Source organism: Zobellella taiwanensis (genome assembly GCF_003012795.1).
Classification (GTDB): domain Bacteria; phylum Pseudomonadota; class Gammaproteobacteria; order Enterobacterales; family Aeromonadaceae; genus Oceanimonas; species Oceanimonas taiwanensis.
On record NZ_PXYH01000027.1, the window covers coordinates 1 to 52,487 of the forward strand.

General features: G+C 62.5%; 52 protein-coding genes, 3 tRNA genes and 1 riboswitch. Of the genes, 33 read left to right on the forward strand and 22 right to left on the reverse strand.

The genetic code is table 11. The features are described 5' to 3' along the window. Positions 1-181: 181 nt before the first annotated feature. The 5 genes from C7I36_RS15295 to C7I36_RS15315 form a co-directional block, all read right to left on the reverse strand. A complete protein-coding gene (locus C7I36_RS15295) occupies positions 182-1,087 on the reverse strand; it encodes a L,D-transpeptidase family protein (protein WP_106454555.1) in 906 nt (301 codons plus the stop codon). A 106-nt stretch (positions 1,088-1,193) separates the two neighbouring features. Beyond that, the gene (gene fldA / locus C7I36_RS15300; protein WP_106454556.1) at positions 1,194-1,721 is read right to left on the reverse strand and encodes a flavodoxin FldA; all 528 of its coding nucleotides are present in this window, start codon (positions 1,719-1,721) and stop codon (positions 1,194-1,196) included. 44 nt (positions 1,722-1,765) lie between these two features. Then, on the reverse strand, positions 1,766-2,050 hold the full coding sequence (gene ybfE / locus C7I36_RS15305; protein WP_106454557.1) for a LexA regulated protein: 285 nt from the start codon (positions 2,048-2,050) through the stop codon (positions 1,766-1,768). A 3-nt stretch (positions 2,051-2,053) separates the two neighbouring features. Further along, positions 2,054-2,275: a DUF2788 domain-containing protein gene (locus C7I36_RS15310; protein ID WP_106454558.1), complete on the reverse strand. Its 222-nt coding sequence runs from the start codon at positions 2,273-2,275 to the stop codon at positions 2,054-2,056. Positions 2,276-2,331: 56 nt separating this feature from the next. Continuing rightward, a complete protein-coding gene (locus C7I36_RS15315) occupies positions 2,332-3,105 on the reverse strand; it encodes an alpha/beta fold hydrolase (protein ID WP_106454559.1) in 774 nt (257 codons plus the stop codon). Between the two features lie 133 nt (positions 3,106-3,238). Here C7I36_RS15315 and C7I36_RS15320 point away from each other — a divergent pair, with 133 nt between their 5' ends. From C7I36_RS15320 to C7I36_RS15335, 4 genes are all read left to right on the forward strand, one after another. Continuing rightward, the gene (locus C7I36_RS15320) at positions 3,239-3,730 is read left to right on the forward strand and encodes a replication initiation negative regulator SeqA (RefSeq protein ID WP_181256411.1); all 492 of its coding nucleotides are present in this window, start codon (positions 3,239-3,241) and stop codon (positions 3,728-3,730) included. 19 nt (positions 3,731-3,749) lie between these two features. After that, on the forward strand, positions 3,750-5,390 hold the full coding sequence (pgm, locus tag C7I36_RS15325; RefSeq protein ID WP_106454561.1) for a phosphoglucomutase (alpha-D-glucose-1,6-bisphosphate-dependent): 1,641 nt from the start codon (positions 3,750-3,752) through the stop codon (positions 5,388-5,390). A gap of 209 nt (positions 5,391-5,599) precedes the next feature. Next, positions 5,600-6,625 carry a succinylglutamate desuccinylase gene (gene astE, locus C7I36_RS15330; RefSeq protein WP_106454562.1) on the forward strand — a complete coding sequence of 342 codons (1,026 nt, stop codon included), beginning with the start codon at positions 5,600-5,602 and terminating at the stop codon, positions 6,623-6,625. A 209-nt stretch (positions 6,626-6,834) separates the two neighbouring features. Continuing rightward, positions 6,835-7,683, forward strand: a complete 849-nt coding sequence (locus C7I36_RS15335) for a hypothetical protein (protein WP_106454563.1) — start codon at positions 6,835-6,837, stop codon at positions 7,681-7,683. Positions 7,684-7,729: 46 nt separating this feature from the next. On the opposite strand, the gene C7I36_RS15340 is transcribed toward C7I36_RS15335, so the two are convergent. Beyond that, the gene (locus tag C7I36_RS15340; protein ID WP_106454564.1) at positions 7,730-8,269 is read right to left on the reverse strand and encodes an HPP family protein; all 540 of its coding nucleotides are present in this window, start codon (positions 8,267-8,269) and stop codon (positions 7,730-7,732) included. A 145-nt stretch (positions 8,270-8,414) separates the two neighbouring features. On the opposite strand from C7I36_RS15340, the gene C7I36_RS15345 reads away from it, so the two are divergent. The 3 genes from C7I36_RS15345 to C7I36_RS15355 all read left to right on the forward strand — a co-directional run bounded on the left by C7I36_RS15345 (position 8,415) and on the right by C7I36_RS15355 (position 9,187). Next, positions 8,415-8,615: a hypothetical protein gene (locus tag C7I36_RS15345; RefSeq protein WP_106454565.1), complete on the forward strand. Its 201-nt coding sequence runs from the start codon at positions 8,415-8,417 to the stop codon at positions 8,613-8,615. 53 nt (positions 8,616-8,668) lie between these two features. Beyond that, positions 8,669-8,759, forward strand: a tRNA-Ser gene (locus C7I36_RS15350). Positions 8,760-8,884: 125 nt separating this feature from the next. Beyond that, positions 8,885-9,187, forward strand: a complete 303-nt coding sequence (locus C7I36_RS15355; RefSeq protein ID WP_106454566.1) for a monooxygenase — start codon at positions 8,885-8,887, stop codon at positions 9,185-9,187. Positions 9,188-9,219: 32 nt separating this feature from the next. Here the strand turns inward: C7I36_RS15355 and C7I36_RS15360 are convergent, their stop codons facing one another. The 5 genes from C7I36_RS15360 to C7I36_RS15380 form a co-directional block, all read right to left on the reverse strand. Continuing rightward, positions 9,220-11,796: a TRAP transporter permease gene (locus C7I36_RS15360; protein ID WP_106454567.1), complete on the reverse strand. Its 2,577-nt coding sequence runs from the start codon at positions 11,794-11,796 to the stop codon at positions 9,220-9,222. Positions 11,797-11,921: 125 nt separating this feature from the next. After that, a complete protein-coding gene (locus C7I36_RS15365; protein WP_106454568.1) occupies positions 11,922-12,905 on the reverse strand; it encodes a TAXI family TRAP transporter solute-binding subunit in 984 nt (327 codons plus the stop codon). Between the two features lie 165 nt (positions 12,906-13,070). After that, positions 13,071-14,207, reverse strand: coding sequence for a MalY/PatB family protein (locus tag C7I36_RS15370; protein ID WP_106454569.1), 1,137 nt, complete (start codon positions 14,205-14,207; stop codon positions 13,071-13,073). Positions 14,208-14,268: 61 nt separating this feature from the next. Continuing rightward, a complete protein-coding gene (locus C7I36_RS15375; protein ID WP_106454570.1) occupies positions 14,269-15,168 on the reverse strand; it encodes a LysR family transcriptional regulator in 900 nt (299 codons plus the stop codon). Between the two features lie 99 nt (positions 15,169-15,267). Further along, positions 15,268-16,032, reverse strand: coding sequence for a YciK family oxidoreductase (locus C7I36_RS15380; protein ID WP_106454571.1), 765 nt, complete (start codon positions 16,030-16,032; stop codon positions 15,268-15,270). Between the two features lie 150 nt (positions 16,033-16,182). Here C7I36_RS15380 and sohB point away from each other — a divergent pair, with 150 nt between their 5' ends. After that, positions 16,183-17,202 carry a protease SohB gene (sohB, locus tag C7I36_RS15385; protein WP_181256413.1) on the forward strand — a complete coding sequence of 340 codons (1,020 nt, stop codon included), beginning with the start codon at positions 16,183-16,185 and terminating at the stop codon, positions 17,200-17,202. A gap of 69 nt (positions 17,203-17,271) precedes the next feature. Here the strand turns inward: sohB and astB are convergent, their stop codons facing one another. Next, positions 17,272-18,609 (reverse strand): N-succinylarginine dihydrolase, encoded by a 1,338-nt coding sequence (astB, locus tag C7I36_RS15390; protein ID WP_106454573.1) that lies wholly within the window; start codon positions 18,607-18,609, stop codon positions 17,272-17,274. Positions 18,610-18,944: 335 nt separating this feature from the next. On the opposite strand from astB, the gene topA reads away from it, so the two are divergent. Further along, a complete protein-coding gene (topA, locus tag C7I36_RS15395) occupies positions 18,945-21,572 on the forward strand; it encodes a type I DNA topoisomerase (RefSeq protein ID WP_106454574.1) in 2,628 nt (875 codons plus the stop codon). 94 nt (positions 21,573-21,666) lie between these two features. Beyond that, entirely contained in the window at positions 21,667-21,831 is a 165-nt protein-coding gene (locus C7I36_RS17475; RefSeq protein ID WP_181256404.1) for a hypothetical protein, read from the forward strand. Positions 21,832-21,833: 2 nt separating this feature from the next. Here C7I36_RS17475 and C7I36_RS15405 read toward each other — a convergent pair whose 3' ends face one another. From C7I36_RS15405 to C7I36_RS15415, 3 genes are all read right to left on the reverse strand, one after another. Beyond that, positions 21,834-22,169, reverse strand: a complete 336-nt coding sequence (locus C7I36_RS15405; RefSeq protein WP_106454576.1) for an MGMT family protein — start codon at positions 22,167-22,169, stop codon at positions 21,834-21,836. A 1-nt stretch (position 22,170) separates the two neighbouring features. Beyond that, positions 22,171-23,721, reverse strand: coding sequence for a methyl-accepting chemotaxis protein (locus C7I36_RS15410; protein WP_106454577.1), 1,551 nt, complete (start codon positions 23,719-23,721; stop codon positions 22,171-22,173). 185 nt (positions 23,722-23,906) lie between these two features. After that, complete coding sequence (locus tag C7I36_RS15415) at positions 23,907-25,475, reverse strand: gamma-glutamyltransferase family protein (RefSeq protein WP_106454578.1); 1,569 nt, start codon at positions 25,473-25,475, stop codon at positions 23,907-23,909. A gap of 206 nt (positions 25,476-25,681) precedes the next feature. On the opposite strand from C7I36_RS15415, the gene C7I36_RS15420 reads away from it, so the two are divergent. Together C7I36_RS15420 and C7I36_RS15425 are read left to right on the forward strand one after the other, a co-directional pair. Continuing rightward, a tRNA-Gly gene (locus C7I36_RS15420) sits at positions 25,682-25,757 on the forward strand. A gap of 10 nt (positions 25,758-25,767) precedes the next feature. Continuing rightward, a tRNA-Cys gene (locus tag C7I36_RS15425) sits at positions 25,768-25,841 on the forward strand. A gap of 4 nt (positions 25,842-25,845) precedes the next feature. Here C7I36_RS15425 and C7I36_RS15430 read toward each other — a convergent pair. Then, the gene (locus C7I36_RS15430; RefSeq protein WP_106454579.1) at positions 25,846-26,646 is read right to left on the reverse strand and encodes a DUF1853 family protein; all 801 of its coding nucleotides are present in this window, start codon (positions 26,644-26,646) and stop codon (positions 25,846-25,848) included. 51 nt (positions 26,647-26,697) lie between these two features. On the opposite strand from C7I36_RS15430, the gene C7I36_RS15435 reads away from it, so the two are divergent. The 3 genes from C7I36_RS15435 to C7I36_RS15445 all read left to right on the forward strand — a co-directional run bounded on the left by C7I36_RS15435 (position 26,698) and on the right by C7I36_RS15445 (position 29,414). Further along, positions 26,698-27,456 (forward strand): Nif3-like dinuclear metal center hexameric protein, encoded by a 759-nt coding sequence (locus tag C7I36_RS15435; RefSeq protein ID WP_106454580.1) that lies wholly within the window; start codon positions 26,698-26,700, stop codon positions 27,454-27,456. A gap of 226 nt (positions 27,457-27,682) precedes the next feature. Then, a complete protein-coding gene (locus tag C7I36_RS15440; protein ID WP_181256406.1) occupies positions 27,683-29,056 on the forward strand; it encodes a sigma-54-dependent transcriptional regulator in 1,374 nt (457 codons plus the stop codon). Beyond that, positions 29,049-29,414, forward strand: coding sequence for an Hpt domain-containing protein (locus tag C7I36_RS15445; RefSeq protein ID WP_106454581.1), 366 nt, complete (start codon positions 29,049-29,051; stop codon positions 29,412-29,414). Before C7I36_RS15440 ends, C7I36_RS15445 begins: the two co-directional genes overlap by 8 nt. Positions 29,415-29,636: 222 nt before the next feature. Here C7I36_RS15445 and C7I36_RS15450 read toward each other — a convergent pair whose 3' ends face one another. Further along, entirely contained in the window at positions 29,637-30,260 is a 624-nt protein-coding gene (locus tag C7I36_RS15450) for a response regulator (protein ID WP_106454582.1), read from the reverse strand. 176 nt (positions 30,261-30,436) lie between these two features. Beyond that, positions 30,437-30,579, forward strand: a riboswitch (molybdenum cofactor riboswitch). Between C7I36_RS15450 and moaA the strand changes: the two genes are divergently transcribed. The 12 genes from moaA (at position 30,567) to moaE (ending at position 39,516) form a co-directional block, all read left to right on the forward strand. Next, positions 30,567-31,547, forward strand: a complete 981-nt coding sequence (gene moaA / locus C7I36_RS15455) for a GTP 3',8-cyclase MoaA (protein ID WP_106454583.1) — start codon at positions 30,567-30,569, stop codon at positions 31,545-31,547. Its footprint overlaps the riboswitch before it by 13 nt. Positions 31,548-31,769: 222 nt before the next feature. Then, a complete protein-coding gene (gene napF, locus C7I36_RS15460) occupies positions 31,770-32,270 on the forward strand; it encodes a ferredoxin-type protein NapF (protein ID WP_106454584.1) in 501 nt (166 codons plus the stop codon). Next, positions 32,267-32,539: a chaperone NapD gene (locus C7I36_RS15465; RefSeq protein WP_106454585.1), complete on the forward strand. Its 273-nt coding sequence runs from the start codon at positions 32,267-32,269 to the stop codon at positions 32,537-32,539. Before napF ends, C7I36_RS15465 begins: the two co-directional genes overlap by 4 nt. Continuing rightward, positions 32,536-35,025 carry a nitrate reductase catalytic subunit NapA gene (gene napA / locus C7I36_RS15470; protein ID WP_106454586.1) on the forward strand — a complete coding sequence of 830 codons (2,490 nt, stop codon included), beginning with the start codon at positions 32,536-32,538 and terminating at the stop codon, positions 35,023-35,025. Before C7I36_RS15465 ends, napA begins: the two co-directional genes overlap by 4 nt. A 7-nt stretch (positions 35,026-35,032) precedes the next feature. After that, the gene (napG, locus tag C7I36_RS15475) at positions 35,033-35,779 is read left to right on the forward strand and encodes a ferredoxin-type protein NapG (RefSeq protein ID WP_181256408.1); all 747 of its coding nucleotides are present in this window, start codon (positions 35,033-35,035) and stop codon (positions 35,777-35,779) included. 1 nt (position 35,780) lies between these two features. Then, on the forward strand, positions 35,781-36,647 hold the full coding sequence (gene napH, locus C7I36_RS15480; protein WP_106454588.1) for a quinol dehydrogenase ferredoxin subunit NapH: 867 nt from the start codon (positions 35,781-35,783) through the stop codon (positions 36,645-36,647). After that, positions 36,644-37,108, forward strand: a complete 465-nt coding sequence (locus C7I36_RS15485; protein WP_181256409.1) for a nitrate reductase cytochrome c-type subunit — start codon at positions 36,644-36,646, stop codon at positions 37,106-37,108. The genes napH and C7I36_RS15485 overlap by 4 nt, the downstream gene beginning before the upstream one ends. A gap of 9 nt (positions 37,109-37,117) precedes the next feature. After that, positions 37,118-37,711, forward strand: coding sequence for a cytochrome c3 family protein (locus tag C7I36_RS15490; RefSeq protein WP_106454589.1), 594 nt, complete (start codon positions 37,118-37,120; stop codon positions 37,709-37,711). Positions 37,712-37,839: 128 nt separating this feature from the next. After that, positions 37,840-38,349, forward strand: coding sequence for a molybdenum cofactor biosynthesis protein B (moaB, locus tag C7I36_RS15495; RefSeq protein WP_106454590.1), 510 nt, complete (start codon positions 37,840-37,842; stop codon positions 38,347-38,349). Positions 38,350-38,352: 3 nt separating this feature from the next. Further along, positions 38,353-38,829, forward strand: a complete 477-nt coding sequence (gene moaC, locus C7I36_RS15500) for a cyclic pyranopterin monophosphate synthase MoaC (RefSeq protein WP_106454591.1) — start codon at positions 38,353-38,355, stop codon at positions 38,827-38,829. Then, positions 38,826-39,071, forward strand: a complete 246-nt coding sequence (moaD, locus tag C7I36_RS15505) for a molybdopterin synthase sulfur carrier subunit (RefSeq protein ID WP_106454592.1) — start codon at positions 38,826-38,828, stop codon at positions 39,069-39,071. Before moaC ends, moaD begins: the two co-directional genes overlap by 4 nt. A 1-nt stretch (position 39,072) precedes the next feature. After that, a complete protein-coding gene (gene moaE / locus C7I36_RS15510) occupies positions 39,073-39,516 on the forward strand; it encodes a molybdopterin synthase catalytic subunit MoaE (protein WP_106454593.1) in 444 nt (147 codons plus the stop codon). Positions 39,517-39,528: 12 nt separating this feature from the next. Here moaE and moeB read toward each other — a convergent pair whose 3' ends face one another. After that, complete coding sequence (moeB, locus tag C7I36_RS15515; protein ID WP_106454594.1) at positions 39,529-40,287, reverse strand: molybdopterin-synthase adenylyltransferase MoeB; 759 nt, start codon at positions 40,285-40,287, stop codon at positions 39,529-39,531. Continuing rightward, positions 40,284-41,525, reverse strand: a complete 1,242-nt coding sequence (gene moeA, locus C7I36_RS15520; protein ID WP_106454595.1) for a molybdopterin molybdotransferase MoeA — start codon at positions 41,523-41,525, stop codon at positions 40,284-40,286. The genes moeB and moeA overlap by 4 nt, the downstream gene beginning before the upstream one ends. A 156-nt stretch (positions 41,526-41,681) precedes the next feature. On the opposite strand from moeA, the gene folE reads away from it, so the two are divergent. Further along, a complete protein-coding gene (folE, locus tag C7I36_RS15525; RefSeq protein ID WP_106454596.1) occupies positions 41,682-42,338 on the forward strand; it encodes a GTP cyclohydrolase I FolE in 657 nt (218 codons plus the stop codon). Between the two features lie 304 nt (positions 42,339-42,642). After that, on the forward strand, positions 42,643-42,915 hold the full coding sequence (locus C7I36_RS15530; protein WP_106454597.1) for an Rdx family protein: 273 nt from the start codon (positions 42,643-42,645) through the stop codon (positions 42,913-42,915). Here C7I36_RS15530 and olsF read toward each other — a convergent pair. After that, positions 42,895-44,631, reverse strand: coding sequence for a bifunctional ornithine lipid synthase OlsF (olsF, locus tag C7I36_RS15535; RefSeq protein WP_106454598.1), 1,737 nt, complete (start codon positions 44,629-44,631; stop codon positions 42,895-42,897). The genes C7I36_RS15530 and olsF overlap by 21 nt on opposite strands. 90 nt (positions 44,632-44,721) lie before the next feature. Between olsF and C7I36_RS15540 the strand changes: the two genes are divergently transcribed. Both C7I36_RS15540 and speA read left to right on the forward strand, forming a co-directional pair. Next, positions 44,722-45,660, forward strand: a complete 939-nt coding sequence (locus C7I36_RS15540) for a patatin-like phospholipase family protein (protein ID WP_106454599.1) — start codon at positions 44,722-44,724, stop codon at positions 45,658-45,660. Between the two features lie 246 nt (positions 45,661-45,906). After that, the gene (gene speA, locus C7I36_RS15545; protein WP_106454600.1) at positions 45,907-47,811 is read left to right on the forward strand and encodes a biosynthetic arginine decarboxylase; all 1,905 of its coding nucleotides are present in this window, start codon (positions 45,907-45,909) and stop codon (positions 47,809-47,811) included. 50 nt (positions 47,812-47,861) lie between these two features. On the opposite strand, the gene C7I36_RS15550 is transcribed toward speA, so the two are convergent. After that, positions 47,862-48,923: an AI-2E family transporter gene (locus C7I36_RS15550; RefSeq protein ID WP_219899676.1), complete on the reverse strand. Its 1,062-nt coding sequence runs from the start codon at positions 48,921-48,923 to the stop codon at positions 47,862-47,864. A 74-nt stretch (positions 48,924-48,997) separates the two neighbouring features. Beyond that, positions 48,998-49,159 carry a pleiotropic regulatory protein RsmS gene (gene rsmS / locus C7I36_RS15555; protein WP_106454602.1) on the reverse strand — a complete coding sequence of 54 codons (162 nt, stop codon included), beginning with the start codon at positions 49,157-49,159 and terminating at the stop codon, positions 48,998-49,000. Between the two features lie 232 nt (positions 49,160-49,391). Here rsmS and psrA point away from each other — a divergent pair, with 232 nt between their 5' ends. Both psrA and C7I36_RS15565 read left to right on the forward strand, forming a co-directional pair. Then, the gene (psrA, locus tag C7I36_RS15560; RefSeq protein WP_106454603.1) at positions 49,392-50,018 is read left to right on the forward strand and encodes a TetR family transcriptional repressor PsrA; all 627 of its coding nucleotides are present in this window, start codon (positions 49,392-49,394) and stop codon (positions 50,016-50,018) included. A 30-nt stretch (positions 50,019-50,048) separates the two neighbouring features. Beyond that, the gene (locus C7I36_RS15565) at positions 50,049-52,313 is read left to right on the forward strand and encodes an acyl-CoA dehydrogenase (RefSeq protein ID WP_106454604.1); all 2,265 of its coding nucleotides are present in this window, start codon (positions 50,049-50,051) and stop codon (positions 52,311-52,313) included. The last annotated feature ends 174 nt before the right edge of the window (positions 52,314-52,487 follow it).

Sequence of the window (52,487 nt, forward strand, 5' to 3'; positions counted from 1 at the left end):
TTGCGAAGGTCAAAACCGGCATCACTGTCCCCGAGTTCGGGGTAAGTTAATGGCATGAGCCGTATACGTGGCCCGTATGTACGGTTCTGTGAGAGGGATGAGGCGGTAACGCCTCACCCTACTCGATTATTGCCGCCCTACTCCGGCGCAAGACCCGGAGCAGGGCTCCGGGTGGACACCATCAGTACAGTTGACCGACCAACTGGGGCAATCCCTGTTGTTGCTGGATCACCTGCTCTACCGTACTGGCGTCGACACCCTGCTCGAGCAGGGGCATCAACGGCGTCATGTCCAGCGGACGGGTGTCAGCCAGGCCTTCCGGGGTCAGCGGCTCATGCGCTTCGACAAAGGTTTGTCCGTATTGATCGGTGCTGACCTTGAGGGCCTGGTTGACGATTTGCACCTGGGTGCCGTTATTGACCTGGGCGAACAGCCATTCGACATGCTCCGGATACATACGAATGCAGCCTGCACTGGAGCGCAGGCCCACGTCCAGGGGATCGTTGGTGCCGTGGATCAGGTACTCGCCGCTGCCATAGGCCAGCCGCATGGCGTAGTCCCCAAGGGGGTTGTCGGGGCCGGCGGGTACCACGGCCGGCAGCGGGATCCCCTTGGCGGCATATTCCCTGCGGGTGTTGGCGGTCGGTGTCCAGGTCGGGTGTTTGCGCATTTCACTGATGCGGGTGATCATCTCGGGGGTGGCGCGTCCAACCCGGCCGATGCCGATGGGGAAAACATAGACCTCGTTGCCGGTTTCCGGGTAGTAATAAAGGCGCAGCTCGGCCAGATTGATAACGATCCCCTGGGTCTGTGCCCTGGGCAGCAGCAGTTGGTTGGGGATGATTACCCGCTCCCCCGGTTGCAGCAGCAGCAGATCCTGCTCCGGATTGGCAGCCATGATCAGTATGGGGCTGATGCCGTATTCGCGGGCGATGGCGGCCAGGGTGTCGCCCTCCTGGGCGGTGTGCACCAGGATTTGGCCGACCGGCTGACCTTTGTCCTCGGGCAGGGGCAGGGGGGCGATTCTGGCCTGGGCCAGGGAGGCCGGCAGCAGCAGGACCAGCAGTAAGGCTCTCAGGATGTTCATCTTCGGTTTCTCTTTGACTCTCGTTCGGGGTGATCCGGGCCGGGGTTCGGCCATACAAAAAAGGGATGCGCTTGTCCGCATCCCCAATTAGACCCTGGCAGCAGGATTAAGATTCCAGCTCTTTCAGGCACATTTCTTCATAAAGCTGTTTGCACCAGCCCTTGACCCTGTCCTGGGTCAGTTCGGGCTGGCGGTCTTCATCAATACCCAAGCCGACAAAATGGGCGTCATCCACCAGGGCGCGCGAGGCCTCGAAGTCGTAGCCCTCGGTCGGCCAATGGCCAATGATGATGGCGCCCTTGGGCTCTATGATGTCGCGCAGTGTGCCCATGGCGTCGAGGAAGTACTCGGCGTAGTCTTCCTGGTCACCGCAGCCGAAAATGGCCACCAGCTTGTCGTTGAAGTCGATTTGCTCCAGCTCCGGGAAGAAATCGTCCCAGTCGGCCTGGGACTCGCCGTAATACCAGGTGGGTATGCCCAGGATGAGCAGGTCAAAGCCGGCGATGTCTTCCTTGGTGCTTTTGGCGATGTCGTGCACCTCGATAAGATGTTTGCCCAGCTCTTTCTGGATCATCTTTGCCACGGCTTCGGTATTGCCGGTATCACTTCCAAAAAACAGACCTACACTTGCCATAATTATGCCGTACCTGTTGAAAATGTATTTATCGGACCCTGGTGTTACTTGGACTCAAGCTGTTCCAGTTGCTGCAACAGCAACGTCTGGATCAGCTCGGCGCGGCTCAGGCGCCGCTCGTCGGCCAGGACATTGAGTTTGCTGAACAGCCGTTCATCCACTTTCAGCTCGATGCGCTTGAGGCCGCGTTCGCGGTCGCGCCTGAGCTGGTTGCGCTTGTTGAGCCTGAGTTGAGCCTGGCGGGGCAGGGGATTGGTTCTCGGCCTGCCGGGCCGGCGTTCGTCAGCGAACAAGTCCAGCGTGGTTCTGTCTGCATCCTGCTTGGCCATGGTTCAACCCAGACCGCCTCCTTCCCAGGCGGCTTCGATGATGCCCTTGGCGATAAAGCCGGCGCAACCGAGGAACAGGACCAGCCAGACGATGAAGCGACCGAAACGGGGGACATTGCCCCGTTTGAGCACATCCTGAATTGCCAGCCCGATCAGCAGAAATATGGCCACGAAAAACAGCTTGAGGCCCATGCTTTCCAGCAGCTCGATTTGTTCCAATGACATCTTGTTGCCCGACCGTTGAGATTGGGCGCAACTATATCATAAAGGATTTGAGCCTGTTAACTGACCTCGGCCAGGAAATCCAGCACCAGGCGATTGAACAACAGGGGTTTTTCCGCATGCAGCCAGTGTCCCGTACCCGCTATGACCCGGGCGCGGGCGCGGGGGAACTGGGCCACCACCCGGGGCTGGTGCTCGGCCAGCAGATAATCGGAGTCGCCGCCCTTGATGAACAGGGTGGGCCCTTCATAGGGGGTGTCGAGCCCAGGCCAGCCCATGATATCCGGATAGGCCTGGTACAGTGCCGGGACGTTGAACCGCCAGGGTCCCTCGCCGGCACCGTCGGCGATGAAGGACTTGAGCAGAAACTGGCGTACGCCGGCCATGCTGACTTCTTCGGCCAGCACGGCCTCCGCTTGCCGGCGGGTGGTACAGCCGGCGTCGATAACCGCCTGCAGGCCGCGAAATACTTCCCGATGCCTGGCTTGTTGGTAGGCGACCGGCGCGATATCGGCCACCACCAGGCCGCCCAGGCGCCCGGGTGCAAGGCCGGCGGCCATCATGGCTATCTTGCCGCCCATGGAGTGGCCTACCAGGACCGGCCGTTCCAGCGCCAGGCTGTCCGCCAGCGCGAGGATATCGCCGGCCATGGCCGGGTAATCCATCTGCGGGCTGCGTGGCGACAGGCCGTGGTTGCGCACGTCTACGGCAATCACCTCGAAATGTTCGCTCAGCGCCTTGTTAAGTCCGTTGAGGTTGTCCAGGCTGCCGAACAGGCCATGGATCAGAATGACGGGACTGCCCCGGCCCTGGCGGCGGTAATTGAGCTGCATCTTGCTTTCCGGCTGTGGATAAGGGGCCGATATTGTTGCCCGAGCCGGTGCGGGGCGCAACCCGCTTGGGCCGGACGCGGGCGGCATGTATAATCGGAGCCCTTCATTGGGAGTGGATATGCCAGAAAACATGATGAAAACCATTGAGGTAGATGAAGAGCTTTATCGTTATATCGCCAGTAATACCCGGCATATCGGTGAAAGCGCCTCGGATATCCTGCGTCGCCTGCTGAAACTGGATACCCAGGCGCAGGCCGCGAGGGCGATAACGCCGCCGCCCGCCGCCGGCCAGGGCATCAGCCAGATGCTGGCCGCCAACGAACTGGCGGAGCAGGAATCCGCCATCGATCGCTTCATGCACATACTGTCTGTGCTCTATCGGGAAAATCCCGCCGGCTTTGCCCAGGCCTCGGATATCAAGGGCCGCAAGCGCATCTATTTTGCCGACTCGGAAGCAGCCCTGCTGGCCGCGGGCAACACCACCAAGCCCAAGGCCATCGAAGGCAGTCCCTACTGGGTCATCACCAATACCAACACCGGACGCAAGCGTAACATCATCGCCCAATTGATGGCGGCAATGGGTTATCCCCACGGCCTTATCGAGCGCGTCAGCCAGAGCATCTGAAGCATCACAGGATGGAACCATGAGCATGCACCCCAGGGCAGGTACGCCGGCGCAGCCCGGCGACCTGGTCAATATTCCCCGTTTGATGGCCGCCTTTTACCAGCTCAGGCCAGATCCCTCCCAGCCTGGCCAGCAGGTTTCCTTTGGTACCTCGGGCCATCGCGGCTGTGCTCTCGATGCCAGCTTCAATCAGGGACATATCCACGCCATCTGCCAGGCAGTAGCGGAGTACCGGCAGCAACAGGGGCTGTGCGGTCCCCTCTTTCTGGCAATGGATACCCATGCCCTGTCCGAGGCAGCCTGGGGCGCGGCCCTGGAAGTCCTGGTGGCTAACGGGCTGGAGGTGAGGGTGCAGCAGGAGAGGGGTTATACCCCGACACCGGTGGTGTCCCATGCCATCATCGGCCACAATCGTCGCCATCCGGCGGCGCAGGCCGATGGTATCGTCATCACCCCCTCCCATAATCCGCCCCGTGATGGCGGCATCAAATATAACGGGCCCGATGGCGGCCCGGCCGGCACCGAGGCGACCGGCTGGATCCAGCGTCGGGCCAACCAGTTGCTGGCCGACAGTGCCCCTATCCGCCGATTGCCTTTTGCCGACGCCCTGGCCCAGGCCGTGTTGCACGATTACATCACCCCCTATGTGGCCGAGCTTGAGGAGGTGATCGACATGGCCGCCATCCGCAAGGCCGGTATCCGCATCGGTATCGATCCCCTGGGGGGCGCCGGCCTGGCCTACTGGCCCGCCATTGCCGAGCGTTACGGCCTGGACATCACGGTAGTGAACCCGCGCCAGGATCCGACCTTTGCCTTCATGACTCTGGATCACGACGGCCAGATCCGCATGGACTGCTCCAGTCCGAGTTGCATGGCCGGGCTGCTGGCGCTTAAGGATCAGTTCGATATCGCCTGCGGCCAGGATCCGGATTATGACCGCCACGGCATCATCGACACGGAAGGCTTGCTCAATCCCAACCATTACCTGGCGGTGTGCATTCATTATCTCTTTACCCACAGGCCCGGTTGGCCACGGGAGCTGGCCATCGGCAAGACGCTGGTATCCTCTTCCATCATCGACAGGGTCGCGCAGCAGTTGGCGCGCCCGCTGATGGAGGTGCCGGTGGGCTTTAAATGGTATGTTTCTGCGCTGATCGAGGGGCGGCTGGGCTTTGTTGGGGAAGAAAGCGCAGGTGCTTCCTTTCTGCGCAGGGACGGCCGGGTCTGGACCACCGACAAGGACGGGTTCATTCCCTCGCTGCTGGCGGCGGAAATCCTGGCGGTAACCGGGCTTACGCCCCACCAGTATTACGCGCGGCTGACCCGGGAGCTTGGCCGGCCGGTGTACCGCCGGCTGGATGCTCCCGCCACCCTGGCCCAGAAACAGGTACTGGCTGGCCTGGAGGCGGAGGATGTACAGGCCGATACCCTGGCCGGCGATGCCATCGTGGCCAAGCTGACCCGGGCCCCCGGCAACGATGCGGCCATCGGCGGGCTCAAGGTGGTGACCGGCCAGGGCTGGTTCGCCGCCCGTCCGAGCGGGACCGAAGCGGTGTACAAAATCTACGCCGAGAGTTTCCGGGACCAGACCCATCTGGAATGGCTGATCGACGAAGCCCGACAACTGGTGGACGATGTCTTTGCCCGAGCCGGTGTCTGACACGCCTGATTTTTTTCTTGAGATCAGATTGCATAATCAGGGGCCCCAAGGGCCCCTGATTGCATCAAGTGCCGTTTATCCTGCGTATTTTTGCATGCTGTAATGCCGGCCCCGGCCCCTGTCTCCGAGGTGCATGTAGACATTGATGCTGAAATCATGTTTTATCACCATGTTATATTTTGTAACGATGCGGATTATTGGAGGTATATGTGAACGGAAGCCGGCTCAGCGATTTTCTGGCCCTCAGCAGGCAGTCCCCCTGGCACCTGGATCCCTTCAGCGAGGGGCTGCCCGACGGCAGCCGGGCCGAGGTCTGGGATACCGGGGTCTTGTGCATCGAGCCGAGCGCACCCGCGGAGCGGGATCTGGTGATCTCCTGTGGTATTCATGGCAACGAAACGGCACCGATAGAGCTGTGCGAACGGTTGCTGCGAGCGCTGGTCGCCGGCGAGCGGCCTTGCCGGCAGCGAGTGTTACTGATTTTCGGTAATCCGGCGGCGATAGACCTGGGCGTCAGGGAAGTGGAGGAAAACCTCAACCGGCTGTTTTCAGGCGCCCACGCCCGGGGAGAGCGCCACAGCCGGGAGCGGCAGCGGGCCGCCGCCCTGGAAGGGTATGTGGAGCGTTTTTTTTCCGCCCGGGACCAAACGGAGCGCCTGCACTATGATCTGCACACCGCCATCCGTCCTTCACGCTTCGAAAAATTCGCCATCTACCCCTTCACCCACGGCGCGCCCTACAGCCTGAGCCAGCTGGCGCTGCTGAACCAGGCAGGGGTCGACACCATACTGCTTGCCGATGGCCCGACCACGACCTTCAGCTACTTCAGTGCCCACCGCTTCAAGGCCCATGCCTTTACCGTGGAGCTGGGCAAGGTGATGCCCTTTGGCCATAACGACGCCCGCCGTTTTGCCGCCATGGAGCAGTGTTTGGCCTCCCTGGTGTCCGAGCCGGGCTGGCAGGCGGAGCCGGTGGCGCCGGCGCAACTCAGGGTGTTTCAGGTGTGCCAGGAAATCACCAGGCACAGTGAACAATTTTGTTTTCATTTTTCCGACGAGGTACCCAACTTCACCGCCTTCAAGGCCGGGACCCTGTTGGCCGAGGACGGTGAACATCGTTGGTTTGCGGTGCAGCCGGAGGAGGCGGTGGTGTTTCCCAATGCCGGTGTGGCCAACGGCCACCGGGCCGCGCTGATGGTGGCTCCAGTTGAGCTGAAGCCCGAACAGCTGGCCTGATCCCGCCAGACTTGCGTAAAACCGCCATCCTGTCAGGGTGGCGGTTTTTTATGTTATGGATTTTTTGTAAACAAAATGTAGATCTTTGGTGTGTTTTTATGTAATCATTTTTGTGCTTAAAAAACAAAGCCAATAAACACATAAGAAAACTTTTTTGTGTTCATCAATCAGGACGCGATGACGTTCAACCATGTGAGGGAATCACGGTTATGAAGCACACCTGCAAGCGCATTTTTACCCTGTCCACCCTGGCCCTGGCCGTTTGTGCGGCGCCTTCCCTGAGCGCCGCCACCTGGTCTGATACCTATATCGGCTATCGCTACGGCACCCAGTTTACCGAGCCGGGCAACAAGAAAGATGTGGAAAAGCATATTCTTCAACTGACCCATGCCAGTGGGTACAGCTATGGCCAGAACTTCTTTAACCTGGATATCCTGCAGTCGGACGAAAACGATCCCGCCAAGGGCGATGCGCCGGGAGAGGGCGATGGAGCGACGGAGGCTTACTTGTCTTATCGCCACCAACTGCACCTGGGCAAGGTGTTCGACACCAATCTGAGTTTTGGGCCGGTCAAGGAAGTCGCCCTGACGGCCGGTTTTGATCTGAATACCAAAAATACTGATTTTGGTCCGCGCAAGCAGATGCTGGTGGTAGGGCCAACACTGAAATTTGATGTGCCCAAGGGGTTCCTGGATTTCAGTGTGCTGTATACACATGAGCGTAACCGCAACGGCTTCAAACCCGCCGGCGAAAAAGACATTACCTTCAACGATTACACTATTTATAACCTGGCATGGGGGCTGCCCTTCCAGGCAGGGCCCGTACCCATGAAGTTCCAGGGCTTTATTAACTACAACACTCCCAAGGGACTGGGTACAGACTATGAAATCCTGGCTCGTCCATCACTGATGTTCGATGTGGGCCAGTTGGCCTTCAACAAGAGCAACACCCTCTGGGCCGGTGTGGGGTATGAATACTGGCGCAACAAGTTTGGTAACCAGGGGATGGATGGCATTGATACCGATGCCCCGACTTTCCAGCTGGAATGGCACTTCTGACCCGGACATAAACAGCGCAAAGGGAGCTGGGCTCCCTTTTTTGATCTCAGTCGGTGGCCGGGCGGGTATCGGTGGAGGCCGCCTGGCCGCGGGCAGGCTCCTTGGGAGCGATCTTGGGACCGAAAGGATAACGGCGATGAGTGAAGGCCCTGTGGTAGAGGCTGGCGAAACCGACCATGAACAAGGTGCCTGCCAGGGTCGGCAGGATGAAGTCCATGGGCGGCAGATGGGCGCCGGAGAGATAAATCAGTATGGGGTTGGCACCGGCCGGGGGATGCAGGGTGTCGGTCAGTACCATCAGGGTAATGCCGAGGCCGAAACAGGTGGCCAGGCCCAGCACGGGATCGGGCATCAGCTCCAGTCCCGCGACCGCCAGGCTGGTGGTCAGCAGATGGCCGAAAATCACATGCTTGGGCCGCGACAGGGGAGCGGATGGCAGCAGCAACAGCAGTACCAGGGTGGCGCCCAGGGGGGCGCTCAGCACCATGAAATGGGCCCAGCTTTTCAGGTAGCTCAGGCACAGGACGGCGACGAAGGCGGCCAGGCCGGCGAAGGTGGCATCGCGCAGGCGGTGTTTTAAATGCATGGAGACCTCGTTGGCAGTGTGACGTTTTTATTATGTGTGGTTATAAAGCAGCGGGTTAAATTGTATTCATAATGCATAAAAAATTAAAGGCGGGGCTGATGCAAAAAGCGTATAACTTATAGCATCAGGTAACGGGACCTTCTCCATGAACCAGCACGAAGGCCTGCGCAAGGCGCTGCACTGGCTGTTGCAACAACCTGCCATCGACGCCGGCCATATTGCCGAGGCCTGCCGCCGTTTTGACCTTGCGCCCCTCGATGAAATCTTTCTGCGAGATTATTTCCGCCCTGCGTCCCCTGGCGGGACCGAGGGAAATCCGCAAAGTGATGATTTGGAAAGCAATTGAGTGCCAGTCCCCTTTACAAGGACAAGCGGCCGGGAGTATGATGCGCGCTGTCCGGAGGGGTGGCAGAGTGGTTGAATGCACCGGTCTTGAAAACCGGCGTGGGTTAATAGCCCACCGTGGGTTCAAATCCCACCTCCTCCGCCAGAACAACGCCCGGGACACCTCAGTGTCCCGGGTTTTTTATGTCCGCAGGGTAGTGCCGGCCGGTTGCCGAATCGGCCTGGCGAGGGTAAATTCAGTATTTTCTTATTTACCTCCCGGGAGCCGGAATGAAAACATTACTGCAGATAGACTTTCCCTATTCAGGGCCATATGGTTCCGAAATGTCCGCCGCCATGGCCGAACTGGCCGAATCGATAGCCCTGGAGCCGGGTCTTGTCTGGAAAATCTGGACCGAAAATCCGGCCGCGGGCGAGGCGGGCGGCATTTATCTGTTCGAAGACGAGGCCAGCGCGCGGCAATACCTGGACAAACACCGCCGTCGTCTGGAAGGGTTTGGCGTCACCGGCATCAACGCCAAGGTGTTCGGCGTTAACCCGGCCCTGACCGCCATCGATCACGGGCCGGTATAAACCACAAGCCGGCCGGAAGGCCGGCTGGGAATTCAGGCTGGCGCGCCCTGGCGCCGGCGTTGCCGCCAGGCAACCAGCAGGGCCAGCCCGATGGCCGGCACGAACATCCATTCCTTGGGGGGGCGTACCGACGGGCGCTGCAGGGCCAGGATCTCCAGATCGAAATCCACCCCCAGGCGTTCTGCCTGGCTGCCGAAGTCGATGCGGTCGATCAGCACCTTGCCATCTTCCTCACGCAGGCCACTGATGCCGGTGCTGGCCAGGCGCGCCTCGGCATTGCTCTGGCCGGCGTCGAAGGCCAGTTTGACCACCTTGTTTACCGGCTCGCCAAACAGGTTGGTGCCGCCCAGTTGCAGGATGATCGACTCGTTGGCGGGCAACTCGGCCACCACCTGTTGCCACTGGCTGGCTTCGAACTCTGCCATGGGCGGGAACATGCGATCCCAGAAAAAGCCCGGGCGGAACAGGGTGAAGGCCACCAGCAGCAGGGCCAGGGTTTCCCACCAGCGGCTTCTGACCAGCCAGAACCCCTGGGTGGCAGCGGCAAACAACAGCATGGCGGCCAGGGCGCTGAGGATGGTCAGCAACAGGCCCCACCAGCTGTCTATCCCCAGCAGCAGCAACTGGGTGTTGAAAATGAACATAAACGGCAGAATGGCGGTGCGGATATCGTAGGCGAATCCCTGCAGGCCGGTTTTTATCGGGTCCGACTTGGCGATGGCCGCCGCGGCGAAGGCGGCCAGCCCTACCGGTGGCGTGTCGTCTGCCAGTATGCCGAAATAAAACACGAACAGATGCACCGCAATCAGCGGCACGATCAGGCCGTGCTGGGCCCCCAGGTTGACGATCACCGGCGCCATCAGGGTGGATACTACTATGTAGTTGGCGGTGGTGGGCAGCCCCATGCCCAGCAGCAGGCTGATCACGGCGGTGAAGATCAGCATCAGCAGCAGGTTGCCGCCGGAGATGAACTCCACAAACTCGGTCATCACCAGGCCGATGCCGGTGAGGGTGACGGTGCCGACCACTATGCCGGCGGCGGCGGTGGCCACCCCGATGCCGATCATGTTGCGGGCGCCGGTGACCAGGCCCATGAAGAGATCGTCCCAACCTTCCCGCAGCAGGCCGCTGCTCCGGTGGCGGCGGAACAGAGCCTTCATCGGTTTGTGGGTCACCACAATAAACATCATGAACAGGGTGGCCCAGAAGGCGGACAACCCCGGCGACAGCCGCTCCACCGTCAGGCACCATACCAGTACCACTATCGGCAGCAGGTAATACATGCCCGACTTAAAGGTGGGGCCCGGCTCGGGCATATGGATTTCCGGGTTGTCGGGATCGTCGAGTTCCAGATCCGGCAGGCGGGCGGCCCAGGCCACCAGGCCGATGTAGGCCAGCAGTGCCAGCAGGCTGAGTACCCAGGTGGCCGCCGCGCCGAACAGGGTTTTGGTCCAGCCGATGCCGTAATAGACGACGGCCGAGAGCAGCAGCAGTCCCGACAGCACACCCAAAAAGCCGAGCAGGCGCTGCGCCAGGCTGGTGTGGCGGCGCCGTTGCAGGGGCTGCATGCCGGCCTTGACCGCTTCCAGGTGGACGATATAGAGCAGGGCGGCGTAGGAGATGAGGGCCGGCAGGATGGCGGCCTTGATCACCTCGATATAGGAAATGCCCACGTACTCCACCATCAGGAAGGCGGCGGCACCCATGATCGGAGGGGTAAGCTGGCCGTTGGTCGAGGCGGCCACTTCCACCGCGCCCGCCTTGCTGGCCGGAAAGCCGACCCGCTTCATCAGCGGTATGGTGAAGGTCCCTGTGGTCACCACGTTGGCGATGGAGGAGCCGGACACCAGGCCGGACAGACCGGAGGACACCACCGCCGCCTTGGCCGGGCCGCCGCGCAGGTGGCCGAGCAGGGAAAAGGCGACCTTGATGAAGTAGTTGCCGGCGCCGGCCCGCTCCAGCAGGGCGCCGAACAGCACGAACATGAACACGAAGGAGGTGGACACCCCCAGCGCCACCCCAAAAACCCCTTCGGTGGTCAGCCACTGGTGGGTGACGGTGCGCGCGAGGCTGGCGCCCCTATGGGCAATGACGTCCGGCATCCAGGGGCCGGCAAAGGTATAAAACAGAAAAACCGCCGCCACCACCATCAGCGGTGGACCCAGGGCTCGGCGGGTCGCCTCGAGCAGCAACAGCATGCCGATACAGGCGACCACCAGATCCTGCATGATGGGCAGGCCGGGGCGGCTCGACAGCTCCCGGTAAAACAGGAACAGATAGCTGGCGGCGAAGGCGCCGACCAGGGCCATCAGCCAGTCGGCCAGGGGAATGCGCTCCCGGGGCGAGCTTTTCAGCGCCGGGTAGGCGGTAAAAGAAAGAAAGACCGCAAAGGCCAGATGAATGGCCCTGGCTTCGGTATCGTTGAAAATACCGATGTTGAACATAAAGGGCAGGGGCGAAACGTACCACAGCTGGAACAGGGCCCAGGCGAGCGGAACCAGCAGCAGTACCCAGTGTCCCGCGCCAGAGGGATGGCGGGCGCCGGTATCCGCCTGGGCCAGCATGTCTTCAAGCTCTTGGCGGGTATGATCCGGGGGTGGGTTGGACATCGAGGATTCCTCCAAGGGGCGGCAACGGCGGGAGCGGCCGGGCCGGGACCCGGCCGCCCCGCATCAGGCCATGGCCGATATTCCAAGGGGGGAGGGACTCCCCCCACCGTATTGTCGGTTGGCCTTTATTCCACCAGGCCAGCTTCCTGGAAATATTTGCGGGCGCCGTCGTGCAAGGGGGCGGTCAGGCCGTCTTGCACCATCTGCTCTTTTTTCAGGTTGCCAAAGGCCGGGTGCAGACGCACGAACTGATCGAAGTTTTCGAATACCGCCTTGGTGAGGGCGTAAACCACCGGCTCCGGCACCTTGGCGCTGGTCACCAGGTTGGCGCCCACGCCAAAGGTCTGCACGTCCTGGTCGGCGCCGGTGTATTCGCCGCCGGGGATGGTGATATAGCGGTAATAGGCATTGTCGGCCACCAGCTTGTCGACCACTTCGCCGCCGACCGACACCAGGTTGGCCTCGCAGGCGGTAGTGGCTTCCTTGATCGAGCCGTTGGGATGGCCTACCACATAGACGAAGGCATCGATACGGTTATCGCACAGCGCCTGGCCGTGTTCGGCGGGGCGCAGCTCGGAGACCAGGCTGAAGTCGTCGTGGGTCCAGCCGTAGGCCTTCAACAGCACCTCCATGGTGTCCCGCTGGCCGGAGCCGGGGTTGCCGATATTGACCCGCTTGCCCTTGAGATCCTCGAAGGTCGTGATGTTGGCGTCCTTGCGCGCCACTATGGTCAGTGCCTCGCCGTGCAGGGCGAAGACAGAGCGCAGATCCTCGAACTTGCCCTGCTCCGCAAAGGTACCTTCGCCGTGATAGGCCTGGTACTCGAGATCCGATTGTGCGACACCCACCTCCAGCTCGCCGGCACGCAGGGAGTTGAGGTTGTAGGCGGAGCCGCCGGTGCTTTCGACTGAGCAACGGATGCCGTGCTCGGCCCGGCCCTGGTTGACCAGGCGGCAAATGGCGCCGCCGGTGGGATAATACACCCCGGTGACACCCCCAGTACCAATGGTGATAAAGGTTTGTTCGGCAGCCATGGCCGCCGGCAGACCGGCCCCCAGGCCCAAACCAACGACAGCCACGGCGCTACCTATGGTCTTTTTCATCGACATAGTTCCTTTTCCTTGTCTTGGGTGTTCAACAATCGTCAAAAACGGTGTTTGACAGCTAAGCCACTAAAATATAGCAAAAAAATAACAAGAAGTGAGCATAAGTGGGGATGCCGAAGGGATATTGGGGGCAAAAAAAAGGCCGGATTGAATCCGGCCTTGAGCAGGTTAACGGTTCTGGATGGCGCTGATCATCCGGTGCAGGGCCTCATCCAGCATGGCCCGGGGACAGCCGAAGTTCAACCGTACGAAGTTGCTGCCGCCAAACTGGCCACCGGGCGACAGGCCCACGCCGGCCTGTTCGAAAAAGCCGATGGGATCCTCCAGCGCCAGGGCTTCGATATCGATCCAGGCCAGATAGGTCGCCTCGGGTGCCAGCACCCTCACGCCCTCGACCCGGTTCAGGCGCTCGACCAGCAGGTCCCGGTTTTGACGCAGGTAGGCCAGCTGGGCCTGCAGCCAGTCTTCGCCGTCCCGGTAGGCCGCCTCGGCGGCGACGAAACCGAGCAGGTTGACATCGGCCATGATGCCGCGGGCGGCACGGGTGAAGCGGGTGCGCAGCTCGGCATTGGGGATCACCGCGAAGGAACAGCACAGGCCGGCGATATTGAAGGTTTTGCTCGGCGCCATCAGTATGATGCTGCGCTGGGCGGCGTCCTCGTCCAGGGCGGCGTAGGGGATATGGGATTTGCCCTCGTCAAGCAGCAGATCGCAGTGGATTTCATCGGAGCACACCAGCAGATTGTGGCGTTTGGCGATGTCGTTGATGGCTTGCAGCTCGTCGCGGGTGTAGATGGTGCCACCGGGATTGTGGGGGTTGCAAAACAGCAGCAGATCGCTGTCGGCCGCCTGGCGTTCGAGCGATTCCAGATCCAGCAGCCAGCGGCCATCCAGCTCCACCATCTCGACATGGGCGGCCTTGCGGCCATGGAAGCCCGGCGCGTGCAGAAAAGGGTAGTAGATGGGCTTGGGCATCAGTATGGGGGCACCCGGCGCACTGAACGTCTGGCAGGCCAGGTTGAGCGCCGGTACCACGCCGGGCATGTACACCAGCCAGTCGGCTTCAATGGACCAGCCGTAGCGCTCGCGCAGGCGCTCGATGATCAGTTCGGTCAGGGCCGGGCTCGGGCGGCTGTAGCCGAAGATGCCGTGCTCCACCCGTTCACTGAGGGCCTCGATCACCGCCGGCGGCGCCTTGAACTCGGTATCGGCGACCCACATCGGCAAGATGTCGGTGCCTTCGTATTTCAGCCATTTCAGGGCCCGGGTGGGGCGGCGGTCTATCCACTGATCAAAATCAAACATGAGGGGTCCTTATCAGGTGCGGGCCCATCAGCATAAGGAAGCGGGTCCGCACTGGCAAGGTTCAGGACGGACCCGCCGTGCCTTCCTGTTGGCCGTAATAGTGGCGGGTCAGGCTCAGCAGCAGGCTGGCGGCCGGTCCCGGGGGAGCCGACGCCGGCAGGATAAGGTGGGTAAAGCGCTTGCGCAGCGCCTGATTGGCCATCGGCAACCGTTGCAGGACGCCGTTGTTCACCAGGGGGCCGACCACTTCCTGGGGCAGCCAGGCAAAGCCCACGCCCCGGCGCAACAGTGACAGCGCGTCGTGCAGGTGGTTGATGGTCCAGCGTTGTTCGGCCCTGGCCCAGCCTTCGTCCTGTTCACTGCCGTCGGCCAGCATCAGCTCCAGCTCCCGCTCGAGATCCGGCTGGCCCACCTCCCGCAGCCGGGTCAGGGGATGGGAAGGCGCGCACACCGGCACATAGACGGTAGTGGCCAGGGGCAGGGAAGTAACGCCCGGATAGGCGCGGGAAGCAAACACCAGGTCGGCGGCCTGTTTGGCAATCACCGTCTGGCAGCCGGCGGGCTGGGTTTCTACAAGATGAACACTGCAGCCGCGCGACTGGCGGCTGAAATCGGCCAGCGCCTGATAGAGGGGGCCGCGCGGCAGCGAGGCCTCGACCACGATGCGCAGCACCGGCTCCCAGCCGCTGGCCAGGACGTCGGCCAGGCGTTCCAGGCTTTCTACGTCCTGGGTCAGCTTGCGCGAGCGGCGCAGAAAAACCTCGCCTTCCCGGGTGAGGTAGGCCTTGCGGCCGCGCACCTCGAGCAGGGACAAGCCCAGGCCCTGTTGCAGCTTGGCAACGGCGTGGTTGAGCGAGGACTGGCTCTTGTTGAGTTTTTCCGCCGCCTGGGCATAGCCGCCGCAGTCGACCACCGCCTGAAAAATCCGCCATTGTTCTACTGTGCTTTTGGGGCGATACATGGCCTTTGCCGTCCATCCTGGGTCGCGGGGGCCGGCCATGCCGGCCCGGGGTTGCGGGTAACAAGACTAGTTGTAGACGATTTCCGGATGGCTGTCAGCTCAGTGGCCGCGCGGGCGGAGCCGATCGGGCTGGGCGTCCAGGGACTCGCCGTTCAGGGCCCGGCTGTCGTCGCCCATCAGATACAGGTAGGGCCCCATGATCTCGGCCGGGGTACGCAGGGCTGCCGGATCCTCGCCCGGATAGGCACGGGCGCGCATGCCGGTGCGGGTGGCGCCGGGATTGATGCAGTTGGCGCGAACGCCGGTTCCGGCCAGCTCCTGGGCCAGTATCTGCATCATGCCTTCGGTGGCGAACTTGGACACCGCGTAGCTGCCCCAGTAGGCGCGGCCCTGCTTGCCGACGCCGGAGCTGGTATAGACGAGCGAGGCCGGGGCGCTGGCCTTCAGCAGTGGCAGCAGCGCCTGGGTCATCAGAAACTGGGACTTCACATTGACCTGCATCACCTTGTCCCACTCGTCCTCGCCGATCATCTCGAAGGGACCCAGTACCCCGAGCAGGCCGGCGTTGAACAACACGCCGTCGAGCCGGCCGAACTGCTGGCGCAGGGTTTCCGCCATGTCCAGGTAGTGCTGGCGGCTGGCACCCTGCAGATCCAGCGGTACGATGGCCGGCTCCGGACTGCCCTGGGCGAGCAGCTCATCGTATACCGCTTCCAGTTTTTTAACCGTTTTGCCGAGCAGGATGACGATAGCGCCATGGGCGCCATAGCTGAGGGCCGCCTGGCGACCGATGCCGTCACCGGCGCCGGTGATCAGGATGACTTTGTCCTTGAGCAGATCGGGAGCGGCTTGGTAGTCGAGCATGAGGCTTGTTCTCTAAATGCGATTCAAAGTGCCCAGATCAAACCAGACTCGGCGCCACTATGCCAGTGCCGCAAGCAAAAAAGCCGGTTGGTGTTGCGCCCGGCAGGCTCATACAATGGCGCCAGGCTCCCGATACAAGGAAATGACATGCTGGAATTTGTATATGAATACGGGCTGTTCGCGGCCAAGGCGCTGACCTGGGTGCTGGCCATCGGCCTGCTGCTGGTGCTGGCGGCGGGACTGGCCAGCCGCCAGAAACAGGCGGCCCAGCCGCTTGAAGTCGAAGATCTGAGTGCCGCCCTGCGTCGTCAGCAGCGGCGGCTGCAACTGGCCACGGCGGGCACAGAGGCGGCGCGCAAGGCGCTGCGCCAGCAGTTTCGCCAGGCCGACAAGGCCGAGAAAAAACAGCCCGGAGAGGATACCCGGCTGTATGTGCTCGATTTCAAGGGCAGCATGGATGCCCGGGAAGTGCACGGCCTTGGCCAGGAAGTGAATGCGCTGCTGCAACTGGCCCGGCCGGGCGACGAGGTGCTGGTCAGGCTCGAATCCGGCGGCGGCGTGGTGCACGGTTATGGCCTGGGCGCGGCAGAGCTGGCGCGGCTGAAGGCCCATGGGCTTGGACTGACGGTGGCGGTGGACAAGGTCGCCGCCAGCGGCGGCTACATGATGGCCTGCGTGGCCGAACGGATCATCGCCGCGCCCTTCGCCATCGTCGGCTCCATCGGGGTGGTGGCCCAGTTGCCCAATTTCAACAAGTTCCTGCGCAACAAGGACATCGACATCGAACTGCACACGGCGGGCGAATACAAGCGCACCCTGACCCTGTTCGGGGAAAACGACGAGCACGGCCGGGCCAAGTTTCGCGAAGAGCTGGAGGTGATCCATCAGCGTTTCAAGGCGTTTATTGCCGCCAACCGGCCCGGGCTTGACCTGGCGCGGGTGGCTACCGGCGAGCACTGGCTGGCGAGCGATGCCCGCGAGCTCGGGCTGGTGGACCGCCTGCAGACCAGCAATGAGTACCTGCTGGAACAGAGCGCCGGCCGGCGTGTCATCCGGCTGGCATACAAGCCCCGGCAGGGACTGAAGGAGCGTTTGGGCAAGGCGGCGGAAGCCGGGGTAGGCCGGGCGCTGATGAAGCTCTATGAAGCCGGTCAGCGGCCCTTTGGCTGATTAAAAACGGGGATTGGGGATCCGGGACTCGGGATGATTATCACTTCGGTCCCCAGTCCCCGTTGTTAACTATTGCTGGAAGGGGTAAACGGCGCCCAGCTTCAGGATGTGCGTCAGCTCGTCCAGGGCGGTGCGGGACTCCTGCAACAGGGCCGGATCGCGCAGGTCGTTCAGGCTCAGCCGATCCCGGTAGTGACGGTCCACCCACTGGTGGAGGCGGGCGAACAGGGCCTCGTTCATCAGGCAGGCCTGGTTGGTGGCGGCATGCTCCGCTGGTGTCATGGCCACCCGCAGGCGCAGACAGGCGGGGCCGCCGCCGTTGCGCATGCTTTGCTTGACGTCCATGAAGTGCACCTCCCGAATGGGCGTGCCCAGGGTCAGCAGCTTGTCCAGATAGGCCTTGACGCTCGGGGTCTCGGCGCACTCGGTGGGGGCGATGATGGCCATCTGGCCGGGGCTCGGGGTCACTATCTGGGTATTGAACAGGTAGCTCTTCACCGCGTCTGCCAGCGGTACCTCATCGGTGGGCACTTCGATAAAGTGCAGCTCGGTTCCGGGCAGCTTGCGGCGGATTTCCTCCAGGGCAGCGGCGGTGTCGAGAAAGGCTTGCTGGTGATAGAACAGCACATTCTGGTTGCCCACGGCGATCACGTCGTTGTGGAATACGCCCTGGTCGATCACCTCGGGATTTTGCTGGATAAAAATGGCGGTGTTTTCATCCAGGCCGTGCAGCCGGGCCACGGCGCGGGAGGCTTCCAGGGTTTGGCGTGCCGGGTAGCGGCGCGGGGCGGGGACGCTGGCATTGAAGGCACTGCGGCCGTAGACAAACAACTCGACCCCGGCGCTGCCGTAGTCGGCGCACAGCCGGGTGTGGTTGGCGGCGCCCTCGTCACCGAAGTAGTCGTTGGCGGGCAGGGCCGGGTGGTGGCTGAAATGGCGCTCGTCGGCGAATACCCGGCCGAGGATGCGGCCGGTTACCTCATGCTCGATGGCGCGGTGGAACTTGTTGGTCAGGTTGGCCGGGGTGAAGTGGATGCGGCCGTCGGCGGTATCGGCGCTGGGCGAGACGGTGGCGGCATTGGCGGTCCACATGCTGGACGCGGAGCAGCAGGCGGCCAGCAGCACGGGATCTTCCCGGTAGGCTTTTTCCAGCACCTGAGCATCGCTGCCGGTGAAACCGAGCCGGCGCAAGGTGGCGATATCCGGCCTTTCCTGGGGCGCCAGTACGCCCTGAACCAGTCCCAGATCGGCCAGCGCCTTCATTTTGTCCAGACCCTGCTTGGCCGCCTGGCGGGGACTGGACACATCCTGGGCATTGCTCTGGGAGGCGACATTGCCGTAAGACAGGCCGGCGTAGTTGTGGGTGGGGCCAACCAGGCCGTCAAAATTCGCTTCAAACTGAACCATTATATTGTCCTTTTAAATGGTGAAAAGGGCCAAGAAAATCCTGCTTTGTGCCATTATATTTGGATTATTCAATAAGATGTAACCCCTTTTTAACAACAGGAACCGCCATAAAAATAACAATGCATAAAAAGCGGGCGAACAGGCAGGAGGATCAAAAAAGCAGTTGATTCCCGGGGGCATGAGGGTGTTAATAAATAAATATAAATTCACTGAACTTTTTTCCGGCCCAGACCGGGCAAGTTTGCTTTTTACGGTCTTTTCACTTATACAGCCGTCATCACCTTGCCGCCGGTTATCCCGGATGGGGACAGACTTTAAGGATCTCAACGCGCTTTATGAGCAAATCTCTCGTTATTGTGGAATCGCCCGCCAAGGCCAAAACCATCAACAAATATCTGGGTAAGGACTTTATCGTCAAATCCAGTGTCGGCCACGTACGAGACCTGCCGACCGCCGGCTCCTCCAGCGGCAAAAAGCCCGCTGCGCGCAAGGCCGACACCAAGCAGCTCAGTGCCGAAGAGAAGGCCCGGCTCAAGAAGGAAAAGGAGCACAAGGCTCTGATCGCCCGCATGGGGGTCGACCCCGAGCATGGCTGGAAGGCCGATTACCAGGTGTTGCCGGGCAAGGAAAAGGTGGTGTCTGAACTCAAAAGCCTGGCGGAAAAGGCTGACACCGTTTACCTGGCAACGGACTTGGACCGCGAAGGGGAGGCCATTGCCTGGCACCTGAAGGAGCTGATCGGCGGCGATGATAGTCGCTTCAAGCGGGTGGTGTTCAACGAAATCACCAAAAGTGCGATCCAGGAGGCCTTTGGCCGTCCGTCCGATCTCAACCTGAACCGGGTCAATGCCCAGCAGGCCCGCCGTTTCCTCGACCGGGTGGTGGGCTATATGGTGTCACCGCTGTTGTGGAAAAAGGTGGCCCGCGGCCTGTCCGCCGGCCGGGTACAGTCGGTGGCGGTGCGCCTTATCGTGGAAAAGGAACGCGAGATCAAGGCCTTTGTTCCCGAAGAGTACTGGGATATCCAGGCATCCCTGAGTAACCAGCAGCAACTGGCGCTGGCCATGATGGTGGCCAAGTTCCGGGGCAAGGAATTCCGGCCGGTAAACGAGGCTGACACCATGGCGGCGGTGGATGCCCTCAAGGCCAGCCGGTTTGAGGTGGTGTCCCGGGAAGACAAGCCGACCCAGAGCAAGCCGCCGGCCCCCTTTATCACCTCCACCCTGCAACAGGCGGCGAGTACCCGGCTCGGTTTTGGGGTCAAGCGCACCATGATGCTGGCCCAGCGGCTGTATGAGGCGGGCTACATCACCTATATGCGGACCGACTCCACCAACCTGAGCCAGGAGGCGGTGAACGGCGTGCGCGACTTTATCCAGGACGGCTACGGCAAGGAGTACCTGCCCGAGAGCCCCAACGTCTACGGTGCCAAGGCCAATGCCCAGGAGGCCCACGAGGCCATTCGTCCTTCGGACGTGGCCCTGAAGGCGGAGCAGCTCGACGGCATGGAGGCGGACGCCAAGCGCTTGTACGATCTCATCTGGCGCCAGTTTGTGGCCTGCCAGATGGTACCGGCCCGCTACGACAGCAGCACCATCACGGTGCAGGCCGGCGACTACGAGCTCAAGGCCCGCGGGCGCATCCTGCGCTTCGCCGGCTGGACCAGGGTGCTGACGCCCCAGAGCCGCAAGGGCGAGGATACCGAACTGCCGGCGGTGCAGGCGGGGGAAGAGCTTACCCTGGAGCGGCTCGATCCCAAGCAGCATTTCACCAAGCCCCCGGCCCGCTTCACCGAGGCGGCCCTGGTGCGGGAGCTGGAAAAGCGCGGCATCGGCCGTCCCTCCACCTATGCCGCCATCATCTCCACTATCCAGGATAGGGGCTATGTCAAGGTGGAAAGCCGGCGCTTCTATGCGGAGAAGATGGGCGAAATCGTTGCCGACCGGCTGCAGGAAAGCTTCGCCGAGCTGATGAACTACGACTTTACCGCCCAGATGGAAAGCAAGCTGGACGAAATTGCCGGCGGCAGCCTGAACTGGATCCAGGTGCTGGATGCCTTTTACGCCGAGTTCTGCGAGGAGCTGGACAAGGCCGAGCGGCCGGCGGAAGAGGGCGGCATGCGCGCCAACCAGATGGTGCTGACCGACATCGATTGCCCCGCCTGCGGCCGCAAGATGGGCATCCGCACCGCCACCACCGGCGTTTTCCTCGGCTGCTCCGGCTATGCCCTGCCGCCCAAGGAGCGCTGCAAGCAGACCATCAACCTGATCCCGGGCGACGACTTTGTGCTGGCCAACGACGAGGAAGCCGAAACCGATGCCCTGCGCGCCAAGCGCCGCTGCAGCAAGTGCGGCACCGCCATGGACGCCTACCTTATCGACGACAAGCGCAAGCTGCACGTGTGCGGCCAGAATCCGGACTGCGACGGCTATGAGCTGGAGCAAGGCCAGTTCAAGCTCAAGGGATACGAGGGGCCGGTGATCGACTGCGATCGCTGCGGTGCCGAGATGCAGCTGAAAAATGGCCGTTTCGGCAAGTACATGGCCTGCACCAGCGAGGCCTGCGGCAACACCCGCAAGATCCTCAAAAACGGCGAAGTGGCGCCGCCCAAGGAAGATCCGGTGCACCTGCCGGAGCTGCCCTGCAGCCAGTCCGATGCCTATTTCGTGCTGCGCGACGGTGCCGCCGGTCTTTTCCTCGCGGCCAGCAACTTTCCCAAGTCCCGGGAAACCCGTGCCCCCCTGGTGGAGGAGCTGGTCCGCTTCAAGGACCGGCTGCCGGCCAAGTTCCTGTACCTGGCCGAAGCGCCCACCCAGGATCCCGAGGGCAACAAGGCGATAGTGCGCTTCAGCCGCAAGAACAAGGAACAATATGTGATGACCGAGGTCAACAAGAAAGCGACCGGCTGGACAGCCCATTATACTGAAGGTCGGTGGCAGCAAAGCCAAAAGGGCGGCAAGTAACGGCTGCCGCGCCATGGCGGGCGCGGCCAGCAATAACGGCATGACAGGGACGTCGCTGATCATCATCTCGGGCCAGGCCCGAGTGGGAGTGAATATGGACATTCATCAAGTGAGACCGGGCATGATTTGCCACACCCCCGATGGCTCGGGTTATGTGCTGGAAGTGGATGTCAAAAACCAGCTGATCCTGGTCCAGCGTGAAGACGAAACCATTCCTTTCCAGGTACACCTGAGCGAGTTGCTCGAAGAGCTCGACTGAGCTCAACCCCCCATCAACATCAGCATGGCGGCCAGATCGGGCCGCCATTGGTGTTTTTTCATATCCACCCGCTTGCCCCGCCAGGCGACTCCCTCTTCCCGCAACCGACGGCACTGCTCCCGCGCAGCCTCGCTGTTGGCGGGTAGGCCGGGGGCACCCGACGCGGAGACGACCCTGTGCCAGGGCAGGTCGCGGCTGTCGGCCGTGGCCAGCACCCGCCCGACCAGCCTGGCGCGACCGGGCAGGCCGGCCAGATCCGCCAACTGGCCATAGCTGGCCACCTTGCCCGGCGGGATCAGCCGGATCACCGCCAGGATGGCGAGGCGGGGATCCGGCATGCTAGGAGAAGGTCCGGGTCAGATCGTTGAGCCCCTCGGAGCGCTCGAGCAGTTGTCGGCTCGAGGCCTCCACTTCGGCAATCTTGCCCAGGTTGTCGGAAGAAGCCTCTGAAATCTGGTGCACATTGCGGCTGATTTCCTCGGCCACCAGCTGCTGTTGACCGGCGGCGGCGGAAATGGCCACAGTGACATTGACGATGTGATCGATTTCCTCCACCACTCGTCCCAGGCTCTGGCTGCCGGCCTCGGCGGCGTCCACGCACTCCTGGCTGTGCTCCATGTTGGCGTCCATCATGGAGCGCCAGCGGGCCAGGGTGTGCTGGATCTGGTTGATGCTGGTCTGGATCTGCTCAGTGGCGCCATGGGTGCGGGTGGACAGGGCCCGCACTTCTTCCGCCACCACCGCGAAACCGCGGCCATGCTCGCCTGCTCGTGCCGCTTCGATGGCGGCGTTGAGGGCCAGCAGGTTGGTCTGGTCGGCTATCCCCTGGATTTCGGTCATCAGGGTGCCTATCCGGTCCGACTCCTGAGTCAGGGCGAAGGTGGCCTCCGCGGCCTGTTCCGCCTCCCGGGCCAGGGCGATGATTTTTTCCCGGGTCTGTTCCAGCTGGCGCTGGGTCAGATGGCACTGGTGCTGGGCTTCCTCGGCATTTTCCGCCGCCTGCTGGGTGTTCTGGGTGATTTCGGTGGCGGTGGCGGACATCTCGTCGATGGCGGCGGCAATCTGGTGGGTATCGCTGTCCTGGCGTCCAAGGTCGTGCCGGGCGCCGGTCATGGCCTGCATCATGCCTGCGGCCAGGGACTTGAGGGAGCCGGTGGCGTCGTCGACCCGGCCCAGTATGGTGCGGGTACGGGCCTGCCACATCTTGAGGTGGTAGTCGGCGATAGCGTGGGGCTGATCGCCCGAGTACACCAGCCGGGACAGGCTGTCGTAATCCCGGCCGAGCCGGTGGAAAAAGCGGGGAGCGGCAAACAGCCGGTCGCGCCAGCACAGCAGCAGCCAGGCCAGAGGCAGCAGGCTCCACAGCAACTGCCCCGCACCGCCGGTGGCGAAGGCGCCGGCCAGCAGGGCAATCAGGCCGGCGCCCGCCAGCCAGGGCCCGGCCTGGCGCAACGCGGCCAGCGGCGACGAGCTGCCCTGCTGGCGCAGCAACTGTCGATAGGCACGCTCGGCTTGCCGGCGCACTCCATCGTCCAGCCTGGTGCGCACCGACTGGTAACCGACAATCTTGCCCTGCTGATAGATGGGGGTGACATAGGCATCTACCCAGTAGTAGCGACCGTCCTTGCAGCGGTTTTTGACCGCCCCCCGCCATGGCTGGCCGGCCTGCAGGCGTTCCCACAGATCCTTGAAGGCGGCTTTGGGCATGTCCGGATGGCGGACGATATTGTGGTTCTTGCCCACCAGCTCGTCGGCACTGTAGCCGGCAACCTTGCAGAAAATCTCGTTGGCGTAGGTGATGACACCGCGCAGATCCGTGGTCGAAACCAGCTGCTCCTGGTCGCTGTAAGTGACTTCCTCATCAATGGTGTTCTGGTTTCTTCTGTTCATCTGGTTCTGTCATTTTTTTGTTATAGGAGGGTAAGGCGTTATCGACCCGGGCCGGGTTAACTTTAACCGGGCAGCCAGGGGGCCACACTATACTCCTCTGGCGGTACACTTCATCCGCCGGCGGGCCATTATGACAGGGAGTTAACATTTTTTGCACGCCGGGACAGGGTGCGTGCGGCTGTGGTTCAGTCCGCAGCCAGGGCCAATCCTTCCCACCGGGGATCGGCAGCGCCGGCCAGGTGGCCGGCCTGCAGCAGGATGGCATTCAGTCCGGAGTCGCTCCCGTCTTCGCGGAGGCGATAACCCAGCGCCTCCAGCAAGGGACCCAGGGCCTGGTTGCGGGCGCCCGGCTCCAGCACGGGGGGCGCATGGCTGGCAAGGACGTGGGGCTGGCGCAGCGCTTCCCCGGGTTCCATCCCCCAGTCCAGAAGGTTGAGCAGGGCGTGCAGCACGTGGCCACTGTCCCCGGGGGAGCCGATGACCAGCAAGGGGTGCTGTTGACGGAGTACCAGCAGGGACGTCATCGGCGAGCGGCGGGATGCCGGCCCACTGTTGAGCAGCAGCCCCTGGACCATGATTCCGGAGCCGAACGGAGTGGTCAGGGTGGAGCCAAGGGAGAGGGCGTTGCCCTGGGCATCCACTATGCTTACCTGGCTGGCATCCTGTTGCCATGGCGCGCCGGCCGGCTGGCCGGTACCGACCTGGTCCGCAGGCAGGATCTGCCGGCGCTCGGCCAGCAGCGCGGCCTGTCTCGCCAGTGTTTGCTTATCTCCGAGCACGTCCTCCGGCCTGCCCTCGTGGTCTGTCAGTGAGTGGAAAATCGCCGAGTGCGCGAGTCGGGAGGCATCAATGATCAGTCGCCAGGCGGTGGGCGAATTGGGGCCCAGTTGGCTTAGCTCAAAGTGGGACAGTATGCCCAGTGTCCGGCCCAGGGCCAGGGCATCCGGGTGCTGGGCCAGGCCGCACACCTGATACTGCCGGTAAGGGGCGCAAAGTACGGGCTGTTCAAAGACCCGATATTGCTCCAGCTCTGCAAGCGCTAGCCGGCTTGCCTTGTCGACCATGAGGCGGGCGGTCTTGCCCCGGTAAAAGGCGTCAGGCCCCTCCACACTCAGACGGGTCAGCAGGGCGGCCAATAGCGGATTGGTATGCAGACTGCCCGCGGCCAGGGGGGCGCCCTGCTCGTCGAAAAAATAGGTGCGGCTGCCGGCATCCCGGAGCAGAAGCTCCCGCTCCCGGGCGATGTGGCGGGACAGGCGGGGCGATACCGTGAAGCCTTCCAGAGCCAGCCGGATGGCGGGCGTAAACAGCACCCGCCAGGGCAGGCTGCCGAAACGCTGATGGGCCTGCCACATCAATTGGATTGTGCCCGGCGTTCCTACCAGGTGGGCATCGCCAAAACCGGGTTGTTTGTCCGGCAGGGCGAGGCCGGTTGAGCGGGGGGTGCTTGTCCGCCCATCCATGGCTACCAGCCGGCCCGGATCCTGCTCCCAGTAAAGCAGCCAGGAGCCGCCGCCCAGTCCCGAGGACTGGGGTTCGACCAGGGCCAGTACCATCTGGGCGGCGATCATGGCATCCACCGCATTGCCGCCATCTTGTAATATCCGTTGCGCGGCCCGGCTGGCATCGGGATGGGCGGTTACCACCAGGGCCCGTTCGGCCTGAGCCGTGGGCACGGGGCGCCAACCGGGGGTAGGAGCTGGCTCGGCCAGGGTGGCGGCGGTGAACAGCAGCAGGACAAGCAACAAGGGCATGGGCAACGCTCCGGGCGGGGCATGCCTGCAAGCTTAGTCGCGGTCAGGCGGGGGCGGCAAGGATATCATCAGATAAAAAACACTCAACTCGCTGAAAATTAAAGCAAATGAGCGCTAATCCGAAAAAATGGCTTGTATTGTCCGACGGCCTGCCTATAATGCGCAGCCATTGGCCGGGACACTTCGTTCATCCATGGCCACATAAAGCGGGAATAGCTCAGTTGGTAGAGCACAACCTTGCCAAGGTTGGGGTCGCGAGTTCGAGTCTCGTTTCCCGCTCCAAATCTGCAAAGGCGCGTTAGCAAAGCGGTTATGCAGCGGATTGCAAATCCGTTTAGAGCGGTTCGACTCCGCTACGCGCCTCCATATTTTATTTTTTGCTCGTTTCCAGCTCATCCAGCCACTGCTCATCTACCCTCGCATACCAGTTGCCTTCATCATCCCGGTAACATTGTCTGCGCGCCGGCTCCCGGCTTGGCCGTCCGCCGGTCAGCCAATCCAGTTTTTGCTGAGGTTCGAAACCCGCCGGTGGTGCCTCCCGGCCCCAGTAGGCCTGTTGGCCTGGCCCCGTTTCCATGGGATAAAACAACCGGCCTTTCAGCAGCAGCCGGGTTTGTGCCGGCATCAGCCCCTCGGCCTCCAGGCGTGGACGCACCTGTGGATGCAGGCTGAGCCGCAACTGGTGCCGATACATATAATCCAGCTTTCGTCGCAGCCTGTCGCAGGGATTGAGCCCGGCGGCGCTCCCGACGGGATCGGCCGGATCGGTAACCAGGTAGAACTTGACGGCCAGCTCCCAGTGTTCAACCTGGCGGGCAGGGCCGTTCCACAGCAGGAAGTCGAACGCCCCCAGGGTGCGTCCGTCCACGACCTGCTGGCGGTTATGGCCCAGTAGCTGGAAGCGGGGATCATCAAGCAAAAAAAACAGCCACAAATGCTCGAAATACAGGCCCAGCCGGCGGCAATCCCGGCAGTGGCGGTACAGCGGCTCGGGTGCCCTGTCGAATTGGTACAGCCGTGGCCGGTAGCCTGCCAGCAGAGTCTGATACCAGGCCGAGGAAGGAGCCTTGGCAAGTGCCGGCAGCAGGCTGGGGCTGCCGATGGTCCAGGCCAAATCCCGCACCAGCGGATCCTTAAGCTGCGCTAGCAGGGTGTCGAGTAAAAGGCTCATTACCGTCCTCTTTTGATTTACAATGGACCAAACTCATTGACGGGAGCCCCCATGAACAACCTGGAGCTGGAACAGTTGCTCAGTCGGCAGCTCAATGCCGATCTCATCAAGGATTATTGCCCCAATGGCCTGCAAGTGGAAGGCCGCACCGAAGTCCGTCACCTGGTGACCGGCGTGACTGCCAGCCAGGCCCTGGTCGACCGGGCGGTAGCCCTGGGAGCCGATGCCTTGCTGGTGCACCATGGCTATTTCTGGAAAGGGGAAGCCGAGGCGGTACGCGGCATGAAACGCCGTCGTCTGAAAGCGCTGCTCGCCAACGATATCAATCTTTACGCCTACCACCTGCCGCTGGATATCGCCCCCGGCCTGGGCAACAACGCCCAGCTTGCCGCTCTGCTGGATATCCGGATAAGCGGCCCGCTGGAGCCTGGCAACGAATGGTCGGTGGCGATGCAGGGCGAGCTGGATGTTCCCCTGACCGGTGCCGAGCTGGCCGTTCGCTTGGAGCAGCGGCTGGGACGCCCGGTGCTGCATGTGGGGGACGGCGGGCCGGCCCGCTGCCGGCGTATCGGCTGGTGTACCGGCGGTGGCCAGGGCTTTATCGAGCAGGCGGCGGAGCAGGGGATGGATGCCTTTATCAGCGGTGAGGTATCGGAACAGACGGTGCATGTGGCGCGCGAGTGCGGGCTGCATTTTTTTGCCGCTGGTCACCATGCCACCGAGCGCTACGGCGTCAAGGCTCTGGGCGAATGGCTGGCCGCCGAGCATGGCCTGCGGGTGGATTTTGTGGATATCGACAATCCGGCCTAACGGGCAAAAAAAGACCAGGGTACATGGAATACCCTGGTTTCGCAGCAGCCACACAGGCATAAACTGTCGCCGTCGTTCCTAACAGCAAAATGAGCAGTGGAGTAAGAGTGACAAATGAGTCATGGATGATGTTGGTTTGATGTTAACATCAAGTTAATTCGCTGCAAGTATTTTTTTCGTGATACTGCAAAAAAACGATCCGGAAGGAAACTATGAGAGATTCGAGATGGTAGAGGAAAGGCTCAATGTCTTGATGGTCGAGGATACCCCGTCCCTGGCGGCGTTGTATCAGGCCTATCTGCAGGAGGAGCCCCTGTCGCTGACGGTGGTCAGCAGCGGGGAGCAGGCGCTGGAACACATCCGCCGCCAGCCACCCGATATCCTGCTGCTGGATCTGATCCTGCCGGACATGCCCGGCATGGACATACTGCAGTGGCTGCACCGGGAGTATCCGGGTGTGACCACCATAGTGATGACCGCCCATGGCTCGGTGGATGTGGCGGTCGATGCCATGCGCCTGGGGGCCCATGATTTCATCAGCAAGCCGGTGGAAGCGGAGCGGCTCAAGGTGACATTGCACAACACCATGCAGTTTCGCCGCCTCAACCAGTTGCTCGATAAATACCGTCACGAAATCGAGCGGGAGCGCTTCCAGGGCTTTATCGGCGAAAGCCTGCCGATGCAGAAGGTCTACCGGCTGATTGAGAATGCCGCCCCCAGCACCGCCACCGTGTTCATCACCGGCGAAAGCGGAACCGGCAAGGAAGTGTGCGCCGAAGCCATCCATCAGCTCAGTGGCCGGGCCGAAGGACCCTTTATTGCCCTCAACTGCGCCGCCATTCCCAAGGATTTGATGGAAAGCGAGCTGTTCGGCCATATCAAGGGTGCCTTTACCGGAGCATTGCAGGACAGGGAGGGGGCCGTGATCCGGGCGGATGGCGGTACCCTGTTCATGGACGAGATCTGCGAGATGGATCTGGAACTGCAAAGCAAGCTGCTGCGCTTTCTGCAGACGGGGCTTATCCAGCCGGTGGGCAGTTCGCGCCATATCAAGGTGGACGTGCGCATCGTCTGCGCCACCAACCGGGATCCCCTGGTCGAGGTGGAGCAGGGCCGTTTCCGGGAAGACCTCTATTACCGCCTGCATGTGATACCTGTCCACCTGCCGCCCCTGCGCGAGCGGGGCGCCGACGTCATCAGTATCGCCACCGCCCTGGTGCGTCAGGCATCCCGGGAGGAAGGCAAGGCCTTTATCGGGCTGTCGGAAGCCACCAAGGATCGTTTTCAGGCCTACCACTGGCCGGGCAACGTACGCCAGTTGCAGAACGTGATCCGCAATGCCGTGGTGCTGCACCAGGGAGAGTGGATTGAAGTGGACATGCTGCCGGCCCCACTCGACAGGCCCCAGTCTCGTCCGGTCGCGGTCGGCGAGGCCACGACATCTCCCGAGCCGATAGTGCCGCTGGCGATGATGGAGCGACAGGCCATTGAAAGGGCCATCGGCCACTGCCAGGGCAATATTTCCCGGGCGGCGGCGTTGCTTGAGGTCAGCCCCTCGACCATTTATCGCAAGTTGCAGAGCTGGAGCGGCAATGACTGACTGGCAACGGCTGCAGCAGCGGTTGCCGCTGCTTGATGAGCGCCGGCTGGAGCAGTTGGAGGGGGAGTTGGGCGCCGAGGTGCTGCGGCGCCTGCTCGGCCTTTTCATCGAAGACGGTCGCATCCAGGGTGAGGCCCTGGCGGCGGCGTTTGCGGAGCAGGACCTGGAGCGCATGGCGCGACACCTGCATAGCCTGAAATCCGCCTGTGGCAGCTACGGCGCCCTGCGTTGCCAGTATCTTGGCGAAAAGTTGGAGCAGTGCTGTCGCCGCCGGCAGCGGGAGCCGCTGGCGGAGCTGATGTTCGCCTGGCAGGCGGCGTTGGCCGATACCCTGGCGCAGGTGCGTCTGCACCGCTGAACAGGCAAAAAAAAGGTCAACCCAAAGGGTTGACCGAACTTCAGCGGGAGCTGAAGAGAGCACGGGATAAAAACGACTGAGTAAATATATGAAATTATCGTGCCAACTTTTCATATCCCCGTCCGACAAGGGATGACGTTGAGATTGTACATTTACTGCTCATATCAAAATGCAAAAAATCCCGAATTGAGAATTATATTTTTGCATTATGCCATTGCCTGCTTACTTGCCATTAAGGTAAATCAGTGCCGCCTCCAGCCTGGACTGGACATCCAGCTTGCGCATCAGCGCCTTCATATGCACCTTGACGGTCCCTTCGGCGATATTGAGGTTATCGGCAATCTGCTTGTTGCTAAAGCCCTCCGCCAGCAGGGCGAGGATTTGCCGCTCCCGGTAGGTCAGTCCCGCCAGGTGCTCGGCATCGGCCTGTCTGCCGCCGCCCTGCAGTTTGTCGCTGACCGGACGATCGCCGCGCAGGGCATCCTGCAGGGCCGGGATCAGCGATTCCGGTTCGATATCCTTGAGCAGGTAACCATCGGCCCCCAGATCGAGCAGGCGTTGGGCATCATCCTGGCTGTCGGACACCGTCAGGATCACTATCTTGCCCTGATAACCCTGCTGGCGCAGAGCCAGCAGCACATCCGAACCCTGCTCCTCCCCCAGGTTCAGGTCGAGCAGGATCAGATCCGGGTTGATCTCGGCGGCCAGCCGGCGTGCCTCGGCACCGTTGTCCGCCTCGGCAACCACGTCGAAGGGACCGGCGGCGGTGATCCAGGTTTTGATCCCCTTGCGCATCAGGGGATGGTCATCAATCAGCAGTAGGGTGGCAGTGTGGGTTTGAGTCATGGACAGGCAACTTCTGTGGGTTGATAAGGGATGTCATGGTAATTCATTATCAGCATATGCAAAGCGTTTCGCGGGAACAATAGTAACATTTCAAAAGCCTATTATTGCCGTGTTAACAAATATTTCTTGATCTGAAGCAATGTTTTTACCTATGGTGATAAAGGAAAATGAGAATCGGCTCAACAAACTCCGAGTCGGGCAAACCTAAGTCGAGCGTTCAGCGATAGGGTGGTCCGACCGTTCAGCCAAGCCGGCTGTAAGGGTGGCAGGAGAAATCCGGTCGCCTCCCGTTCTGGAAAGGTGTTTATGTTTGAATTACAGGATGCGTTCGCGCGCAAGTTCCACTATCTGCGGCTGTCGGTTACCGATGTCTGCAACTTCAAGTGCCAGTATTGCCTGCCCGACGGCTATCGACCCGACGGCCGCAAGTCATTCCTGACCCTGGAGGAAATCCGCCGCCTGACCCGGGCCTTTGCCGCCATGGGCACCAACAAGGTGCGTATCACAGGGGGGGAACCTTCCCTGCGCAAGGATTTTACCGCCATCATCGAAACCGTGGCTGCTACCCCCGGCATCCGTAAGGTGGCGACCACCACCAACGGCTACCGCATGGCTCGCCAGGTAGCCGACTGGCGCCGAGCCGGCCTCTCTGCCATCAATGTCAGCGTCGACAGCCTGGATCCGCGCATGTTCCAGCAGATCACCGGCGAGAACCGTTTCCACGAGGTGATGGCCGGTATCGATGCCGCTTTCGCCGCCGGCTTTGAGCAGGTCAAGGTCAATACGGTGCTGATGCGCGGCCTGAACGACGGCGAGCTGGGACAGTTTCTGGCCTGGATCAAGGACAATCCCATCCAGCTGCGCTTTATCGAGCTGATGCAGACCGGCGAGATGGACACCTTGTTTGAGCGCCATCATGTGCGTGGCGCCGCCATCAAGGAAAAATTGCTTGACGCGGGCTGGCAGCAAAAGGTGCGGGCCCACAACGACGGTCCGGCCGAGGTGTTCTGGCATGCGGATTACGTCGGGGAAATCGGCCTTATCATACCTTACGCCCAGGATTTTTGTGCCAGCTGCAACCGGCTGCGGGTGTCGTCGGTCGGCAAGCTGCACCTGTGCCTGTTTGGTGAATACGGCGTGGATCTGCGTGATTTGCTGGCGGGTGACGGCCAGCAGGCGGCTTTGCAATTGCGCCTGCGCCAGGCCCTGGCGGACAAGAAAGCCAGCCATTTCCTGCACCAGGGCAATCCGGGCATGACTCCCCACCTGGCCTCCATCGGCGGCTGAAGAGGCTTTTTTAGGGTTTTCCCTCCGCCGGCACGCGTGTGCGTGCCGGCCGCTCTGGGTTGCGCTTGATCCAGATCAATCATTCCTTCTTTATACCCACTAGGTGGTATTCCTCACCTTCCTGTCGGACCAATACCATATAACCATTAAGGGATAATAAGCTGCAAACATGGACTTAACGTCTATGCTACACAGAAAGTGCGCTTGCTCTGACGGGGAATTATGGCATCACAACCGGATTTATCACGACGTCGATGGCTAAAGGGCGGGCTGGGGACGGCCCGGCCGGACAATGTCCTGCCCTGGTCCGTTGACTGGGCTGCCTTTACCAGCCAGTGCAGTCGCTGCGGTGATTGCCTGGCGGCCTGCCCGGAGCAGATCATCGTCAAGGGCGACGGGGGCTTTCCGGTGATCGATTTTGCGCGGGGAGAGTGCACCTTTTGCGGCCGCTGTGCGGAGCTCTGCCCTGAGCCCTTGTTCCGGCCCCGCACTACGGCGCCCTGGCGGCAGACAGCCCGTTTTGGAAACGCCTGTATCACCCGTCAGGGCGTGCACTGCCGCAGTTGTGAAGACAGCTGCGAGCCGGCCGCGATCCGTTTCCGGCCACAGTTGGGGCAGGTGTCCGGCCCCGAACTGGATCTGGCGCGCTGCAATGGCTGTGGCGCCTGTGTGTCGGCCTGTCCGGCCGCGGCTATCCGTATTCTCGAACAGGAGCATCCATGAACACACGCAATGAATGGCATGTGGCCAGCCTGGTGGTGTACTGCCGGCCCGAATGCCTGGAGCCGGCCCTCGGGGCCCTCGGCCACATGCCCGGGGTGGAGGTGCCGGTCAGGGGAGAGCAGGGCAAGCTGGTGGTAGCTATCGAAGGCCCCAGCCAGCGGACGGTGGTCGATGCCATCGACCGGATAGCCCTGCTGGACGGCATTCTGTCCACCACCCTTATTTATCATGAATTCGCTGAACTGGAAGCAGGTGAGGAGCAACAATGAAGCTGAGTCGTCGCGCCTTTATGAAGGCAAACGCGGTAGCCGCCGCCGCCGCGGCCGCAGGCCTGAGCGTACCGGCCGCCGCCACTAATCTGATCACCAGCCGGGATCAAACCTCCATCAAGTGGGACAAGGCCCCCTGCCGTTTTTGCGGTACCGGCTGTTCGGTGCTGGTGGGCTCCCAGGATGGCCGGGTGGTGGCCACGCAGGGGGATCCGGATGCGCCGGTCAACAAGGGCCTGAATTGCATCAAGGGGTATTTCCTGTCCAAAATCATGTACGGCAAGGACCGGCTGACCACGCCCCTGCTGCGCATGAAGAACGGCCAGTTCGACAAGGATGGCGAGTTTACTCCCATCAGCTGGGATCAGGCATTCGACATCATGGCCGAAAAATGGAAGGCCGCGCTCAAGGAGCGGGGCCCGAGCGGCGTGGGCATGTTCGGCTCCGGCCAGTGGACCATCATGGAAGGCTATGCCGCCTCCAAGCTGCTGAAGGCGGGCTTTCGCTCCAACAACCTGGATCCCAATGCCCGCCATTGCATGGCCTCGGCAGTGGCCGGCTTTATGCGTACCTTCGGCATGGATGAGCCCATGGGCTGCTATGACGATATCGAAGCCACCGACGCCTTCGTGCTGTGGGGCTCCAACATGGCGGAAATGCACCCCATCCTGTGGTCTCGGCTGACCGACCGCCGGCTGAGCGCGCCCCATGTGCAGGTGCACGTGCTGTCTACCTTCGAGCACCGCAGCTTCGAGCTGGCCGACAACGGTATCGTGTTCCATCCCCAGACCGATCTGGCCATCCTCAACTACATTGCCCACTACATCATCGAAAACGGCTATGTGAACCAGGAATTCGTCGAGAAGCACGTCAATTTCGTCAGGGGCGAAACCGACATCGGCTATGGCCTGCGGCCGACCCATCCGCTGCAGCAGGCGGCGGCCCATCCCGACTCGGGGGCGTCCACGCCCATCAGCTTTGAGGAGTTCGCCGAGTTCGTGGCCGACTACGACGTGGAAACCGTGTCCAAGCTCTCCGGTGTCCCCGCCGACAAACTGGAAGCGCTGGCCCAGGCCTACGCCGACCCTTACGTCAAGGTGGTGTCCTTCTGGACCATGGGCTTCAACCAGCATACCCGGGGCACCTGGGCCAACAACATGGTCTACAACATCCACCTGCTGACCGGCAAGATCTCCGAGCCGGGCAACAGCCCCTTCTCGCTCACCGGCCAGCCCTCTGCCTGCGGCACCGCCCGGGAAGTGGGCACCTTTGCCCACCGGCTGCCGGCGGACATGGTGGTGACCAATGAGCAGCACAGGGCCACCGCCGAGAAAATCTGGAAGTTGCCGGCGGGCACCATCAATCCCGAGGTGGGCTACCACGCGGTGGTGCAAAACCGCATGCTGAAAGACGGCAAGCTCAACGCCTACTGGGTAATGTGCAATAACAACATGCAGGCCGCCCCCAACATGAACGAGGAGAGCCTGCCCGGCTATCGCAACCCCGCCAACTTCGTGGTGGTGTCCGACGCCTATCCCACCGTCACCGCCCAGGCGGCGGATCTGGTGCTGCCCACCGCCATGTGGGTGGAAAAGGAAGGTGGCTACGGCAACGCCGAGCGCCGCACCCAGGTGTGGTATCAGCAGGTGAAATGCCCCGAGGGTGCCCGCTCTGACCTGTGGCAGCTGATGGAGTTTGCCAAGCGCTTTACCGTGGAGGAAGTCTGGTCCGAGGAGCTGCTGGCCCAGGTGCCGGAATACCGCGGCAAGACCCTCTATGAGGTGCTCTACCGCAACGGCCAGGTGGACCGTTTCCCCTCGGAAGACTGCAAGAACGAGCTCAACGACGAGCGGGATCACTTCGGTTTTTACGTGCAGAAGGGCCTGTTCGAGGAATACGCCGAATTCGGCCGTGGCCATGCCCACGATCTGGCCCCCTACGACATGTACCATCAGGCCCGCGGCCTGCGCTGGCCGGTGGTGGATGGTCAGGAAACCCTGTGGCGCTACCGGGAAGGCTACGACCCTTATGTGGAAAAGGGCACCGGGGTGCAGTTCTACGGCCACAAGGACAACAAGGCTGTGATCTTCGCCTTGCCGTTCGAGCCGGCCCCCGAAGTGCCGGACGAGGAATTCGACCTCTGGCTGTCCACCGGCCGGGTGCTGGAGCACTGGCATTCGGGCTCCATGACCCGCCGGGTGCCCGAGTTGCACCGCTCCTATCCGGACGCCCAGGTGTTCATGCACCCGGACGATGCCCGCGAGCGAGGTCTGCGCCGGGGCGACGAGGTGGTGGTGGCCTCGCGCCGGGGCGAAATGAAGACCCGGGTCGAGACCCGGGGCCGCAACCGTCCGCCCAAGGGACTGGTATTCGTGCCCTGGTTTGACGAAAACCAGCTGATCAACCGGCTGACCCTGGATGCCACCTGCCCCCTGTCCAAGCAGACCGACTTCAAGAAGTGCGCGGTCAAGGTGATGAAGGCATAAGGGCGGCATGGCGATGAGCGGGGCGTCGCGGCGTCAATTCCTGTTGCAGCTGGCCGGAGGCGGCTGCGCCATGGGCCTGGTCGGGCTGGGACTGGGGGCTTACAGCCGCCAGGCCGCCAGCCTGCCGGCCCAGGCGCTGCGGCCGCCGGGGGCGGGAGCCGAGGCCGACTTCCTCGGCGCCTGCGTGCGCTGCGGCTTGTGCGTGGAAGCCTGTCCTTACGATACCCTCAAGCTGGCCCGGCTGCTGACCCCGGTCACTACCGGCACCCCTTACTTCGAGGCCCGGGCGGTGCCCTGCGAGATGTGCGACGACATTCCCTGTGTCGCCGCCTGTCCGACCGGGGCGCTGGATTCGACACTGACCGACATTGACGAGGCGCGCATGGGGCTGGCGGTGCTGATCGATCACGAAACCTGCCTCAACTGGCAGGGCCTGCGGTGCGATGTCTGCTACCGGGTCTGTCCGCTGATCGACCAGGCCATTACCCTGGAGCCGAGCCACAACACCCGGACCGGGCATCATGCGCTGTTCATTCCAACGGTGCATTCGGACGCCTGTACCGGCTGTGGCAAGTGCGAGCATGCCTGTGTGCTGGAAGAGGCGGCGATCAAGGTGCTGCCGAGGGAGCTGGCCAAGGGCGAGCTGGGTGCCCATTACCGCTGGGGCTGGGTGGAGAAGGAAAAAGCCGGCGGCGAGTCGTTGATCGGCGAGCAACTGACCCTGCCCACCCGACGGCCACAAGGAGGGCAGTGAGATGAGGCGCATTCCCGGGGCCGAGGCGGTGGAACGCAAGGGCTGGTGGCGGGCCCACCGTTACCTGCTGCTGCGCCGGCTCAGCCAGCTGACGGTGATGGGGCTGTTCCTGATCGGCCCCTGGTTTGGCCTCTGGCTGTTCGAGGGCAATCTGTCGAGTTCGCGAGTCATGGACACGATACCGCTGACCGATCCCTTCGTGCTGCTGCAACTGCTGGCCGCCGGCCACTGGCCGCTGCTGACCGCCTGGCTGGGGGCGCTGATGGTACTGGCCGGCTATGCCTTGGTAGGCGGCCGGGTGTTCTGCTCCTGGGTCTGCCCGCTCAACCCGGTCACCGACGGCGCCGCCTGGCTGCGCCGTCGGCTGGGGCTGCGCCAGGGCTCGGGGCTGTCGAACCGGCTGCGCTACTGGCTGCTGGCCACCCTACTGGTGGTGCCGCTCATCGGCGGCGTGGTGGTGTGGGAGTCGGTCAACCCGGTGTCCCTGCTGCACCGGGGCTTGCTGTTTGGCATGGGCTGGGGCTGGTTGCTTATCGTCGCCCTGTTCCTGTTCGACACCTTTGTGGTGGATCGGGGCTGGTGCGGCCACCTCTGTCCCCAGGGCGCCTTCTGGGGGCTGGTCAACAGGCTCAGGCCGATACAGGTGACCGCCGCCAATCGCCAGCAGTGCACCAGTTGCATGGATTGTTATGCCGTCTGTCCCGAGCCCCAGGTGCTCAAGGGGCCGGTACACGGCGCCAGGCGGGGCGTGGGCCCCGAGATTGAAATGACCGATTGTAGCCATTGTGGGCGTTGTATCGACGTGTGTTCGGAAGACGTCTTCAGTTTCACCACGCGTTTTGCAAAAAAGGCGGAGAATAAAACATGACAAAAACAGGAAAAATCGTAGGTACCTTGCTGCTGACCGTCTGGGTCGGCCTGAGCCAGGCCCAGCCGGGCGATATCGACGCCAATGCCGGTGGACTTAGCGCCCTGCGTGGCGAAACCGCGCTGGACATCGACAAGGATCCGGGACGCATCAAGGATCCGGTCAAGGATCAGGGGATCCAGGACCGGCAGTATATTCACCAGCCGCCCCTGGTGCCGCACCAGGTACGGGGTTATGAGGTGGATCTCAAGGTCAACCGTTGCCTGTCCTGCCATGGCTGGAAAAACGCCGCCGCTCGCAAGGCACCCCGGGTCAGCCCGACCCATTTTGAAACCCGGGATGGCATGACCCTGGGCGACATCAGTCCGCGGCGCTATTTCTGCATGCAGTGCCATGTACCGCAGACCGATGCCAAACCCCTGGTCGACAATGTGTTCACTCCTGTTGAATCGCTCAGGTAAGGGGCTGTTATGACTGAAAAGAAAGGACTGCTCAAGCGACTGTGGCACACCTTCCGCTCGCCGAGCAAGGTGGCGGTGGGGGTGGTGCTGGTGTTCGGCTTTCTCGGCGGGGTGATTTTCTGGGGCGGCTTCAACACCGCCCTGGAAGTGACCAATACCGAGCAGTTCTGCATCAGCTGCCACGAGATGCAGGACAACGTCTTCGTCGAGTATCGGGATACCATCCACTACGCCAACCGCTCCGGGGTGCGTGCCAGTTGCCCGGATTGCCATGTGCCTCATGAGTGGACCCACAAGATAGTGCGCAAGATAGCGGCGTCCAAGGAGGTCTGGGGCAAGATCACCGGCATCATCGATACTCCCGAGAAATTCGAGGGCCATCGCCGTCACATGGCCGAGCGGGAATGGCAGCGGATGAAGGAGACCGACTCCCGGGAATGCCGCAACTGCCACAACTTCGACTACATGGACTTCAGCGTACAGGGGACCCGTGCCGCCCAGGCGCACTCCACCTCTTTGGCCAGCGGTGAAAAAACCTGTATCGACTGCCACAAGGGCATAGCACACCAGTTGCCCAACATGAGCGGCGTGGAAGGTTTCTGATCCCGTACTGGGCGCTGCCCCCAAGCCTGTGGCATTATCGTCACAGGCTTTGTTTTTTACCGATTGATCTCCCGCTTCCCTGTGCGAGAATGCGCTCAGGTATTATCTTTATATGAAGAGAGGACGCCATGAGTCATGCAAGTCAGGCCTTCGTGCCCCTGAACATAGCGGTGTTGACCGTCTCCGATACTCGTAACGAGGAAACCGACAGCTCGGGCCGCTTTCTGGCCGAGTCGCTCACCGCCGCCGGCCACCGCCTGGCGGAAAAGGTCATTCTCAAGGACGACAAGTACGATATCCGCGCCCTGGTGTCCCGCTGGATAGCCAGCTCCGAAGTGCAGGTGGTGATCATCACCGGCGGTACCGGCTTTACCGGCCGCGATACCACCCCGGAAGCGGTGGGGCCGTTGCTCGACACCGTGATCGACGGTTTCGGCGAGCTGTTTCGCCATATTACCTATCAGGAGCTGGGTACCTCCACGGTACAGAGCCGGGCCCTGGGCGGGCTGGCCAACCGCACCGCGGTATTCTGCCTGCCCGGCTCCACCGGTGCCTGCCGCACCGGCTGGAACGGCATTCTGGCCGAACAGCTCGATGCTCGCCACAAGCCCTGCAACTTTGTGCAGCACCTGGTGTAAGCCATGAGCGAGCTGACCCATATCAACGCTGCCGGCGAGGCCAACATGGTGGACGTGAGCGACAAGGCGGTGACCAGCCGGGAAGCCAGGGCCGAGGCCTGGGTGCTGATGGCACCGCACACCCTGGCGCTTATCGTCAATGGCCGGCATCACAAGGGGGATGTGTTCGCCACCGCCCGCATCGCCGGCATCATGGCGGCGAAGAAAACCGCCGATCTGATCCCGCTGTGCCACCCGCTGGCGCTGTCCAAGGTGGAGGTCCGGCTTGAGGCCGACAGCGAGCGGGGCGGGGTGCGCATTGAAAGCTACTGTAAGCTGGCGGGCCAGACCGGGGTGGAAATGGAAGCCCTGACCGCCGCCTCGGTGGCGGCGCTGACCATTTACGACATGTGCAAGGCGGTACAGAAGGACATGCGCATCGAGGGCGTCCGCCTGCTGGAAAAGCGGGGCGGCAAATCAGGGGAGTTCAAGGCGTTATGATCAAGGTATTGTTTTTTGCCCAGGTGCGCGAGCTGGTGGGTGAGGATGGACTGGAGCTGGCCGAAGACTACGGCAGCGTCAATGCCCTGCGCCTGGCTCTGGCCGGGCGTGGCGACAAGTGGGCCCTGGCGCTGTCGGACGACCGGCTGCTGGCGGCGGTTAACCACAACATAGTGCCGCTCGACACCGCCATCAAGGCCGGCGACGAGGTAGCCTTCTTTCCGCCGGTCACCGGAGGCTGAGATGATCCGGGTACAACAGGAAGACTTTTGCCTGGCCAGCGAATATGCCGCTCTCAGTCGGTCGCACCAGGCCGGTGCCGTGGTTACCTTTGTGGGCAGGGTGCGGGAGATGAACCAGGGGGCGGCGGTGAGCGGCATGATCCTGGAACACTATCCGGGTATGACCGAGCACGCCCTGGCGCAGATTGTGAGTGAGGCCCAGGGGCGCTGGCCGTTGCTGGAATGCCGGGTCATCCATCGGGTAGGCGCCCTGGCGCTTGGCGATCAAATCGTGTTCGTCGGCGTGGCGAGCGCCCACCGGGAAGCGGCTTTTGCAGCCTGTCACTTCATCATGGACTACCTCAAGACCCGGGCGCCCTTCTGGAAGAAGGAAACCACGGCCGGCGGCGAGACGCGCTGGGTGGACGCCAGGGACAGCGACAGCCAGGCTGCCGATCGCTGGTAGCCAGAGCCTTGCTCAACGGCCGCCGCACACCGGGCAGTCGGGCGCCTTGGGCAGGCCGAGCTCCCGGGTCGACAGGTGCAGGCCATCCACCAGCAGCAGCCGGCCCCTGGGCGAGCGGCCGATGCCGCCCGCCAGCAGCTTGACCGCTTCCAGTGCCTGCAGGCTGCCCATTACCCCGACCATGGGCGCCAGCACGCCCGCTTCCACACAGCTCAGCACGGCATCGCCCATCAGTCGGGACAGGCAGGCATAGCAGGCCTCGTCCCTATGATAGGTAAAGACCGCAAGCTGGCCCTCCATGCGGATCACCGCCGCCGATACCAGGGGCACCTTGGCCTCGAAGCAGCAGCGGTTGACTCGTTGCCGGGTCGCCAGGTTATCGGTGCCGTCCAGCACCAACTGGTGCTGGGGGATCAGGGTGTGCAGTAATGTCTCGTCGGCCCTGGCCTGGTGGGTTACCACCTCCAGCCAAGGGTTGGCGGCGCGCAGGCTGTCGGCGGCGGAGTCTACCTTGGGCCGGCCCAGGTCCGCATCCTGGTGCAGTACCTGGCGTTGCAGGTTGGACAGCTCCACCAGGTCATCGTCCACCAGGGTGATCCGGCCCACCCCGGCCACCGCCAGGTACTGGGCGGCGGCACATCCCAGGCCGCCGGCCCCGATCACCAGGACGGCGGCGTTTTTCAATGCTTCCTGGCCGTCGATATCGAACGGGCGCAGCACGATTTGCCGGTTGTAGCGCAGCCATTCCTCGTCGCTGAGCGTTTTCATCACCAGTACAGTCCGTCGATGAGTTCCAGGGTCACGGTCTCGCCCGCCGCCACGTCACCCCTGTCCTGCTCCAGGTGCAGCAGGCAGTTGGCCTCGGCCATGGCGCTGTACACCGCCGAGCTCTGGGAGCCGGCGGGCACGGCCCCCAGGCTGCCATCGGCCTGGGGTGCGACGATGCCGCGCTGAAAATCCATCCGTCCCGGCGTTTTGCGAAAGGGCATCAGCGCCCTGGCCTGCAGCAGCAGGGGCCCGGACGATCGTTCGCCCGCCATTTTGGCCAGGGCAGGACGGGCCAGCAGGTGAAAGGTGACGGCGGCGGACACCGGGTTGCCGGGCAGCCCGAAAAAGGCACAGCGTCCGATATGGCCAAAGGCGAAGGGCTTGCCCGGCTTGATGGCCAGCTTCCAGAAGCCGATTTCGCCTACTTCCTCCAGTACCTGGCGGGTGTAGTCCGCATCTCCCACCGAGACGCCGCCGGAGGTGATGATGGCGTCGGCCCTGGCCGCGGCCTTGAGCAGGACCTCGCGGATACGCTCGGGGTCGTCGCGGATGATGCCGTAATCGGTGATTTCAATGCCGAGCCGGGTCAGCATGGCGCCCAGTCCTATCCGGTTGGAGTCATAAATGTCGCCGGGGGCGAGCAGCTCGCCGGGTTCCTTCAACTCGTCACCGGTTGACAGCAGCGCCACCCGCAGCGGCCGGCGTACGGGCACCTGTTCCAGGCCAAGGGACGCCAGCACCGACAGCACCCGGGCATTGATGCGCATGCCGGCGCCGAAGACTGCCTCGCCCTGGGCCAGGTCTTCCGCCGCCTGGCGGACATGCTGGCCGGGCCGCACCGGACCGCAGGGGGTGATAATATTGTGCTCGGAGCGGCAGTTTTCCTGCATCACCACGGTGTCGGCCCCCAGGGGCATGGCCGCTCCGGTCATGATGCGCACGCACTGGCCCGGCCCAACCCGGCCGGTAAAGGGATGGCCGGCCAGGCTGGTGCCGATAAGCTCCAGTCCCCGTCCGTCACCAATGTCCTCGGCGCGCAGGGCATAGCCGTCCATCGCCGAATTGGCGAAGGAGGGCACGTCGAGGGGCGAAGCGACCGGCTCGGCCAGCAGCTGGTTCAGGGCCCGCTCGAGGGGAACGAAGTCCGTTTCGGCGACCATTTCCAGGCGGTTCAGCATGTCTGCCCTGGCATCGGCGAAGGGGCGCAACCCCGGTTGGCTGCAGCAATCTTGAATGGCCATCTTGGGCTCCCTTAAGGATGGGTGTCGCGGTTATTATTTCAGAATGAAACTATTTTTGTCATTTTTCTTGCATGGCGGCCCGGTGAATCCGTCATTCACAGCTGCGGCCAAATGCACTACCATTCTTCCAGTTTAAATTCTCCCACGGAGACTGCCATGACCGCTTTGAGCGATGCCGCCATCCGGGTCCGTTCGGCCCTTGAAGCCCGCGGGCTGGAAACCCCGATGCGAGGCAATACCCTGACCCTGGACCAAAAGCAGGCCAGGATCACCGGTCTGATGACCGAAATGATGGACGTGCTGGGCCTGGATCTGGACGACGACAGCCTGGCCGAAACGCCCCAGCGTATCGCCAAGATGTATGTGCGGGAGATCTTCTCCGGCCTAGATTATGCCCATTTTCCCAAGATCACCTTGATCGACAACAAGATGAAGGTGGACGAAATGGTGCAGGTGAGGGATATCACCCTGACCAGCACCTGTGAGCACCATTTCGTGACCATAGATGGCAGCGCCACCGTGGCCTATATTCCGCGCGGCAAGGTAATAGGGCTGTCCAAGATCAATCGCATAGTGCAGTTTTTCGCCCGCCGGCCCCAGGTGCAGGAACGGCTGACCCAGCAGGTACTGGTGGCGCTGCAAACCCTGCTGGAGTCGGACGACGTGGCGGTCAGCATCACCGCCACGCATTATTGCGTCAAGGCCAGGGGCGTGATGGACGCGACCAGCACGACCACCACCACCTCGCTGGGGGGGATTTTCAAGAGTCGGCCCGATACCCGGCAGGAATTCCTTGGGGGCGTGGTTCGCTGATGGCTTGTGTAACATCGATGTTGTCGATGTTTAAATGTTGATAATTCATTTGTTGCATACCTGAAGCCGGGGGTAGAGTGTCCCGGTCGGTGCAGGCGGCGATGCGATGCGGTTTGATGAATGGCTGGAGCCGATCGTCCCTGAACGCCCTGACCGGCGACTGCCCCTTTGGGACCTTGAGATTGCCGAGCTGGTCCCGGCCGGCGCGCAAGCGCCGGCTTTTCTTTACCTTTACCTTCCCCCATCACAGTGCCCTTTACCCGGCCGGCGGGCTCGGGCATGCTCTGGGCTTTGGGGAGGCGTCATGAAACCGAGAATTGAAATCCGCTACTGCACCCTGTGCCGCTGGCTGCTGCGTTCGGCCTGGCTGGCCCAGGAGATACTGTCGACCTTTGCCGACGAGGTCGGGGAGGTGGCCCTGATCCCGGGAGACCAGGGCCAGTTCCAGATTTATGTGGACGGCGTGCTTATCTGGTGCCGGGTGGCCGACAACGGCTTTCCCGAAGCCAAAGACATCAAGCAGCGGCTGCGCGATCGGATTGCCCCCGGACGCAGCCTAGGTCACAGCGACCGCTGACGCCCCCGCCTTCTCCGGCAGGTGGGGAGCGATATAACGCTGGTAGCGGCTGGCCTTGATCCGGTGCATATCGACCAGCACCAGGCCGTCGATGCAATCGGCAAAATCCGGATCGGTGCCAAAATCAATGAACTGGACCCCGCCCGGCTCGCACAGCTCCGAATATTGTTTGTACAGGGTGGGGATAGCGACGCCCATATTGTCCAGTAATTGCTTGAGCCGGCTCAGATCCTGCTGATAATCGGTCCCGCAGAAGGTCCCGCGCAGGGTGTTGGCGGTCGGCGGCAGCTGCCGGCGGGAGCGGGCCAGGGGATCGGCGGCCGGGAAATACTGTCGGTAGAAGGCCACCAGCAGATCCCGCGCCGCCACCGGCAGGGCGGCGCTGAGCGAAACCGGGCCGAACAGGTAGCGGTACTGGGGATGGCGGGCGAGAAAGGCGCCTATCCCGAACCAGAGGTAATCCAGGCTGCGTCGGCCCCAGTAGGCGGGCTGGATGAAGCTGCGGCCGAGTTCGAGCCCCTGGGCCAGGAAAGGCTGCATGGCGTCGCCATAGTCGAACAGATGATGGCTGTAGAGACCGTGCAGTCCCTTTCGGGCGATTTGCTCGGCAGTGGGCACGAAGCGGTAGGCGCCGATAATCTCCAGCTCCATGGGGTCCCAGAGCAGTAACTGGTAGTAATCATCGTCGAAGGGATCCAGATCCCGCCGCCGCCCAGTGCCTTCTCCGACCGCCCGGAAGGCCAGCTCACGCAAACGGCCTATTTCCCGCAGGATCACACAATGACCGGCACGGCGGGCCCGGGTAAGGTAGATGGCCTTGCCGTCCCGGGTCTGGCCCAGTCGCTCGCACTGCTCTACCGCCTTTTTGAGTTGCAGCCGGGGTTCGGGAGGTGCGATGGCCACCTGGGTTGCGAGCAGTCCCGGCTTGTTCCGGCCAAGCCGGTAAAGGTGGCGGCGGAACAGATCGCACAGGGCCGCGTCCCCCAGGCCGCTCTGGCGGCCGTATTGCCAGGAAACTGGCCGGCCGATCCGCAGGACGATATGCTTGTTCTGCTGGCGGAACATCTCCCGGACCAGCAACAGTCCGCCCAGCGGGCGACAGGCCAGGGAGCTGAGATAAAACAGCGCCGAGTTGCGGCCACGGATATGCACCGGCACCAGCTCGGCCCGCGCCCGCCGGGCCAGGCGCAGGAAGCCGCTGTGCCAGTGGCCGTCGCGGATGCCGGACGGCCCCAGGCGTGAGACCTCGCCTGCGGGGAACACGATGACGACGCCGCCCCCGGCCAGGTGACGCTGCACTGCGGTCAACTGGGCCCGGCCGGTGCGCCCGCCCAGGTTGTCCACCGGCAGCAGCAGCGAGGCCAGCGGGGCCAGCCGGGCCAGCAACTGGTTGGCGATGATGCGGACGTCGGGCCTGACCCGGGAAACCAGCCTGAGCAGGGCCAGGCCGTCGAGGGACCCGATAGGATGGTTGGCAACCACCACCACGGGCCCCTGGGCCGGGATGTGTTCGAGTTCCTGTTCGCGCAGACTGACCTGGAAGCCAAAGTGCTCCAGCACCTGTTCCACGAAGTCGAGCCCGCGCAGGTGGGGATAGCGTCGGGCAAAGTCGATGAAGGCCTGCTCGTGGAGCAGATAGCGCAATAACGCCTTGCAACCGGGGATATGCTGCCCGCGGGGCAGGTACTCGGCGGCCAGGGTGTCGACGGATAACATATGGCTTCCTCCCTTGCAGTGGCCACAGGCTAGGAAGGCCGGGTGACGGGGCTGTGGCACCCCCATGATCATTTGATGACAGGAGTGTGCATGACCACCAACCATGTCCCGGTCAGCCCGGGACAACTGGCTCCCCTTTATGCCTCGACCGACGGCCTGAGCGGCAAGGTTGCCCTGGTATGCGAAGGGGGCGGCCAGCGGGGCATTTTCACTGCCGGTGTGCTTGATGTGTTTATGGAAGAAGGCTTCGATCCCTTCGATATCCTGATTGGCACCTCCGCCGGCGCCCAGAACCTGTCGTCCTTTATGTGCCAGGCACGGGGATATGCCAGGGAAGTGATTACCGGCTACACCACCCGTGCCGAGTTTTTCCGGCCGCTGCACTTTGCTCGGGGAGGCGATCTGGTGGATTTGGACTGGTATTTCGATGTGCTGGCCAACCGGTTGCCCCTGGACACCGCCACCGGCCTTGGCCGACTCGGCCGGCGCCAGTTATTGTTTTGCAGTACCCGGGCCGGCGACTACCGGCCCCATTATTTCGATCCGCGCCACAGCGACTGGCTGACCGGGCTCAAGGCGTCCAGCGCCATTCCCCTGTTCTACCGGGCCGGGGTGGAATGGCAGGGGGAGCGCTACCTGGACGGCGGCGTGGCCGATGCCGTGCCGGTGCGCGAGGCTTACCGGCGCGGTGCCAGAACCCTGGTGGTGGTGCGCACCGTACCCCAGCACAGCCGCTTCAGCCTGCACTGGGCCCGCCGGCTGGAGGGCTGGATTGGCCGGGAGCGGCTGGGGGAACTGATGCAGATGGTGGCGGCCCACGAGCGTTGCTTCAACGACACCCGGGACTTCATTTCCCGGCCGCCGGCGGATGCCCGCATCATCGAAATTTCCCCTCACCGCCCGCTGCACAGCCGGGTACTCGGCTCCAGCCGCCAGCAGCTGGATCAGGATTACCAGCTTGGCCGGCACTGCGGCCTTTATTTCCTGCATACTCTGGGACCGGCGGTGGCTGCCTTGGGTCGGCAGTAAAATATCGTCCCCAAAGCGGACACCATCTGGTCAGGGGCTGGCGCAGTGTGTACACTCGCGACCCCGATTTTTCCGCCATCGGCGCGACAAGGCGGGGCAAAAGCCGTTACCATGAACAACAGGTGTGGCGGTTGTTGCAACTAAGCCCCGGGCGGCCTGGCCGTGCGGGCGCCATACAACTTTTATCGTACCGGGCCCAGGCCCGGATCTTCTATGGCCCTCATATCAACCACGGGGACAAAGAACATGGCAGAATGGTCCGCAAACGACGCGCTCAAGGTGTATAACCTGCCTTACTGGGGTGCGGGTTTTTTTCATTTGGACGACAGGGGACGGGTGGTGGTTACGCCCGATAAGACCCGCCCCGACGCAAAAGTAGTGCTTTCCGAAGTGGTTGAGCAACTCAAGGCCGAGGGCTATGCGGCCCCTGTGCTATTGCGTTTTCCCGACATCATCAAAAGCCGTATCGACGCCCTGTTCAACGCCTTTAACGGCGCCATCGAGGAATTTGGCTACGAAGGGGACTACCTGACCGTTTATCCCATCAAGGTCAACCAGCAGCGTGGTGTGCTGGATGCGGTGACCAAGGCCTACAAGGACAAGCCCCGCCTGGGCCTGGAGGCGGGCTCCAAGCCCGAGCTGCTGGCGGTGCTGGCCCACACCCACGAGACCGAGTCGGTAATCGTGTGCAACGGCTACAAGGACAAGGAGTACGTGCGCCTGGCCCTGCTCGGTACCAAGATGGGCCATCAGGTCTATATCGTGATCGAGAAGCTGTCCGAACTCGAGCTGGTGATGGAAGAGGCGGCCAACCTCAAGGTAACGCCCCGTCTGGGGGTGCGTGCCCGCCTGGCGTCCCAGGGCGCCGGCAAATGGCAGTCGAGCGGCGGCGAGAAGTCGAAATTCGGCCTGAGCGCTACCCAGGTGCTGAGTCTGGTGAACCGGCTGAAGGACGCCGGCTGTATCGACTGGCTGCAACTGTTGCATTTTCATCTGGGCTCCCAGATCGCCAATATCCGCGATATCCAGAAGGGTATCCGCGAGTGCGGCCGTTTCTACGGTGAACTGCGCCGGCTGGACGTGCCGGTGAACATCGTCGACGTGGGCGGCGGCCTGGGCGTGGACTACGAGGGTACCCGTTCCCAGAGCTACTGCTCCGCCAACTACAACCTGCGCGAGTACGCCAATAACGTGGTGTGGGGCATCGGCAACGTCTGCCGGGAGTACGATCTGCCGCATCCGCGCATCATCAGCGAGTCGGGCCGGGCCATCACCGCCCACCACGCCATGCTGGTGGCCAATGTGATCAGCATCGAGTCCGCCAAGCCGACCCAACCGGCGGCGCCGGCGAAGGACGCGCCCTTCCTGCTGCAGCACATGTGGGAAACCTGGGAGGATTTGTGCCGGGAGGATCCGCCCCTGCTCGAAATCTACCACGACACGGTTGCCGAGCTGGCCGACGTGCACGAACAGTACAACATGGGGCTGATGAGCCTGCAGGACCGGGCCTGGGCCGAAGAGGTACACCTCAATATTTGCCTCGGTATCAAGGCCAGGCTGGACTCGGTCAACCGGGCCCACAGGCCCATTATGGACGAGCTGAACGAGAAGCTGGCCGACAAATGCTTCGTCAACTTCTCCCTGTTCCAGTCCCTGCCCGATGCCTGGGGCATTGATCAAATCTTCCCGGTGCTGCCCCTGGACGGCCTGGACCGGCCGCCGAGCCGGCGGGCGGTGATCCTGGACATCACCTGTGATTCCGATGGCGCCATCGATCAGTATGTGGACGGCCAGGGGGTGGAAACCACGCTGCCGATGCCGGAGTTTATGCCCGGCCAGCCCCATTACCTGGGTTTTTTCCTGGTGGGAGCCTACCAGGAGATCCTGGGTGACATGCACAATCTGTTCGGCGACACCCATAGCGCCGAAGTGGTGCTGGACGAACAGGGACAGGTGCAGATCCACAATATCAAGCAAGGCAGCAATGTGGCCGAACTGCTGCGCTATGTGGATATCGATCCCAGCGTGATCAATGCCCAGTACGAGCTGCAGGCCAGCCATCCGGATTTGGACGAAGCAACCCGGGCGATGCTGCTCAAGGAGCTGTCCGCCGGACTGGAAGGTTACGCCTATCTGGAGGAAGAGCAGTAGCGTTGCTGCCTTGCTCTTGTCAACGCACCGCCCCGGCGGTGCGTTTTTTTTTAGGGTTGGATGCCCGGGCTCAGGCTGTGCAGCCATTCCCGCCAGATGGCCACCAGCAGGGCCATCAGTACCGGGCCCACGAAGAGACCGACGATACCCATGGTGGTGACACCGCCGATCAGCCCGAAAAAGGTCGGCAGGAAAGGCAGCTTGATGGGGCCGCCCACCAGCCGTGGCCGTATGGTTTTGTCGACGATGAACAGCTCCACCGAGCCCCACACGAACAGGCCCACCGCCGCCACCGTATCGCCGGAGCCGGCCAGGTAGAGAGACACCAGGGTGAAAGACAGGGGCGCGCCGCCGGGGATCAGTGCCATCAGTCCGGTCAGCACCCCGAGCGCCACCGGCGAGGGTACGCCGGCAATCCAGTAGGCAATGCCCAGCACTACCCCTTCGCCCAGGGCGATCAATCCCATGCCGGTCACGGTGGAACTGACCGTTGCCGGCACCATGCGTGAGAAGCGGGCCCAGTGGGCATTGAGGACCGACTCGCCCACCCGGTCGAGCTGGCGGGCCAGCAGGGCGCCATCCTTGTACACAAAAAACAGGGTGATCAGCATGAACACCAGGATCAGGAAGAGATGAAAGGCGCGGCTGCCCAGCGCCAGTAGCCAGCGGTAGATGTTGCCCAGCTGTTCGCCGCTGAGCAGGTGCACCAACTCGCTCAGGGCGTGGGGTTCGGCCACGTACTGGTGCCAGTAGGGCTGCAGCCAGCTGCCGATGGCGGGCAGGGAATGCAGCCAGGCGGGCATGGGGGCGCCTTCCCGGTTGACCTCGATAAGCCACTCGACCCAGCCCTTGATTTCGCCGAAGGCATAGCTGAAGGCGAGAGACAGGGGCAGTACCAGTACCGCCAGCACCGTCATCACGGCCAGGCTGGCGGCCAGCAGGTCTCGTCCGCCGCACAGGCGGTGCAGCCGGTGGTAAAGCGGCCAACTGGCGAAGCCGATGATCAGTGCGCCGAGTACGGGGATCAGAAAGTCATGAAAAAAATAAACGGCCACCAGCAGCAGCAGGATCAGCAGCCAGCGGGAAATCAGATTGTCGGGAAGCGTATTCACAGGGATCCCTTGCAAAGTCAGGATGCCCGGCAGCATAACCCCGGGCTGAAGGCGGCGCCAGGGCCGGGGAACTATCAGTCGCCGGTGCCTTGTTCGGCGGCCAGTTTGCGTTCAAAGTCCCGGGCGACGATGGCCAGGGCGGCCAGGGCCAAGCGGGGCGGGACCTCGTTGGCTTCGAGTAAGGCTATCAGGTCGACCGCCAGTTGGATCTCGGCGGGGGCGGTTTCCAAGCTCATTATGGGCTCCAGTGGTGGACTTGGCCCATTGTACATAAAAAAAATGCCCAGCTAGGGCTGGGCAAAGACTTAGTGCTTAATTGCAGTGGCATTACATTGGAGCGGGTCCGGCCCGGAAGGTTCCCTCAAAATGCGCGGCAAAGGACAAAAAGGTAACGGCCGCTTTTTAGCTTGACAGTGGCCGGTGTTGAAACGTAAATTTTAAACAGTTGTTTTATTTTTGGGGTGGCCAGTGAGCAAAAAAGATACCAAACAGAAAATTCTCGACGCCGCCGAAGTGTTGTTTGCCGAGCAGGGGTTCAGCGAAACCTCGCTCCGGCTGATCACCAGCGCCGCCGATGTCAACCTGGCCTCGGTCAATTACCATTTCGGCTCCAAGAAAGATCTGATCAAGGCGGTGATGGATCGCTACCTGGCGCTGTTCATGCCTGCCGCCGACCAGGCCCTGCAACGCCTGCTGGCCGAGCCCGGGATCAACCTGCACCAGGTGTTCGACAGCTTTGTGGCGCCGCTGATGGGGCTGACCAGGATCAAGCGCCGGGGCCCGGAGATTTTCCTGCAACTGCTGGGCCGCGGCTATATCGATAACCAAGGCTTCCTGCGCTGGTTTATCGTCAACCATTATGGCGAGGTGCTGGAACATTTCACCCAGGCCATCCGCAAGGCGGCGCCCGAGCTGTCTTCCGCCGACGTGTTCTGGCGGCTGCATTTCACCCTGGGCACAGTGGTGTTCACCATGGCCTCGAGCGAGGCGCTCAGGGACATTGCCAAAAGCGATTTCAACGAAGACATCGACGTGGAAGGCCTGGTGCGCAGGGTGATCCCCTACCTGGCCAGCGGCGTCGGCGCCAAACCTTGATGCCACCCGGCTAACCTGAGGAGAGGGAGCATGAGTTTACGCAAGAAATGGATCAGTGGCCCGGCCTTTGCCACCTTCAAGAAGATACTGCCGCCGTTGTCGGCCACCGAGCGCGAGGCCATGGAGGCGGGTTCGGTGTGGTGGGATGGCGAACTGTTCTGCGGCAAGCCGGACTGGTCCAGGCTGCTGGCCTATGGTCCTTCGCGGCTGAGCGATGAAGAGCAGGCCTTCCTCGACAACCAGGTCGAGACCCTGCTCGCCATGCTCGATGACTACCGGATCGTCAGCGAGGAACGCGAGCTGCCCGAGCCGGTATGGGACTACATCAAGAAGGAAGGCTTCTTTTCCCTGATCATCCCCAAATCCTACGGTGGCCGGGAATTTTCCGCCTATGCCAATTCCACCATAGTGGCCCGTATCGCCAGCCGCAGCATCAGCGCCGCCGTCACCGTCATGGTGCCCAACTCCCTGGGCCCGGGCGAGCTGCTGATGCATTATGGCACCCAGGCGCAAAAGGATCGCTGGTTGCCTGGCCTGGCCCGGGGCGAGGACGTTCCCTGTTTTGCCCTCACCGGGCCGGAAGCGGGCTCCGATGCCGGCGCCATTCCCGACAGCGGCGTGGTCTGCAAGGACGATTACCAGGGCGAGCAGGTCCTCGGCATCCGTCTCAACTGGGACAAGCGTTACATCACCCTGGCGCCGCGTGCCACCGTGCTGGGGCTGGCGTTCAAACTGTATGATCCCGATGGCCTGCTGGGCGACCAGCCCGAACTCGGCATCACCTGTGCCCTGATCCCCACCAGCCACCGGGGAGTGGAAATAGGCGAGCGCCACTTCCCCATGGGGCAGGCTTTTCTCAACGGCACCACCCGGGGCAAGGACGTGTTCATCCCCCTCGACTGGATCATCGGCGGGCCCGAGCATGCCGGCCGGGGCTGGCGCATGTTGGTGGAATGCCTGTCCGCCGGCCGGGGCATCTCCCTGCCGGCGCTGGGCACGGCCAGCGGCCACCTGGCCACCCTCAGCACCAGCGCCTATGCCTATGTACGCAGGCAGTTCGGCCTGTCCATCGGCAAGTTCGAAGGAGTGCAGGAAGCCCTGGCCCGTATTGGCGGGCTTACCTACCAGTTGGAGGCGGCGCGCCGGCTGACCACCCGTGGCCTGGATCTTAAGGAAAGCCCGGCCATCGTTACCGCCATTTCCAAGTACCACATGACCGAAATGGCCCGTACCGTGATGGACGATGCCATGGATATACATGCGGGCAAGGCCATCCAGATGGGGCCCAAAAACTACCTGGCCCACAACTATATGGGCATTCCGGTGGCGATTACGGTGGAAGGGGCCAATATCCTGACCCGCAACCTGATGATCTTCGGCCAGGGCGCCACCCGCTGCCACCCCTATGTATTGAAGGAGCTGGAAGCGGCGGCCAACCCGGATGACAAGGCCGGCCTGGACGAATTCGACCGTCTGCTGTTCCAGCACATCGGTTTTGCCGCCGGCAACGTGTTCGGCGCCTTCTGGCAGGGGCTCACCGGTGCCCGCTTCAACGGCGCCCCGGTATCCGGCCCCACCGCCGGCTATTACCGGCAACTGGCCCGCATGAGCAAGGCCCTGGCCCTTTGTGCCGACGTGTCGATGCTGATCATGGGCGGGGATCTCAAGCGCAAGGAAATGATTTCGGCCCGGCTGGGGGATGTATTGAGCCACCTCTACCTGGCTTCCGCCACCCTCAAGTTCTATGAGGACAACGGCCGTCTCGCCGACGAGCTGCCCTTCGTGCATTACGCCGTGGGGCGCAATTTGCATCTTATCGGCGAGGCTCTGGAGGGCTTTTTCCAGAATTTCCCCAACCGGGCGGTGGCGGTGACGCTGAAAGCACTGATTTTCCCGTTGGGCAACCGCTACAGAAAACCCCTGGACAGGCACGCCCAGGCCATCTGCAAGCAGCTGATGACCCCGGGTGGGGTACGCGATCGGCTGTCCTGGCTATGCTATGTGCCGGACGATGGTGGTCCTGGCCTGGGCGAAGTGGAAGCGGCCTTCCGGGCCATGGTGGCGGTACAGGGGATCGAGAAAAACATTCAGGAGGCCCAGAAAGCCGGTCGGCTGCCGCGCAAGCTGCCCTTCGAGCAATTGCTGATCCAGGCTCGGGAGGCGGGTATTGTCGGTGAAACCGAGGTCCAGCGGCTGCAGCATGCCGAGGAGCTGCGCCGCCGTGCCATTGCGGTAGACAGTTTCGCCCCCGGGGTGCTGAGCCGGGAGATGCCAAAAAAGTCTGACGCCGCCTGAGCCGACGGCCGCCATTAACAGAAAAGGCCGGGCAACAATGCCCGGCCTTTTTGTTTGCCCGGCGAAGCCGGCAAACCCGGCCATCTGAAAGAAGATGGCGTCACCCCGACTGAGGGGAAGACAATCCGACTGGCAAGGGCGCCACTGGCCAACGGTGGGGTCTGAAGGAAGCCA

Bases quoted from the DNA above. Each gene is read 5' to 3' on its own strand.
- C7I36_RS15320 (WP_181256411.1), top strand. From the start codon at position 3,239: ATGAAAACCATTGAGGTAGATGAAGAGCTTTATCGTTATATCGCCAGT.
- C7I36_RS15310 (WP_106454558.1), bottom strand. From the start codon at position 2,275: ATGTCATTGGAACAAATCGAGCTGCTGGAAAGCATGGGCCTCAAGCTG.
- C7I36_RS15405 (WP_106454576.1), bottom strand. From the start codon at position 22,169: ATGCCGGATCCCCGCCTCGCCATCCTGGCGGTGATCCGGCTGATCCCG.
- C7I36_RS15485 (WP_181256409.1), top strand. From the start codon at position 36,644: ATGACAAAAACAGGAAAAATCGTAGGTACCTTGCTGCTGACCGTCTGG.
- napF (WP_106454584.1), top strand. From the start codon at position 31,770: ATGGCATCACAACCGGATTTATCACGACGTCGATGGCTAAAGGGCGGG.
- C7I36_RS15540 (WP_106454599.1), top strand. From the start codon at position 44,722: ATGACCACCAACCATGTCCCGGTCAGCCCGGGACAACTGGCTCCCCTT.
- C7I36_RS15415 (WP_106454578.1), bottom strand. From the start codon at position 25,475: ATGCCCTTGTTGCTTGTCCTGCTGCTGTTCACCGCCGCCACCCTGGCC.
- C7I36_RS15530 (WP_106454597.1), top strand. From the start codon at position 42,643: ATGAAACCGAGAATTGAAATCCGCTACTGCACCCTGTGCCGCTGGCTG.
- moaA (WP_106454583.1), top strand. From the start codon at position 30,567: ATGTTTGAATTACAGGATGCGTTCGCGCGCAAGTTCCACTATCTGCGG.
- C7I36_RS15450 (WP_106454582.1), bottom strand. From the start codon at position 30,260: ATGACTCAAACCCACACTGCCACCCTACTGCTGATTGATGACCATCCC.
- C7I36_RS15340 (WP_106454564.1), bottom strand. From the start codon at position 8,269: ATGCATTTAAAACACCGCCTGCGCGATGCCACCTTCGCCGGCCTGGCC.
- C7I36_RS15360 (WP_106454567.1), bottom strand. From the start codon at position 11,796: ATGTCCAACCCACCCCCGGATCATACCCGCCAAGAGCTTGAAGACATG.
- C7I36_RS15445 (WP_106454581.1), top strand. From the start codon at position 29,049: ATGACTGACTGGCAACGGCTGCAGCAGCGGTTGCCGCTGCTTGATGAG.
- napH (WP_106454588.1), top strand. From the start codon at position 35,781: ATGAGGCGCATTCCCGGGGCCGAGGCGGTGGAACGCAAGGGCTGGTGG.
- olsF (WP_106454598.1), bottom strand. From the start codon at position 44,631: ATGTTATCCGTCGACACCCTGGCCGCCGAGTACCTGCCCCGCGGGCAG.
- C7I36_RS15565 (WP_106454604.1), top strand. From the start codon at position 50,049: ATGAGTTTACGCAAGAAATGGATCAGTGGCCCGGCCTTTGCCACCTTC.
- napA (WP_106454586.1), top strand. From the start codon at position 32,536: ATGAAGCTGAGTCGTCGCGCCTTTATGAAGGCAAACGCGGTAGCCGCC.
- C7I36_RS15365 (WP_106454568.1), bottom strand. From the start codon at position 12,905: ATGTCGATGAAAAAGACCATAGGTAGCGCCGTGGCTGTCGTTGGTTTG.
- ybfE (WP_106454557.1), bottom strand. From the start codon at position 2,050: ATGGCCAAGCAGGATGCAGACAGAACCACGCTGGACTTGTTCGCTGAC.
- C7I36_RS15315 (WP_106454559.1), bottom strand. From the start codon at position 3,105: ATGCAGCTCAATTACCGCCGCCAGGGCCGGGGCAGTCCCGTCATTCTG.
- folE (WP_106454596.1), top strand. From the start codon at position 41,682: ATGACCGCTTTGAGCGATGCCGCCATCCGGGTCCGTTCGGCCCTTGAA.
- speA (WP_106454600.1), top strand. From the start codon at position 45,907: ATGGCAGAATGGTCCGCAAACGACGCGCTCAAGGTGTATAACCTGCCT.
- napG (WP_181256408.1), top strand. From the start codon at position 35,033: ATGGCGATGAGCGGGGCGTCGCGGCGTCAATTCCTGTTGCAGCTGGCC.
- moeA (WP_106454595.1), bottom strand. From the start codon at position 41,525: ATGGCCATTCAAGATTGCTGCAGCCAACCGGGGTTGCGCCCCTTCGCC.
- astB (WP_106454573.1), bottom strand. From the start codon at position 18,609: ATGGTTCAGTTTGAAGCGAATTTTGACGGCCTGGTTGGCCCCACCCAC.
- C7I36_RS17475 (WP_181256404.1), top strand. From the start codon at position 21,667: ATGGACATTCATCAAGTGAGACCGGGCATGATTTGCCACACCCCCGAT.
- moaB (WP_106454590.1), top strand. From the start codon at position 37,840: ATGAGTCATGCAAGTCAGGCCTTCGTGCCCCTGAACATAGCGGTGTTG.
- moaC (WP_106454591.1), top strand. From the start codon at position 38,353: ATGAGCGAGCTGACCCATATCAACGCTGCCGGCGAGGCCAACATGGTG.
- fldA (WP_106454556.1), bottom strand. From the start codon at position 1,721: ATGGCAAGTGTAGGTCTGTTTTTTGGAAGTGATACCGGCAATACCGAA.
- moaD (WP_106454592.1), top strand. From the start codon at position 38,826: ATGATCAAGGTATTGTTTTTTGCCCAGGTGCGCGAGCTGGTGGGTGAG.
- C7I36_RS15440 (WP_181256406.1), top strand. From the start codon at position 27,683: ATGGTAGAGGAAAGGCTCAATGTCTTGATGGTCGAGGATACCCCGTCC.
- C7I36_RS15410 (WP_106454577.1), bottom strand. From the start codon at position 23,721: ATGAACAGAAGAAACCAGAACACCATTGATGAGGAAGTCACTTACAGC.
- C7I36_RS15430 (WP_106454579.1), bottom strand. From the start codon at position 26,646: ATGAGCCTTTTACTCGACACCCTGCTAGCGCAGCTTAAGGATCCGCTG.
- C7I36_RS15490 (WP_106454589.1), top strand. From the start codon at position 37,118: ATGACTGAAAAGAAAGGACTGCTCAAGCGACTGTGGCACACCTTCCGC.
- C7I36_RS15335 (WP_106454563.1), top strand. From the start codon at position 6,835: ATGAAGCACACCTGCAAGCGCATTTTTACCCTGTCCACCCTGGCCCTG.
- C7I36_RS15465 (WP_106454585.1), top strand. From the start codon at position 32,267: ATGAACACACGCAATGAATGGCATGTGGCCAGCCTGGTGGTGTACTGC.
- pgm (WP_106454561.1), top strand. From the start codon at position 3,750: ATGAGCATGCACCCCAGGGCAGGTACGCCGGCGCAGCCCGGCGACCTG.
- topA (WP_106454574.1), top strand. From the start codon at position 18,945: ATGAGCAAATCTCTCGTTATTGTGGAATCGCCCGCCAAGGCCAAAACC.
- C7I36_RS15295 (WP_106454555.1), bottom strand. From the start codon at position 1,087: ATGAACATCCTGAGAGCCTTACTGCTGGTCCTGCTGCTGCCGGCCTCC.
- moaE (WP_106454593.1), top strand. From the start codon at position 39,073: ATGATCCGGGTACAACAGGAAGACTTTTGCCTGGCCAGCGAATATGCC.
- C7I36_RS15375 (WP_106454570.1), bottom strand. From the start codon at position 15,168: ATGTATCGCCCCAAAAGCACAGTAGAACAATGGCGGATTTTTCAGGCG.
- C7I36_RS15380 (WP_106454571.1), bottom strand. From the start codon at position 16,032: ATGCTCGACTACCAAGCCGCTCCCGATCTGCTCAAGGACAAAGTCATC.
- C7I36_RS15345 (WP_106454565.1), top strand. From the start codon at position 8,415: ATGAACCAGCACGAAGGCCTGCGCAAGGCGCTGCACTGGCTGTTGCAA.
- rsmS (WP_106454602.1), bottom strand. From the start codon at position 49,159: ATGAGCTTGGAAACCGCCCCCGCCGAGATCCAACTGGCGGTCGACCTG.
- C7I36_RS15355 (WP_106454566.1), top strand. From the start codon at position 8,885: ATGAAAACATTACTGCAGATAGACTTTCCCTATTCAGGGCCATATGGT.
- C7I36_RS15370 (WP_106454569.1), bottom strand. From the start codon at position 14,207: ATGTTTGATTTTGATCAGTGGATAGACCGCCGCCCCACCCGGGCCCTG.
- C7I36_RS15435 (WP_106454580.1), top strand. From the start codon at position 26,698: ATGAACAACCTGGAGCTGGAACAGTTGCTCAGTCGGCAGCTCAATGCC.